Genomic DNA, 54795 nt, shown 5'->3' on the forward strand with positions numbered 1-54795 from the left:
ACAACGAGCCACGGCCGCTGCCGGCGCGGACCGACCTGCCGCGCATCTATGACGGCATCTACAATGCCGCCTATTCCTACGGCCTGACCAAGGCGATGACACAGAAATTGATCCGCCTGCTGGCCGCCGACGTCGATTTCCAGTCCCGGCTTTCGCCCAGCGACCGCGTAGAGGTCTTCTTTTCGCAGCCCAACGAGGACGGCAGCGCCTCGGACAATTCCGAGCTTCTCTACGTCTCCGCCACCTTCGGAGACAAGACACGGACCTTCTATCGCTTTCAGATGCCCGACGGGACCGTGGACTATTTCGACAGGGAGGGACGCAGCTCGCGCCCCCTTCTCCTGCGCAACCCGGTTCCCAACGGCCGCTTCACCTCCGGCTTCGGCATGCGCCGGCACCCGATCCTCGGCTATTCGCGTATGCACACCGGCGTCGATTGGGCCGCCCCCCGCGGCACTCCGATCATCGCCTCCGGGGACGGGACGGTCGAAAGCGCCGGCTGGGCAGCCGGCTACGGGCGCCAGACGATCGTCCGCCATGCCAACGGCTACCGCACCTCCTACAACCATCAAAGCGCCATCGCCAAGGGCGTGGTGGCCGGCGCCCATGTGCGCCAGGGCCAGGTGATCGGCTATGTCGGCTCGACCGGCCAGTCGACCGGCAACCACCTGCACTACGAGGTGATCGTCAACGACCGCAAGGTCGACCCGATGCGGGTCCGCCTGCCCGACAGCCACACGCTCGAGGGCGAGGCACTGACCGCCTTCAAGCGCGAGCGCGACCGGCTCGAAAATCTCCTGCAGGATTCCTTCAACGAGCCCGTGCCCGTCGCCGAGGCGGCACAATAGGCCGTGACGAAGGCTCCGTTGCCGGTCCGGGTCGCACCGGAACATGGTGCGAAACACGGGTTGCGGACAGATCGCCCGTCTCCGGGTGGTGCCACGGCAAAGGCCGAAACCGCCGCGCTCCTCCGCCCGCCGCGTTGCCACGCGGCGCCGCGGCCCGCCTCTAGAGCAGGGTGCGCTCACATTCGTTCGCTTGGCTGCTCTATCTGTTTGTTTTCGCCGCATTTGTGCCACGCCAAGTGATTCCACTTGGCTGCAAAATGCTCTATTCGACGAATTCGACGGTAACGCCGGGCTTCACCCGGCCTGCCAGTTCCTCGGCATCCCAGTTGGTCAGCCTGACGCACCCGTGTGAATAGGTCTTGCCGATCTTCGACGGGTCGGGCGTGCCGTGGATTCCGTAGCTGGGCTTGGATAAGGCGATCCACACGGACCCGACCGGCCCGTTCGGTCCGGGCGGGATGGTCAGCACGCGGTCGTTGTCACCCTGCTTGAAGTTCTTCTTCGGGTCATAGGTGTACTCGGGATTGAAGGCGACACGCGCCACCTCGTGCGTGCCGGTCGGCGACGGTGTGTCAGCCGAACCGATGGTGGCGGGGTAGGCGGCGACCAGCCGGCCCGCTCCGTTGTAGGCGCGAAGCTGCTTGCTGCTCTTGTCGGCGACCAGGCGTGCCACCTCGTATTCAGCCGGCTCACCCGGATCGGCAACGCGTATGATGGTGCCCGCCCGCTCGAAGTTGGCCTCCGGATTGAGGGCGATCAGGAATTTTTCGTCCATGTGGAAGCGTTCGGCCAGCATCTCGCTGACCCGGGTGTAACCCAGGCGTTCAAGCTTCGCCTTCTCACCGTAGTCCGAGGGTACCGAAGCGATATACGGGCCGGCGGCATCCTCCGCCGTGATCGTATATTCCGTGAAGGCGGGGCCGCCCGTCCGCTCCAGTTCAGCCTCGATCCACTCCTTGTCGTATGTCCGCATCCGCTGCCAGGCGATCTCCTTGTAAGCGTCGATCGCCTTGTTGACGTTGTCTCCCGTGCGTCCGTCGATCACACCGGGCGAGGCGCCCGCCCGGTCGAGCAAGACCTGGAACTTCGCGACATCCTCGCTGGCGCCGTCGATATCCGGGACGGTGATGGCAAGATCCGGCTGCCGCGGGGAACGGGACGCCTCGCGGCCGCCGTCGGTCTGCGGGTCGTCGAGGGGATCGCGCCGCACACTGCGGTCCTCCCACGAAGGCGGCAACGCGCCCCTGGCGACGGGCGCCTGGTCGCGCCACCCATCGTCGCCGTTTTCCGGTCCACCGTAGGTCTCGTCGTAGCGGTCGTCCTCGTAGAGCGGCGGATTGGCCGGTTCGATTGATTCGTAATCGTCCCAGCCCCGGGTGATCGCAGCCTCGCGATCGCGGTGAAAGCGCTCCACGTCCCGCGGGTCGGTGAAGTCGTAGCTACGCCAGCCGTTCCCGCGCTGCTCTCGAGGAGGGGGCGGGGGAGGCGGCGGGGGTGATGCCGTGCCGGCCAGCGGCTCGCGAATCTCCACCACGCGGCCGGTGCGCGGATCGACCACGACCTCACGCCCGTACTGATCGATATAGACGTCGAAATCGTAGGCCTGCGCCAACTGCAATGGCTTCTCTGCCTCTTCCTGAGGCACGTGCATGTCCCCCGACAAGGCAGCCGCGGCCGCACCGGGTGCGGCCAAAGCCATGCACAGAAAGGCCGGAAGAAATCTCTTCAAGACAGGTGCTCCTGACGCATTTTCGCGAAAGCGACGTGATTCGGCTGCTTATCGTGTCGCGTAGAAAATGAACCGGGCATTAAAATGGCCAACAGCGCGAGCTTATGCCGACGCGCGTGAATCAGCCCAGCTGTGTTTGAACTTTTTTCGGCAAGCCTGCAAAGACCCGGCGATAGCTCTCGGCTATATAGTCCCGCAGCGCATCGTCATCCATTGTTTCGGCCGAGTGGCGCTGGATCCATTTCATGCCGCGCGAGGCGAGATACGGCGCCGGGCGCAGGCCCGGCTGCTCCTTCAGGATCTCGAAAGCAAGGTCGGAGCATTTGAAGGTGACGGCGAGCATCTCACCATCACGCCCTCCCCCGATGGCAAACACCTTTCCGCCTACCTTCCAGACGTGCCCGCCGCCCCATTGAACCACGTGGGTGGCATGCGGAAGGGAGGCGCAGAAGCCGTTGTAGTCCTCGAGCTTCAATACGCCTCCCTCTTCTTCAGGCGGCCTGGCCGGCCGCTTCCTCGACATTCTGCCGCGCCCGGAAGATCAGGCGATCGGAACCGGCCGTCACCTTGACCGTGGACCCGTCGAGAATCTCACCCATGAGGATCTTCTCGGCAAGCGGGTCCTGCAGCTCCTTCTGGATGACGCGCTTCAAGGGCCGCGCGCCATAGGCGGGATCATAGCCCTTTCCGGCGAGCCACTCCACGGCCTCCTCGTCCAGATCCAGCGTGATCTTGCGGTCCGCAAGCAGACGCTCGAGCCGCTCGAGCTGGATCGTGACGATCTGGTTCATGTCCTGGCGGCGCAGGCGGTGGAACAGGATTACCTCGTCCACCCGGTTGAGGAATTCGGGCCGGAAGGAGGCCTGCACCACGCCCATCACCTCGTTGCGCACCTTGTCGACATCCTCGCCTTCCGCGAGATTGACGAGGTATTCGGCGCCGAGGTTCGACGTCATGATGATCAGCGTGTTGCGGAAGTCCACCTTGCGGCCCTGCCCGTCGGTCAGCCGCCCGTCGTCGAGCACTTGCAGGAGCACGTTGAAGACGTCCGGATGCGCCTTCTCGATCTCGTCGAAGAGAACGACCTGATAGGGCCTGCGGCGGACAGCCTCGGTGAGCGCCCCGCCTTCCTCGTAGCCGACATAGCCGGGAGGCGCGCCGATCAGCCGGGCCACCGAATGCTTCTCCATGAACTCCGACATGTCGATCCTGACCATCGCCTGCTCGTCATCGAACAGGAAGTTGGCGAGAGCCTTTGTCAGCTCCGTCTTGCCCACGCCCGTGGGGCCCAGGAACATGAAGGAGCCGATCGGCCGGTTCGGATCCTGGAGGCCGGCGCGCGCGCGCCTGACCGCCTTGGAGACGGCCTGCACCGCCTCGCCCTGGCCGACGACGCGTTTGGCGAGCGCGTCTTCCATGCGCAGGAGCTTATCCCGCTCGCCTTCCAGCATCTTGTCGACGGGAATGCCCGTCCAGCGCGAGACGATGTGCGCAACGTGGTCCGGCGTCACGGTCTCTTCGACCATGCTGCGGGCGCCATCGCCGGTCGCCTCGGCCTCGGCGAGCCTCTTCTCCAGCTCCGGAATGCGTCCGTAGGCCAGTTCGCCGGCACGCTGGAACTCGCCCTTGCGCTGGGCGATCGCCAGCTCGTTGCGGGCCTCGTCGAGCTGGCGCTTGAGGTCTGCGGCAAGCCCCAGCTTGTCCTTCTCGGACGCCCAGGCGCTCGTCAGCCGGGCGGACTCTTCCTCGAGCCCGGCCAGTTCCTTCTCCAGCTTCTCCAGCCGGTCCTTCGAGGCCGCGTCCTTCTCCACGCGCAGCGCCTCACGCTCGATCTTGAGCTGCATGATGCGCCTGTCGAGCTCGTCGAGCTCTTCCGGCTTGGAGTCGACCTGCATCCTGAGCCGCGAGGCCGCCTCGTCCACGAGGTCGATGGCCTTGTCGGGCAGAAAACGGTCGGTGATGTAACGGTTCGACAGATTGGCGGCCGCCACAAGCGCAGAGTCGGAGACGCGCACCTTGTGGTGCTGCTCGTACTTCTCCTTGAGCCCGCGCAGAATGGAGACAGTGTCCTCCACCGTCGGCTCGTTGACGAAGACAGGTTGGAAGCGCCGGGCAAGCGCCGCATCCTTTTCCACATGCTTGCGGTATTCGTCCAGCGTCGTGGCGCCCACGCAGTGCAGTTCGCCCCGCGCCAACGCCGGCTTCAAAAGGTTGGATGCATCCATGGCGCCGTCGGCCTTGCCAGCCCCGACGAGCGTGTGCATCTCATCGATGAAGAGGATGATGCCGCCGGTGGCGGCCTGAATCTCGGATAGAACCGCCTTCAGCCGCTCCTCGAACTCGCCGCGATACTTCGCGCCGGCGATCAGCGCACCCATGTCGAGCGCCATCAGTTGCTTATCCTTGAGCGATTCGGGCACGTCGCCATTGACGATCCGAAGCGCCAGCCCCTCGGCGATCGCCGTCTTGCCGACGCCGGGTTCGCCGATCAGCACCGGGTTGTTTTTCGTGCGCCGCGACAGCACCTGGACGGTGCGGCGGATCTCCTCGTCGCGGCCGATGACGGGATCGAGCCGCCCTGCTCGCGCATCGTCCGTCAGGTCCCGCGCATACTTCTTGAGCGCGTCATAGCCCTCTTCCGCGCTCGCCGAATCGGCGGTGCGGCCCTTGCGCAAATCGTTGATGACTTGGTTGAGCGCCGTCGGCGTCACCCCGGCCTTGGCCAGGATATCGGCCGTCTTGGCGGATTTCTCCACGGCCAGCGCCGTCAGGAGCCGCTCGACGGTGACGAAGCTATCGCCCGCCTTCTTCGCCACCTCCTCGGCGGTCGCGAACACCTTCGCCAGCGGCTGAGCAAGGTAAAGCTGACCGCTGCCGCCCTCCACCTTCGGCATTGCCTCCAGCGCGGCATCGACGGCAAGCTTCACATCCTTGGCGTTCCCACCGGCGCGCTCGATGAGCGAGGCGGCGAGCCCCTCGCCATCATCGACGAGTACCTTGAGGATGTGCTCGGGCGTGAACTGCTGATGATTTCGGGAAAGAGCGAGCGTTTGGGCGGACTGGATGAAGCCGCGCACCCGCTCGGAATATTTCTCAATGTTCATTCCGTGTCTCCATTTCCGTGCCGACCCGGCTCCGCGGCGTCAGACAGGCTAATGTGACGGACCCCCAACGACTTTGACCGAGGTCATCGCCGCTCTCTCGGCAGGCCCACTCGAGCGAGATATGGGGACATTTTTCCGGATGCACAAGATTGTGGCACGAACGCAAAGCGGCGGGCAAATGCCCGCCGCGCAACGTCGTGAATTCGTGTCTGAAAAGCGCGCGCGCCCGAAGGTCAGCTCTGTGCAGGCGCCTCTTCCGTGCCGGCGGCGGCCTGCTCATCGGTCTTCTTGGCGCGGGGACGCCGGGTGCGCTTTGCCGGCTTCGGCTTGGCTTCCGAAGCTTCCTCGGTGCCGTCCGCGGCCTTGCTCGAGGCTTCAGCCTCTTTGCCAGCCTCCGCCTCGGAGGTCTCCGCATGATCGCGCCCGTTGCCGTTGGCCTTGGCGCCATTGGCCCGGTTGCCGCGCTGGCGTTCGTTGAGGGCGACCTCTGCGGGTGTTCCGTCGATTACCGGCTGCGGACCGGTCCCATCGTCCACCCGCGAGCGCTCGGCACCATTCTGCGTCGGAGCCTGCTGCTCGTCGCGCACGCCGCGTTCGTCGAAATCCTCGTCGCCTTCTTCGCGGCCGTCGCGGGTGTTCTGTTGCGGTTGCACCTGCGCCTGCGCAGCGGCGATGATCCGGTTATAGTGCTCTGCATGCTGAAGATAATTCTCGGCCATCACCCGGTCGCCGGAACTCTGTGCGTCACGCGCCAGCGTGGCATATTTGTCGGCGATCTGCTGAGCCGTGCCACGAATCTTCACATCCGGCCCGTTGCTTTCATAGCTGCGGTTGAGCGGATTGGGTCCCTTGCGATTGCCATTGCCGCGTCCGCGCATACGCCTGTTCTGCTGTTGTGGCCTCATTCCATTCTCTTTGTTCGAGACGTCGATTGCATGTGTATTGCAGAGAAAACGAGCGCCTAGGCCGTCTGTCTCACAATTTTCCCCTGGCGAGATGGCGCCTCTGAACAGGCGCGAATGCCATAATGGTCCGATTGGTGTCTACTTGCCCAATGATCCCCGCACGAAGCGCATGCGTCAAAAACGCAAAAAGGCAGACTGTCCGCGGGAACCGAATCGAAAACGGCGCTGCCTGCTTCGTCTCATCCGGCAGGCGGAACCTAGCGGCATTCCGGCATCTTGCCAAGTGTTTTTTCCATCCCTCGGATCGGGCGCGCCGCACGTACCAGCAGCGCCCTGTCATGCCCGCCCAGATCGCGGGCCATTCGGGCCGTATGAAGACCCCTCGCTGCGAATATGTCCCGCACCGGGCGGGTCTGGACATATCCCGTTTCCACTACGATTGCTCCTTCGGGAGCAAGATGGCGCCCTGCGCCCTCGGCGATCCGTCTGTAGAAATCAAGTCCGTCGGGCCCACCGTCGAGCGCGATGCGCGGATCGTGTTCACGCACCTCGCGTGAAAGCGTCTCCAGGACGGCCGTCGGTATATAGGGTGGGTTGGAAACGATCAGGTCGAAACATCCCTCGACTTCCGCGAACACATCGGACTTCAGCGTACTGAATCGCCACCCTAGGCGATTTATATCGGCATTGGCACGCGCCGTTGCAAGGGCATCCTCGGAAATATCGACGCCCAGCGCCTCGGCTTCGGCCACCCGGCTCATAAGGGCGAGTGCGATTGCCCCGGTGCCGGTGCCCAGATCGAGGATCCGGCAGCGCCCCCGTTTCGCCGCGATGCGCCGGGCCTCCGGCAGCGCCAGTTCCACCAGCGTCTCGGTGTCCGGCCGCGGCTCCAAGGTTTGGGGCGAAAGCGAGAGCTTCAAGCCGTAGAACATGCGATGCCCGAGGATACGATGGACGGGCATGCCCGCCTCCCGCCGTGCCACCGCTTCAAGCGCCGCTTCGGCTGCAGCAACCGCCACCGCCTGCTCCGGCCTGGCGATCATATCCGTCCAGCTTGCCCCTGTATGATGTTCGACGAGCAGACGTGCCGCAAGGGCTGGATCATCCACACCGGCCTCGGCGAGCCGCTGCCTGGCGGACTTCAGAAGCGCCCCCAGCGTAACCGGGCGATCGTCATCCATCGGAGCCGGCTTCGGCGAGCAGCTTGGACTGGTGATCGGCGATCAGCGCATCGATCACCTCGTCCAGTTCGCCCTCCATCACGCGATCGAGCTTGTAGAGCGTCAGGTTGATGCGATGGTCCGTCACGCGTCCCTGGGGAAAGTTGTAGGTGCGGATGCGCTCGGAGCGGTCGCCGGTGCCCACTAGCAGGCGCCGCGCCTCCGTACGCTCGTCGGTCGCCTTCACCCGCTGGGCGTCGAACAGGCGTGCCCGCAGGATCTGCATGGCGCGTGCCCGGTTCTGATGCTGCGACTTCTCCGCCTGCACCACGACGAGGCCGGTCGGGATGTGTGTGAGGCGCACCGCCGAATCGGTGGTGTTCACATGCTGACCGCCCGCGCCCGAGGCCCGCATCGTGTCGACGCGGATGTCCTCCGGCCGGATCTCCACGTCGATTTCTTCCGCCTCCGGCAGCACCGCCACCGTCGCCGCCGATGTGTGAATCCGCCCCTGCGCCTCGGTCGCGGGTACGCGCTGGACCCGGTGCACGCCCGATTCGAACTTGAGCCGCGAGAAGACGCCGCGGCCCGATACCGTGGCGATGATCTCCTTATAGCCGCCGGCCTCGCCTTCGCTCGCCGACACGACCTCGACGCGCCAGCCCTGCTCGCCGGCATAACGTTCATACATGCGGAACAGATCGCCGGCAAAAAGCGCCGCCTCGTCGCCGCCCGTCCCGGCGCGGATTTCCAGGATCGCGTTCTTCTCGTCCGCTTCGTCCTTCGGCAGCAGAAGCACCTGCAGCTTCTGGCGCAGGTCCTCCACGCGCTCGGACACGTCCTCGTGATCGGCCACGGCCAGCTCGCGCATGTCGCGTTCGGTGGACGTGTCGGCGATCATCGCCTCGAGATCGTAAAGCTCCGCTTCCGCCTTCTTGAGCGCGCGGATGGCATCGGCGACCTCCTGCAACTCGGCATACTCGGACGCCAGTTTTACATAGACCTCCGGCGCGGGGCCGGCCGCCATCTGCGCTTCGAGCAGTTCGAATCGCTTCAACACCTGGTCCATCCGGTCGCGCGGCAGTTCGGTCATTCTGTCTCTTGGCTCAAAAGGAAAGGCCGTGTTCCTTGGCGAACGCGGTCAGTTCGGCGCGGATATCGGTCTTCGCGCCGTGATTGGCAAGGGCTTTGTCCATTCGCTCCGTCAGTTCCCCAAGCGGCAGCTCGCAGACCATGGCCTTGACCGGTCCGATGGAGGCCGCTGCCATGGAGATGGAGCGGTAGCCGATTCCCAGAAGCGCCATGGCGGAGATCGGCCGCCCGGCGAGCTCGCCGCACAGGGTCACGGGCTTGTTCGCCGCCTGGCCGGCCTGGACGATCTGGCGCAGGAGCCGCAGGAACGGCACGCTCAGCGGATCGAACCGATCGGAAAGGCGGGTATTGCCCCGATCCGTCGCAGTGACAAACTGGAACAGGTCGTTGGAGCCGACCGAGACGAAGTCCACCGCCTGCATCAGTTCGTCGAGTTGCCAAAGCAACGACGGCACCTCGATCATGGTGCCGAGCTTCAGACGGGTGGGCAGATGATGCGCGAAGCGGGAGAGATGCCGCACCTCGCGGTCGATGATCTCGCGCGCCCGGTGCACCTCGTCGATCTCCGTCACCATGGGCAGCATCAGCCGCAGCTCGCGCCCGCCGGCCGCCTTGAGCAGCGCGCGGATCTGCGTGCGCAGGAGCCCGGGCCGGTCGAGCGTAAGACGGATGGCGCGCCAGCCGAGCGCCGGATTCTCTTCGTGCTGCGCGCCCTTGAAATAGGGCAGCACCTTATCGCCGCCGATATCCACCGTACGGAAGGTGACGGGCTTGCCGGACGCCGCGTCCAGCACCTCCCGATAGAGTCGCTCCTGCGCTTCCGCACGCGGGAAGGTGAGCGCCACCATGAACTGCAGCTCTGTGCGGAATAGGCCGATGCCGGCCGCGCCCGACTGGGCGAGCTGCGGCAGGTCGACGGCGAGCCCGGCATTCATCAAGAGGTCGACGGGAATGCCGTCCTTGGTCACCGAGGGCTTTTCGCGCAGCGCCCGGTAGTGCTGTTGCCGGCGCGCGCGAAAACGCACCTTCTCCGCATAGGCCGCCTCGATATCGGGCTGCGGCCGCAGATGCACCTGACCGTCCTCCCCGTCGACGACGATCGCATCGCCGTTCTCCGACATGGAGACCGCACCCTTCACCTCGCCGACGGTGGGCAGCCCGATCGCCCGCGCCACGATGACGATATGGCTGGTCGGCGCGCCGTCCTCCAATACGAGGCCGCGAAGGCGCTCGCGCGGGTAGTCCAAGAGCTCCGCCGCACCCATGGAGCGTGCGACGATGACGGCATCCTTCGGCACGGCTTCCGACAGCGCATCCGGGCCGCCGCCCATGAGCTGACGCAACAGCCGATTGGCGAGATCGTCGAAATCGCTCATGCGCTCGCGCAAATAGGGATCCGTCATGTGCATCATGCGCGCACGCATGTCGCTCTGGACCTTCTCGACCGCCGCTTCCGCCGTCAGCCCGTTGCGCACCGCCTCTTCCAGGCGCCGCACCCAGCCGCGGTCGTTGGCGAACATGCGATAGGCCTCCAGCACCGCCCGATGCTCACCCTCGAAGGCCACGTCGCGCCTGGACAGCATGTCGTCGATGGAAAGACGCAGCGAGGAGAGCGCCGCCTCCAGCCGCTCCGTCTCCTGATCGCTGTCCTCGTTGAAGAGGTTGGTGACCACGATGCGCGGCTCGTGCAACACCACGTGGCCGAGGCCGATACCCTCGTTGAAAGCAAGCCCCTTGAGGGAGACAGAGCGGCGCAGGTCCAGTTCGATACCCGGCCGGGTGAGGCGGGCGAGATCGCCCATGGCGATCATCTCGGCGATCACCATCGCGACCGTTTCCAGCGCCTCGACCTCGTCCTCGCGATAGTGGCGCTTTGTACGGTTCTGCACGACCAGCACGCCGAGCGTGCGGCCTGCCCTCAACACCGGCACGCCGAGGAAGGAGTGATAGATTTCCTCGCCCGTTTCCGGCAGGTATGTGAAGGCCGGATGCTCCTGTGCCTCCGACAGGCTCAGCGGCCGTGCGCTGGCGGCGATGGTGCCGACGAGGCCCTGGCCGAGCCTGAGCTGCGCCAGGTGCACGGCATTGGGATTGAGTCCCTCGGTTGCATAGAGCTCGAGCACGGAGTCGGACCGCAGGATATAAAGCGAGCAGACCTCGGCCACCATGTTCTGGGCGATTTCGCGCACGATGCGGTCGAGCCGCTCCTGCGGCTCCAGTGCCTCCGCGAGCATCTCGCGGAGGCGCCTCAGCAATACGCGCGGGCCGGCGGAAATCTCTCGCATCTCACCTAGCTCCAAAGCCTCTCCCCGGCCCTGCCGGTTTGGCAGCACCGGGGCACGGATCAAGACAAATGTCTCTATTGCTTATCGAGACCATAGACGGAATGCAAAGTCCGCACCGCCAATTCCGCATAGGCGCTATCGATCAGAATCGAGATCTTGATCTCCGAGGTCGTGATGGCGCGGATATTGATTCCCTTTTCCGCCAGGGCTTTGAACGCCGTCGCCGCCACGCCGGCATGGCTGCGCATGCCGATGCCGATGACGGAAACTTTTACCAGGCCGGCCTCGGACTGGATGGCGTCGAAACCGACGTCGTCGCGCGCCTTCTCGAGCACGGCAACCGCCTTCTCGAGATCGCCCGTCGGCACGGTAAAGGTCATGTCCGTCTTCGAGCCGTCCTCGGAGACATTCTGGACGATCATATCGACATTGATGTTGGCCTCGGCCAGCGGCCCGAAGATGCCGGCGGAGACCCCCGGCCGGTCGGCCACGCGGCGCAGCGAGATCTGCGCCTCGTCCTTGGCGTAGGCGATACCGGTGACGACTTGCTGTTCCACGATTTCTTCCTCGTCGCAAATGAGCGTTCCGGGCGGGTTGTCAAAATCGCCCATGCCCGGCGCGTCCGGATCCTCGAATGACGATCTTACGAAGGTCCTGACCTTGTGCACCATGGCCAATTCCACCGAGCGCACCTGCAGCACCCTGGCCCCCTGGGAGGCCATCTCCAGCATTTCCTCGAAAGAGATCTTGGAAAGCCGCCGCGCCTTCGGCTCGACCCGCGGATCGGTCGTGTAGACACCGTCGACGTCGGTATAGATGTCGCAGCGGTCCGCCTTCACCGCCGCCGCCACCGCCACCGCGCTCGTATCCGAGCCGCCGCGGCCCAGCGTGGCGATGCGGTTGTCCGGCGCCAACCCCTGGAAACCGGTGACCACTGCCACCTGGCCCATTTCCATCCGGCGCACCATCTCGCTGCCGTCGATGTCCAGGATGCGCGCGGCCCCGTGCGCGTTGTCGGTGCGGATGGGGATCTGCCAGCCCTGCCAGGAGCGCGCGTCCACCCCGATCGATTGCAGTGCGATGGCAAGCAGACCGCTCGTCACCTGCTCGCCGGAAGCAACGATCGCATCATATTCGCGCGCATCGAAGAACGGCGAGTTTGCATCGCACGCCCTCGGCATTTCCCGCGCCCAGCCGACCAGCTCGTTGGTCTTGCCGGCCATGGCGGAGACGACGACCGCCACCTCGTGTCCGGCATCCGCCTCACGTTTGACGTGGCGCGCCACGTTATGGATGCGGGCGATATCGGCGACGGACGTCCCGCCGAATTTCATCACAATGCGCGCCATGGTCTTCGGAAATGCCTTCGTCGTAACGGATACCCGGCCGGCTCCGCCGCACCGGGCTCGTGGAACTCGGGCCGTTTGAACGGCGCGTTTTCAATAGCCAATGGCGGGCGCTTCCGCAAGCGAGCGCGTCTGTCGCAAAAAAATGGGATGACGCCGCGCCACGGATCGGACAGGCTTGACAACGGCCCCGGCTGACCCGACTTGATTGCTTCGCAAGAGGAGGCCAGCATGCCTGAAGCCCGACGAACGACCATCGATGCCGGCGAGGTCGAGCGCTTTTCCGCGCTCGCCGCGGAGTGGTGGAACCCGAACGGCAAGTTCCGCCCGCTGCACAAGTTCAATCCCGTGCGGCTCGCCTATATCCGCGACCACGTCGCCGCGCATTTCGGCCGCGACCCCAGGGCCGCGCAGCCCTTCGCCAACCTGCGGTTCCTCGACATCGGCTGCGGCGGCGGGCTTTTGTGCGAACCGATGGCGCGGCTCGGTGCCGAGGTCGTCGGCGCCGACGCCTCCGAAACCAATATTGAGGTCGCCCGGCTGCATGCGGCCGACAGCGGCGTGAAGGTGGACTACCGCGCCGAGCCCGCCGAATCACTGGCCGACAAGGGTGAGAAGTTCGACGTCATCCTCAACATGGAGGTGGTCGAGCATGTGGCCGATCTCGACCTCTTCATCGGCAAGTGCGCCGAGATGCTCAATCCCGGCGGCATCATGTTCGTGGCCACCATCAACCGCACGCTGAAGGCACTGGGGCTTGCCATCATCGGCGCGGAATACCTTCTGCGCTGGCTGCCGCGCGGCACCCACCAATACGGGAAGCTGGTGCGCCCGGAAGAGCTGGAACGCGCCCTGACCGGAGCGGGCCTTGTCATGCGCGACCGCACCGGCGTCATTTACAATCCGCTCTCCGACCGCTGGCAGCGCTCCCGTGACATGGACGTCAACTACATGGTTCTCGCCGAAAAGAACGCATCCGCATCGTCCGATTGATCGTGAAGCCCGCGCGGGCGCGAAGAGCATTAACCTGACATGACCATGTGCTTCAGAACCGGTTCAACCGAGGCGGGCAATACACCTCCTGTCAACAAGGAGGAATAGTCATGACGATCTACACCGCAAAACCGGCATCCCTGTCCCTGGCCTTCGGCGCGGGGCTGCTCGCCCTGGCCTGCATGACCGGCACCGCACAGGCGGAAGACAAATGTGAGGGGCAAAAATGGCCTTACTATTCGGACGAGTGCTTGAAGCAGATCGTTTCCGAAATCTGTAAGGCGGGGGGCGGCGGCTCCACCTGCGATGAGTCGGCAGCCCGCGGCCTGGTCATTTCCGGCAAGGTACGAGCCCCGTCCGAACCAGCCGTTCGACTGGAACAGCCGCGCCGCCTACGTCAGTAGCGCAGAAGAGATCCGGTGCCGCGTGAATGCGTGGCGCCGCGTCTTCGCGTTAGAGCAATTCCAGGAAAAGTGGAAGCCGGTTTTTCCGTCGGAGTTGCGCATAATCAAATAGCTAGATCAGTTCACCGTTTCCGTGAGACGGTGAACTGATCTAGTTGCGATCTTCCGGAAAAACGGGCAGCGGCATGAATTCAACGCCGTCCTCGGCAAGCTCCTTGGCCTCCTCGGGCGTCGCCTCACCATAGATGCCGCGAGGGTCCGTCTCGCCGAAGTGGATCTTGCGTGCCTCCTCGGCGAACTTGTCGCCGACATAGTCGGCCTTCTCGCGGATCTTCTCCGACAGCGCCTTGAGTTGCGCAAGCGCTTTCTTCTGTTCCTCGCTCATACCGAGCGCCACCGGTTTCTTGTCCCTGCCGGTGGCCACGGACGGCGTCATCAGCGCCTTTTCGATCGCGTTCGAACCACAATGGGGGCAGGAGATAAGCTGCCGGCCCTTCTGCGCCTCGAAGTCCTCCCCATTACGGAACCACGCCTCGAAGCCGTGTTCATTGTCGCAAACAAGGCCGAAACGGATCATGACGCGCGCCGCCCATACACTGCCTCAGCGACCGCGAATTCCCGCGCATTTTGAAGATTGGGAACCTTCGCCCGCGCCGCATCCGCCGCGGCCGTATCGATATCCGCCACGATCACCGCCGGATCATCATGCTCGGCTTCGGCCACGACGCGGCCCCATGGGTCGATAACCAGAGAGTGCCCGTAGGTCTCCCGCCCGTCCGCGTGCCGTCCGCCCTGGGCGGCGGCGATCAGCCAGGCACCGTTCTCGATAGCGCGCGCACGGGTCAGCACATGCCAGTGCGCCACGCCTGTCTGCCGCGTGAACGCCGCCGGCACCGTCAAAACCTCGGCGCCCGCCAGTGCCTGAGCGCGGAAGAGTTGCGGGAAGCGCAAGTCGTAGCACACCGACAGGCCGAGGCGCATGTCCGGGAGCGTGGCCACGACCGACTCGCTGCCCGGCGCATAGGTCGCCGATTCGCGCCAGCTCTCGCCATTGTCGAGATCGACGTCGAACATGTGGATCTTGTCGTAGGTGGCGATCCGCGCCCCGTCCGGTCCGAAGAGAAAGCCGCGGTTGGCGACCTTGTCGTCGCCAAGCCGGATAGCCGTGGACCCCACGTGCAGGAAAAGCGAAAGCTCACGCGCCAGCGCCGCGGCCATGCCGACCAGCGGGTCCTCCTCCGCCGACCTGACCCGCTCGAAGAGCGCCTCGCGGCTGCGCACGAGAATCCCGGTCATTTCCGGGCTCTGCACATAAGCAGCCCCCATCCCGGCGGCTTCCCGCACCAGCGCCTCGAAATCGGCGACGTTGCGTTGAATGTCCGTCCCCGAACGCATCTGCAGCGCGGCAACGCGTATCGTGCTCATGCCCCGGTCTCCTTGATCATCGTGTCGAGACGCCCGTCGCGTTCGAGCGCGTGCAGTTCGTCCGCCCCGCCGATATGGCGCTCGCCGATGAATATCTGCGGGAAGGTTGTGCGTCCGCGGGCACGGTCGATCATCTCCTGGCGCAGTTCCGGGGAGAAGCTGGCGTCGTGCTCCTCGTAGGCGACACCCTTGCGATCCAGAAGCCGCTTCGCGGCCGCGCAAAATCCGCAGCCCATGCGGGTATAGATGGTCACATTCGCCATTGTATGATCCGTCGCTCCTTCGCCGCCTATATAGTTCCGGCCTCGGCGGACGCAAAGTCCCCCGGCAGGACCCGGGCGAAGGTCAGGACATCCACCTGGCGCGCGCCCGCCCGCTTGAGCACGCGAGCCGCCGCCGCCACGGTGGCGCCGGTCGTGTAGACGTCGTCGACAAGAACGATCCGCCGCGCCTTGAGCGCAAGCTTGCCCTCGGCCGGCACGGTGAAGGCACCGCGCACATTCGCTTCCCGCTCGCGCACGCCGAGCCCCACCTGCTGACGCGTCACCCGGCGGCGGATGAGCGCATCCGGCCGGTAATCGAGCCCGGCAAGCCGTGCGAAAGCCCGGGCAAGCTCCGCCGACTGGTTGAAGCGACGGGAAAAGAAGCGCCACCGGTGCAGCGGCACCGGCACCACGACCGCCCCGTCCGCCACCAGTTCCCGGCCCGCCCGCAGCATCCAGCGCGCCATCCATGGCGCCAGATCCGTGCGATCCGAGAACTTCAGCCCCTGCACCATCCGCCGCGCCACCCCGTCATAGGCGACAGCCGCACGCGCCCTTGCGAAAGGTGGCGGATTGGCGATCGCCTCGGCCGAGAGGAACCCCTCGCCCATGTCATAGCTGAAAGGCGTTCCCATGACCGGGCACCAGGGCGGCTCGAGGAAGCGCAGGTCCGGCCAGCACTCCGGGCAAAGCGTGCCGGGCGCGGTTACGAGATTGCGGCAGCCGAGGCAGACCGGCGGGAAAAGCACCCGCGCAGGCCACTGCCGCGCCCGTTCGCCCACCTGCCTGATAAACCCCATGCTTGTCTGCCGGAAAATGCCACCCACCTTTGCACTATAGCAGTTTTGTGCCATTGCGCACGGTCGAACGGAAAGCGACGAATGGACCTGATCTTCGCCCCCCAACTCCTGCGCGCGCGGAAGCGACGCGCTCTCGCTGCGCGCGAGGAAGGCGCCGGATTCCTCATGCGCCGCACCGCCGAAGACCTCATGGACCGCCTTGCGACGGTGGAGCGGCGCTTCCCGCGCGCGGCCGCCGTCTTCTGCCTCACCGCCGACGCCGCCGACGCCATCGTCGAGAGCGGCAAGGCGGACGAGGTCGTGCGCGTGGAAGCCGACGAACGCCTTCTGGACGGCGGCTATGAGGGCCGGCTCGCCGCGCCCGAAACCGTGCCGTTGCCGGCAGAGAGCCTCGACCTGGCCGTCTCCCTGCTGACGCTGCACGAGACCAATGACACGCCCGGCCTGCTCCTGCAGATCCGGCGGGCCCTGAAGCCCGACGGCCTGTTCCTCGCCGCCCTGGCCGGCGCCGGCACGCTCCAGGAATTGCGCGAGAGCCTGCTTCAGGCGGAAACCGAGATCAGCGGCGGTGCCGCACCGCGCGTCAGCCCCTTCGCCGACGTACGCGATACCGGTGCGCTCCTGCAGCGGGCGGGCTTCGCCTTGCCCGTCACCGATCTCGAGACGCTGACGGTTCGCTATTCCACCATGTTCGATCTGATGCGCGACCTGCGTGCCATGGGTGCCACCAGCGCGCTCGCCGAGCGCAGCCGCCGGCCGGCGACACGCGCGCTGTTCTTGCGCGCTGCGGAGATCTACCAGGAGAGGTTCGCCGATCCCGACGGGCGCATCCGCGCAACCTTCAACATCGTCTGGATGTCCGGCTGGGCACCGCATACCTCCCAGCAGAAGCCGCTCAAGCCGGGCAGCGCCAAGGTCTCTCTGAAAAGCGCCCTGTCCGGCGGAAAGGACGAGAGTTAAGGAAAAGGCTATCGCACCGCAGTGGCGAGGCTCTGCCCCGGGCCGCCATAGGCTTCCCCCACGAGCCGCCCGAGTTCCGTGGCGCTGGCGATGATCGCAAGCGCCAGGATGCCCGCGATCAGCGCGCACTCGACCGCGCTGGCGCCCTTGTTGCTTCTCACGAACTCTTTCAACATCGCAGCCTCGCGCCGATCGCCATGCAAGCTGACAGCAAGCCGTTAAGAAAGTTTGACGATGGCCGTCAGCAGTCGCCGCGCCTGCTGCCGTCGGCGCTGATGATGCAGACCGAGTCCGGCGACGGCTGCAGCACGCTGCGGCGCACCGTATAGGCGCTGCGCCCCCGACCGACCGAACCGGTCTTGACATTATCGAGCCGCGTATCGAAAGCCGCCGTGTTGTGCGTCTTACGCTCCAAGAGTGGAGTGAGCAGAAGCGCGAGCGCGAGCGCCACGGAGCCGAACAACAGCGTAACCCTCAGCGCACCGGCACCTGCGCTGCTGACGCGCGCCCAACTTCTGCGGCCACTGGATTCGTCGTTTTGCGAATGCATCGCCCCTCTCCAGCCATGCTGGTTGCTGTCCTGCGGCCGGCCGCCGCAGGCTAAAATTTGCATTTTCGGCTAAAGGAACGATTAACGTCGTGCGCTGCTAAAGCAGGTCGATCAGGAAGGGGATGAGCGGCGCATCGGCCGGCGGCATGGGGTATTCACGCAACCGCTGCGGGCGCACCCATTTGATCGCCTGCCCTTCGCGCGGCCCCGGTATTCCCCAGAAGCGCCGGCATACATAGAGCGGCATGAGGAGATGGAAGTCCTCATACGTATGGCTCGCGAAGGTGAGCGGTGCCAGGCACGCCTTCTTGGTCTCGATGCCGAGTTCTTCGTGAAGCTCCCGAACGACCGTTTCTTCCGGCGCCTCGCCGGCTTCCACCTTGCCGCCGGGAAACTCCCACAGCCCGGCCATGGGCTTGTCCTTCGGCCGCTGCGCAATCAGCACGCGCCCGTCGGGATCGATCAGGGCACATGCGGCAACGAGCAGAACCGGTTTCACGGACATGTCCATGGGGGTCAGGCCTCGCTCGGCGGCTGGCGGTAATGGTAGCGGTAGAGTTCGGTAAAGCCGAGCGAGCGATAAAGCCCGAGTGCGGCCTCGTTGTCCGCCTCCACTTGCAGCCACGCCTCCTTCGCACCGTGCGAATGGGCCCATTTGAGCGCCGAGGTGATGGTGCGCCGCCCGAACCCTCTGCCGCGCTGGGCAGCCGACGTGGCGATCTCGAACAGCCCTGCCAGGCGGCCGTCATGGACACAGATGACGGTCGCCACCGGCCTGTCCTGGTCTTCGAGGACAAAGAGGCCGGCATTCGCCTTGATCGCGCTGACCACTTCGGTGAAACCGGGCCGCAGCTCCGCCCCATAGCCATGCACCTGGAAGGCGGCAGAGACGAAGCGATTCAGATCCTTGAGCGGAATCTGATGCATCGCTTGCCCGACTGCCCGCTCGGTGAGCGGCATGCGCATGACCAGAGAAGGCCGCAGTGTCGTCCAGCCCAGTTCGTCCAGATGGGCGGAGATGGCGGGCGCGGCGAGCGGCGAAATGCGAAAGGTGAGCGGCCGCCCGTAAGCCTCGAAGCGGCGCGTCAGTCGTTCGATGCGTTCGTCGAGATTGCGGTCATCCCCGGGATCGAGCGGATTGATCGAATTCAGCCGGCCCGCCGGGTGGCTTGCCGTCAGCCGCACTGCCCAGGCACCGTCATAATGGACGGAGGTGGCCGGCCAGGCGCGGAACCCCGCCGCCTCGAAGCGGCGGATGTCAGCCAGTTTCTCGCTCGCCTTGCGCCCCACCTCGAACATCAACTCCTGTAGTCGCCGTTGATGGCGACATACTCCTTGGTGAGATCGCAAGTCCAGACCGTGGCCTTGCCGCGGCCGATGCCGAGATCGACGCGGATCGTGATTTCGTCCTGCTTCATGTAGGCCGAGGCCTGTTCTTCGGAGTAGTCCGGATCCCGCTCACCCTCGTGGGCCACGCGGATGTCGCCGAACCAGATGGCGAGCAGGTCGCGCTCTGCCGGCTCGCCGGCCTTGCCGACGGCCATCACGACGCGGCCCCAATTGGCATCCTCGCCGGCGATCGCCGTCTTGACCAACGGGGAATTGGCGATGGAGAGCGCGATGCGCTTGGCCGAACGCGCGGACCTCGCGCCCGTGACCGTCACCTCCACCTGTTTGCGTGCGCCCTCCCCGTCCCGCACCACCTGCAGCGCAAGCTGCTTGAGCAGCCGCCCTAGCGCGCGGCGAAAAGGCACGAGCCGGGGATCCCTGATATCCGTGATCCGGGGTGCGCCGTGCGCGGCGGCCTGCCCGGTGGCAAACAGCATGAGCGTGTCGCTCGTCGAGGTATCGCTGTCCACAGTGACCGCGTTGAAGGTCTTCGCCGTCGCCTTGGAAAGGAGCTCTTGCAGGACGGGCGCGGCAATCGGCGCGTCGGTCGCCGCGAAGGAAAGCATGGTCGCCATGTCGGGTGCGATCATGCCGGCGCCCTTGGCGATGCCGTTGATGGTGACCTCGGTCTCGCCCAGCCGCGCGGTCGCCGTGAGCATCTTGGGATAGGTGTCGGTGGTCATGATCGCCCGTGCCGCCTCGTTCCAGCCCTGTGGCCGGGCTTCCGCGACCAGGTTCCCAAGCAGATGAGCGAAGCGGTCCGCCGCGAGCGGCTCGCCGATGACGCCCGTCGACGCAAGGAACACCTCGCCCTCGCCGGCACCCGCTGCCCGTGCGGCGGCCCCGCCCGTCAGTGCCGTCGCCTCACGCCCCTTGCGGCCGGTAAAGGCGTTGGCGTTGCCCGAATTGACGACGAGAATGCGCGCCCGCCCGCCGGAAAGATTGCGCCGGCAATATTCCACCGGCGCGGAAGGGCATTTGGAACGGGTGAAGACGCCCGCCACCTCAGTGCCCTCGTCGAACACCATCACCATCAGGTCCTTGCGGCCCTCGTACTTGATGCCGGCTTCGGCGGTGGCGATGCGCACCCCTTCTATGATGGGCATTTGCGGGTAGCGTTTCGGCGCGAGCGGCGAGACGGCTGCTGGCATGGCATGTCCGGGAACAGAAGCGTTGTCTGACGCCCCTCTGCCCCATCGGAGCAGCCGACGCAAGCCGAAACCGTCCTTCACTGGCGCAGCGGCGGATTGAGAAAATCGCGGAATGTCCGCTGCACGAAGGGAATAAGTCCCCAGATCATGGCGAACACGATGATGGGGACGATCACGAGCGTGCGCTGCCAAAGCAGCCATCCTTCCGTGAGCGGAAAGACGAGATAGAGGATGCCTGTGACCAGCGGGTAGACACCCGCAAGTACGAGCGCGGCAAAGCGGGTCCGCGAAAAGCGCGTGGCCGAGACGGCGGAGCGGGGACTGCGATCAGTCATGATTTGCCTCCAATAGAAACGGAACGTTTCGTTATATAAAACGCACCGTTTCGTTTCGTCAAGGGATCATGCTACGCTTGCCGCAGGAAATTTGGGGGAGCCGATGGACGAGGAAGACGACAAGCCGGCGCGCCGCTCGATCGGCGCCCGCCGCAATCCGGAAACGGAAGAAGCGATCCTGGAGGCCGCAGAGGAGGTCCTGCAGGAAGCGGGCTATACCGGCTTCTCCATCGAAGCGGTGGCCCGCCGTGCCCGGGCGGGCAAGCCCACCATCTATCGCTGGTGGCGCGGCAAGGCCGACCTGCTGCTCGACGTCTATCGGCGACAGAAGGGAGATTTTCCGTTCCCGGACACCGGAGATCTTGAAAAGGATCTGGCGCGCTTTGCCGGCATGATCCTTCATTACTGGCGCGCAAACCCGTCGGGGCAGATCTTTCGTTCGATCCTTGCCGAAGCGCAGCACGACGAGGTCGCTGCCGAGGGTGTGAAGGCGTACGCGCTCGACCGCCGCACCTATATGGCCGGGATGGTGAAGCGGGCGCAGGACCGGGGCGATGTGGCTCCCGACATCGATCCGGAGCTGGTCGCCGAACTCGTCCAGTCCTTCGTCTGGACGCGGCTCTTTACCGATCGCGGAGAGGCAAGCGAGGAGGAGTTGGGCGCCGTCATGCGCATCATTGTACGCGGGGCGGCCCATGTGCGGGTGGATACGGAACGATAGCGCAGTTCAAGATCTGAACCGACTTCCGTTCCCAATCATGAAAACAATTCGGACTCTAGCGCCGTCCAGAAAAGCCGCGGAAGCATGCGCTCCCGCGGCTTGGAAAGCGAAGGGGCAGAACCCGCCTACTGCTGGTTCTCGCTATCCGGGGCCGGGCTTTCGGCCTCGCCGGCGCCCATCTGCTGCTGGAAGAGCTGATCCACGGAGGATTTCAGTTCCTCGTTCGGGATCTCCACCTCGGCTGCCTCGCGCAGCGCGCTCAGCTGCTCGACATATTTGTCGCGCACGAGAAGCGAGCGAATCTGGTTCTGCACCTGCTCGAATGCCGGCGGCTCCTGCATGCGCTTGTCCTCGACCTTGATCACGTGCCAGCCGAACTGCGTCTCGACCGGCTCCTGCGTGTAGCTGCCGGGCTCCAGGGCGAAGGCGGCCTCTTCGAAGGCCGGCACCATGCGTCCCTTGGTGAAATAACCGAGATCGCCACCCTGCGCGGCCGAGCCGTCCTGCGAATGCTCCTCTGCGATTTCGGCGAAATCGCCCCCTTCTTCGAGCTGCTGGATGATATCCTTCGCTTCTTCCTCGGTCTCGACAAGGATGTGGCGGGCGCGGACTTCCTCCTCCTGCGGCAGGTTGGCGACCTCCGCCTCATAGCGGGCGCGCATCTCCTCTTCGGTGATGCTCTGAACCACGTTCTGGTCGACGAAGGCGCTATGGAGCGCACGGTTGCGCAGGAATTCCATCCGATGCTGGAAGTCCTCGCTTTCGTCGATCTGATTCTCCTCGGCCTCCGAGGCGAACAGCCGTACATCGATGATCGCCGAAAGGGCGGCCGCGCGGCGCTGCTCCTCGGGCATCTGTCCGGCCTGGGGGACGAGTTCCTGTTCGGCCAGAGCCAGGTCGGCCTCGGTGATGGGCTGCCCGTTCAACGTAGCGACGACGCCGTCATCCTGCGCCAGCGCCGGTGTCGCGCCGAGAGCGGCAGCCAGCACCACCGCGCCGGCGCGCGCAACGAAAAAGCGACGGAAAGATCTGTTCATGGGAATTTCTCCAGTCCTGGGTCTCGGGGCGTCTGCTTGGACGTATGGCGCACCCTTCAAAGCGACCATGAATATGGCGGATTTTTGCGGTCCAGCGCGGGTTTGGCGCGAAGTTGACATCGTGGGTAGCCCCTCTTATCTCTCCTTCGATCCTGCGTCCAGAACCCCATCGTTTCCGGGCGCGACTTCAGCTGTTAGTTCGCGCCGGGGTATAACTGGCGAAACGAGCCGGTGACCAGCCATCGGCGCATCGCGAATTGAAAGGACCAGATAATGGTCGGTTTCGGCGGTATCGCCCGCAAGATTTTCGGCTCAGCCAATGAGCGCCGCATCAAGGGCTTCCGCCCCCGTGTCGAAGCGATCAACGCCCTCGAAGGCGAGATGCAGGCGCTTTCCGACGAGGCGCTGCGCGGCAAGACCGAGGAATTCCGCAAGAAGCTGGCCGACGGCGCGCGCCTCGACGATCTCCTAGTGCCCGCCTTCGCGGCGGTGCGGGAAGCCTCGCGCCGGGCGCTCGGGCTGCGTCCCTTCGACGTTCAGCTTATCGGCGGCATGGTGCTGCACGAGGGCTCCATCGCGGAGATGAAGACCGGCGAAGGCAAGACCCTGGTGGCGACGCTCCCCGTTTACCTGAATGCGCTGACCGGCAAGGGCGTGCATGTCGTCACGGTCAACGACTACCTCGCCAGCCGCGACGCCGAATGGATGGGCAAGCTCTATGGCTTCCTGGGCCTGACCACCGGCGTTATCGTGCACGGCCTGTCCGACGACGAGCGCCGCGCGGCCTACGCCTGCGACGTCACCTACGGCACCAACAACGAGCTCGGCTTCGACTACCTGCGCGACAACATGAAATATGAGCGCACCCAGATGGTGCAGCGCGGCCACTACTACGCCATCGTGGACGAGGTGGACTCGATCCTGATCGACGAAGCCCGCACGCCGCTGATCATTTCCGGCCCGCTCGACGACCGGTCCGAGCTTTACACCACTATCGACTCCTTCATCCTCAAGCTCGACGAGGGTGACTACGAAATCGACGAGAAGCAGCGCACCGCCACCTTCACCGAGGAAGGCACGGAAAAGGTGGAAGAGCTGCTGCGCGAGGCGGACCTCTTCAAGGGCGAGTCGCTCTACGACGTCGAGAACGTCGCCATCGTCCATCACCTCAACAACGCGCTCAAGGCGCACAAGCTCTTCCAGCGCGACAAGGATTATATCGTCCGCAACGGCGATCTCATCATCATCGACGAGTTCACCGGCCGCATGATGCCCGGCCGGCGCTACTCGGAAGGCCTGCATCAGGCACTCGAGGCGAAGGAGCACGTCAAGATCCAGCCCGAGAACCAGACGCTGGCCTCCATCACCTTCCAGAACTATTTCCGCATGTACGACAAGCTCGCCGGCATGACCGGCACGGCGTCGACGGAAGCGGAGGAGTTCGGCAACATCTATGGTCTCGATGTGGCCGAGGTCCCGACCAACCTGCCCGTCCAGCGCCTCGACGAGGACGACGAGGTCTATCGCACGGTCGAGGAGAAGTATCGGGCGATCGTCAATGAGATCAAGGAGGCGCGGGCGAAGGGCCAGCCGATCCTGGTCGGCACCACGTCGATCGAAAAGTCGGAGTATCTGGCCGAAAGGCTGCGCAAGGAAGGCATCAAGGATTTCGAGGTCCTGAACGCCCGCCACCATGAGCGCGAGGCCTCCATCGTCGCCCAGGCCGGCAAGCCCGGCGCCATCACCATTGCCACCAACATGGCCGGCCGCGGTACCGACATCCAGCTCGGCGGCAATCCCGACATGCGCATCGCCGACGAGCTTGGCGACATGCCTGAAGGGCCCGAACGCGAGGCGAAGGAAAAGGCCATCCGCGAGGATGTGCAGCGGCTGAAGGAAAAGGCGATTGCCGCCGGCGGCCTCTACGTGCTGGCCACCGAGCGCCACGAGAGCCGCCGCATCGACAACCAGCTTCGCGGTCGCTCCGGCCGTCAGGGTGACCCCGGCCGCTCCAAGTTCTACCTGTCGCTCCAGGACGACCTCATGCGCATCTTCGGCTCCGACCGAATGGACGGCATGCTGCAGAAGTTGGGGCTGAAGGAGGACGAGGCCATCGTCCATCCATGGATCAACAAGGCGCTGGAAAAGGCCCAGAAGAAGGTCGAGGCGCGCAACTTCGACATCCGCAAGAACCTCCTCAAGTTCGACGACGTGATGAACGACCAGCGCAAGGTCGTCTTCGAGCAGCGGATCGAACTGATGGATGGCGAGAACCTGTCCGAGACCGTCGCCGAAATGCGTCAGGACGTCATCGACGATCTCGTCGACCGGCACATCCCGGAAAAGGCCTATGCCGAGCAGTGGGATGCCAAGGGGCTCAAGGAAGGCGTGCTGGCAAGCCTCAATCTCGACCTGCCCATCGAGGAGTGGGTGCAGGAGGAAGGCATCGCCGAGGACGACATCCGCGCCCGCATCACCGAGGCCGCCGACAAGGCTGCGGCCGAACGGGCCGAGCGCTTCGGTCCCGACATCATGACCTATGTCGAAAAATCGATCCTGCTCCAGACGCTCGACCACCTGTGGCGCGAGCATCTCGTCAATCTCGACCATCTGCGATCGGTCGTCGGTTTCCGCGGCTATGCCCAGCGCGACCCGCTCAACGAATACAAGACCGAATCCTTCGAGCTCTTCCAGTCGATGCTGGCCAATTTGCGCCAGGTGGTGACGGCGCAGCTCATGCGCGTGGAGCTGGTGCGCGAGGCCGCCGACGCCCCGCCGCCGAAAACGCCTGACATGGAAGCCCATCACCTCGACGAGACCACCGGCGAGGACGAGTTCGACGGTGACACGATGACCCTGGCCCGCGCCGAGACGGGCACCGTGCCGGCCGCGGAGCGCGATCCGAAAAATCCGTCCACCTGGGGCAAGGTCGGCCGCAACGAAGCCTGCCCCTGCGGCTCCGGCAAGAAGTACAAGCACTGCCACGGGGCATTTGCATAGAGCGCTGGATCATCAGCCCGGCCGGTTTCCGCAGCAAGCAATGAAGCTGCTGCCGCTGGGAACCGGGCACGGCCGGCAGGTCCAAGGCCGACAGGTCAAAGACTCCCCCGCGATCGGCCGGGATAACGCGGGCAGTTGACCTCCCCTATCCTTTTCGCAACGTGCTCTTAAAGACTCTGCGCTAGAACACCCCGTCAATGTGAAGCGGAGAGTAGTGCGTGCGCTTCTCAGCAGCAACGACTGCAGAACGTTTCCTGCCGGGGCGGCTGGCCGCGCGTGCGCGGCCCTGGGCGGAGCGTTTCGATACGCTGATGCGCTCGCCCGACGCGCGCGGCGAGGCCGGGCGCATGACGATCATCGTCTTCCTGGCGCGAATCGTGAACGCCGCCATCGCCTTTTTGAGCCAGGTGCTGCTCGCCCGCTACATGGGAGGGTTCGAATACGGCATCTTCGTTCTCGTCTGGGTGACGGTCATCATCCTCGGCAGCATCTCCTGCCTGGGGCTCGACACCTCCGTCATCCGTTTCATCCCGGAGTATCGTACGCGCGGCCAGATGGCGGAGCTGCGCGGCATTCTCATCGCCGGCCGTCTCTTCGTGCTGCTGTTCTCCAGCGCCTGTGCCGCACTCGGCGCGCTCGGCATTTGGTTCCTGCAGGGGTGGATCGAAAGCTATTATGTGGTGCCCTTCTATCTGAGTCTCGTCTGCCTGCCGATGATCGCGCTCGGCGACCAGCTCGAGGGTGTGGCCAGGGCCAATTCCTGGGCGTTGTGGGCCATGGCGCCGGCCTACTTCATGCGCCCGCTGCTCATCCTGGTTTTCCTATGGGCGGGCTACGCTGCCGGCTATACGCCCAACGCAACCACCGCGATGGTCGCCGCGATCCTCGCCACCTACGCGACGACGCTCATCCAGCTCGCCGTCGTCGGCACGCGCGCCGAACGCGGGCTTAAGGAACGGCCGCGCTTCCTGCCCCGGTATTGGGCCGCGGTATCGCTGCCGATCTTCCTCGTCGAAGGCTTCTTCTTCCTGTTGACCAACGCCGACGTGCTGATGGTCGGCCGCTTCCTGCCGCCCACCGACGTCGCCGTCTACTACGCCGCGGTGAAGACCCTGGCGCTGGTCCATTTCGTCTCCTTCGCGGTGAAAGCAGGCGCGGCGCAGCGCTATGCCGCCTTCCTGCACAGCGGCGAGACGACGGCACTGGCGCACTTTGCCCGTGAGACGGTCTCCTGGTCCTTCTGGCCTTCCCTCGCCATGGGGCTGGTCGTTCTCCTCCTGGGCAAACCCATACTCATGCTGTTCGGCCCGGGCTTCGAGACCGGCTATCCCCTTCTCTTCCTGCTCGTCGTGGCGATCGTCTGCCGCTCGGCTGTCGGACCGGCCGAGGCGCTTTTGACGATGAGCGGCCACCAGAACGCCTGCGCCGCCGTCTATGCGGCAACCCTGGCGATCAATATTGGCCTGAACATTCTCCTCATTCCGGCGCTCGGCCTTTGGGGGGCCGCATTGGCTACGACCGTCGCCGTGCTTTTCGAGGCCGCGATGCTTTCCCTGACCGTCTGGTGGAGACTCGGCATCGCCATGGCCGTGTTCCTGCCGGCAACACCACGAAAGGAGGCGCTCTAGATGGCAGCCACCCCAATTGTCGAAGAGATCGGCGGCGCCTCGGGCGCCCTTGTCGGGCATCTTGCCGGCATCCGGGAGACACCGGAGGGGGCCGACCTGGAGCTCTTCTCCTCCACCCGGCCGTTGCGAAAGCTTGCCATCTATTCCGCCTCCGCCGGTTTCGACCTCGTCGACGAGCTCGACCATCTGTGCGCCCGCGCCATAGAGCCGAATGTCTTCTTCAACCCGCGCTTTCTCGCACCCGCCATGCCCCGGCTGGAGGACCGGGAAGTGCGGCTTGCCGTCATTCGCGACGGCACGGAGGAGAGAAGCCGCCTGCGCCTTCTGATGCCTTTCTCGGTCGAACGCCCCGCCACCCCGCTTGGCGCCGCCGTCATGCGCACCTGGTCGAACCCCTTCGCACCGCTCGGCACGCCGCTCGTCGACTTCGACGATCCGCCGGGCGTGATCGAGGATTTCCTCGCCATCCTCGCCCGGCCGCATCTCGGCCTGCCGAAGGTGCTGGTGTTGCCGGAAACGCGTCTCGACGGTCCTTTCGCCGCCGCGCTGCGGGCGACCGCCGAGGCCGCCAATCTACCCTTGACGGTCGCGGCGACGGCCGAGCGCCCGTTCCTGCAAAGCACGCTCGACGGCGAAACCTATCTGCGCAACAGCCTGCGCGCGCATCACTACCGGGAGTTCCGGCGCCTCAAACGCCGACTGGCCGAGCAGGGCCGGCTGGAACACCACATCGCCCGTACCGCCCAGGAAATCAGGAACGGCATCGAGACCTTTCTGAGCCTGGAAGCTTCCGGCTGGAAGGGCCGCGAGCGCACGGCGATGGCCGTGGACCGTTATCGCGCCGCCTTCGCCCGCGAGGCCGTCGACAGGCTGGGCGAGCGCGATCTTTGCCGCATTCACACACTTACGCTCGATGAAAAACCGATCGCCTGCATCGTCGTTTTCGTGGAGTCGGGTGTCGCCTATACATGGAAGACGGCCTATGACGAGAGTTACGCGGCGTTTTCCCCCGGCACGCTCCTGATGATCGAGGTGACCAAGTGCCACCTCGAGGATCCCAATATCGACTGCACCGATTCGTGCGCCGTTCCCGACCATCCGGTGATGAGCCGGCTCTGGGCGGAACGTCGCTCGATCGCCACCCTTGTCATCGGCCTGACGCCGGGCAGCGAAAAGGCCGCCCACCAGGCGGCGGGGCAGATCCATTTCCACCGCGAAACCCGCAATATGATGCGCCTTCTGCGCAACCGGGTCCGCCGGCTGGTGAAACGCCGTTGAGGTGGAGGGACGCGCCAGCTTGCCGGTTCTATCCTATTGCAGGCGTCGGCGTCCCGCTCCGCCTGGGTAGACGTCCGGTGCCTTCCGGCTGTGAGTGGCTTCGTCTCCTCCACACCGCGCACCCGATCGGCGTCAAAGGAGGGCCGTGCACCCGCGGCTCCGTTTCATCCGGTTGCGGCCGCGCTGAGGCGGCGCTCCCGGGATGTCTTTGATGCCTCCGCGCGCTTGCTCGCGCAGATCGCGTAACGGTATTGCACCGCGCGCTCCAGCGCCTTGAGAAAGCCCATATGCCGCGCCTGGGCCCGATGAATGGCGCCGAGGCGCTTATCGATCACCGGCTCCAGGAAGCCTGCCTCTAAAACAAGCCGGCTTATTTGCTCCGCCCTGGCGCCTCGGGAAAAATAAACGCGTGACAGGATGCTTTGGTGTCTCGCCCGCATCTCGGCACCAAGGGCGGACGGTTCCTCCTTTTCGGGTCGGAGCTTCTCGATGACCCTGCGCATGCGGCTCACCCAGGTCTCCGTGACGAAGTCGCCGTCGACGATCAGCAGGCGCCCGCCGGGCTTCAGAAGCGAGAACCACTCGGTGAAGGCGGCCTGCGGGTCGACGAGGGTCCAGACAAGGTGACGGGTGACGATCACGTCGTAGCTCTCAGGCTCTTCGAGCGTACGTTCCGCATCGCCGAGCAGGAAGCGGATATCGCTTTTGCGATCCGCCGTCTTGGCCCGCGCCCTGGCGAGCATGGCCTCCGACCAGTCGAGGCCGGTGACGGTGTAGCCCAGGTCGTGCATGAGGTGGGAGACGACGCCCGTGCCGCATGCGAGGTCGAGCGCCCGCCGCCGCTCCCCCGGCCCCAGATGCTTGAGGATCAGCCGGTGCCACGCCGCGCGTTCCTCTTCCGAGAAAATCTCGTGCCCCACCGAAAAATCGAATGTCTCGGCGCGCGCCGACCAGTAGTCGCGTATCTCGTCGCGCAGCGAATAGTTGGCCCGTCCTGACATCCCCGCCCAGCCGTCCACCAGTTTGGAACCGCTCTAAAAGATATTTCTTGAGAAAAGAAGTTGTATTTTATAAGTCGCGATCCAGAGTCAACTTTTAAGCGGGACCACCATGAATTTCCATAAACTCGCGGCCGGCGCAGCGGCCATCGTCGCAGTCCTGTCGACAACCCTCGTCGCCGGAGCCGAAACGGTCACGGTGACCGATGTCGCGGGCCGCGAGGTCGAGGTCGACGTTCCCGTAGACCGGGTGATCCTGGGCGAAGGCCGGCAGGTCTATCTGGTGGCCGCGCTCGATCCGGACGATCCGTTCAAGCGGGTGGTGGGTTGGCGCGACGATTTCAAAAGCGCCGATCCCGACAACTACGCATTCTATCTGGAAAAATTTCCGCAGATGGAGGAACTGCCCACCTTCGGCGGCTTCAAGGACGGCACCTTCGATGTCGAACAGGCAGTCTCCCTGGAACCCGACGTCGTCATCATGAACATCGAGTCCAGGCAGGCAACCGAGGACGCGCGGTATATCGAGAAGCTCGCCGCAGCCGGCGTTCCGCTCGTCTACGTCGATTTCCGCGAGCACCCCTTCACCAACACCGAGCCCAGCATGCGCCTGTTCGGCAAGCTTTTTGGCGAGGAGGAACGGGCCGAAGAGTTCATCGCCTGGCGCGCGGCCGAGATCAGGCGTGTGACGGACGTCATCGAGAAGGCGAATCCGCAACGTCCGGCCGTTTTCGTCGAACGCGCCGGCGGCTATTCGGACGACTGCTGCATGAGCTTCGGCGACGACAATTTCGGCAAGTTCGTCGAAATGGCCGGCGGCACGAACATCGCCAAGGACATCATCCCCGGCACCTTCGGCACGGTGAATCCGGAGCAGATCATCGCCTCCGACCCCGACCAGATCATCGTCACCGGCGGCTGGTGGGAAGCCTACGTGCCGGGGGGCGCCTGGGTCGGCGTCGGCCCCGGTCGGGACCAGGCGGAGGCCCTGCGCAAGCTCGAGGAGCTCACGGAGCGGCCGGCCTTCACCGGTGTCACTGCAGTGGAGAACGGACAGGTTCACGCCATCTGGCACCAGTTCTACAACAGCCCCTACCAGTTCGTCGCCATCCAGCAGATGGCGAAGTGGCTGCATCCGGAACTCTTCGCCGACCTCGACCCCGAGGCGACGTTCGAGGAACTGCACGAGCGTTTCCTGCCCGTTGCCTACAAGCCGGGCCACTGGGTCTCGCTTTCCGATGGCGAGTGAGAGGGCGATAACAGCCACTGTGGAGACCGCCGGCGGGCGCGGGCGCTACCGCGCCCTCGTCTGGCGGCGGCAGCTTATACTCGCCGGCCTTGGGGCAGCGCTCCTCTTCAGCCTCTGTGTCGACCTGGCGCTCGGCCCCGCCCGCTACGGCCTGGGCGAGGTGGTGCGGGCGCTGCTCACCCCGGATGCCGTCCCGCAACAGGTGCGGGTGGTCTTGTGGGAGATCCGCATGCCGGTAGCGCTGATGGCCGTGGTCGTCGGTGCGGCCCTGAGCGTTGCCGGCGCGCAGATGCAGACCATCCTCAACAATCCGCTTGCAAGTCCGTTCACCCTGGGCATTTCCGCCGCCGCCAGCTTCGGCGCCGCCCTGGCGCTCGCCTTCGGCGTGGCGCTCATCCCGGCGGCGATCGCGTATGTGGTGCCGGTCAACGCCTTCGTGATGGCCATGCTGGCCGCGCTCCTCATCCACCTGCTCAGCGTCAAGCGCGGGGTGACGGTCGAAACGATCGTGCTGCTCGGTATCGCGCTGGTCTTCACCTTCAATGCGCTGCTGGCGCTGGTCCAGTTCTTCGCCTCGGCCGAAGCGCTGGCGGCCGTCGTCTTCTGGACCATGGGCAGCCTGACCAAGGCCACCTGGCCCAAGCTCGCCGTCACCACGTTCGTGCTGGCGGCCGTCCTGCCGGTCTTCGCGCGGCGCGCCTGGGCACTGACGGCACTCAGGCTCGGGGAGGACAAGGCGGCGAGCTTCGGCATAAAGGTGGCGCGCCTCAGGATGGAGACCTTGATGCTGGTCAGCCTTCTCGCCGCCATTCCCGTCGCCTTCGTCGGCACAATCGGCTTCATCGGGCTGGTCGGCCCGCATATTGCGCGCATGATCATCGGCGAGGACCAGCGCTTCTTCCTGCCGGCTTCGGCGCTTTCCGGCGCGCTTATCCTCTCGGCCAGCTCCGTGGCGAGCAAATCCCTGGTACCCGGCACGGTGTTCCCGATCGGCATCGTCACCTCGCTGATCGGCATCCCGTTTTTCATCTCCCTCATCCTCTCCGGCACGAGGCGCTCATGGTGACCATCCGGCTCGAATCCCTCGGCGCACGCTATGGCCGGAAGCTACTGCTCGAAGGCGTGGCGACGCCGAAGTTCCAAGGCGGCGACGTGGTGGCCGTCATCGGCCCGAACGCTGCCGGCAAGTCCACGCTCTTCAAGCGCGTGGCCGGTCTTTTGCCCGGGCCGGGGATCGTGCACGTGGAGGGAAACCGCAAGGGCCGCGACAGTATCTGCTACATGCCGCAGGACACATCCGCCAACGCGGTGCTCACCGTCTATGAATCGGTGCTGCTCGCCCGCAAGCAGGGGGCGGGCTGGTCGGTGGACGAGGAGGACCTCGCCCGCATCGACGAGGCCCTGACAGCGCTCGGCATCTCCGACATCGCTTTTCGCAACATCGGCGAGCTTTCCGGAGGCCAGCGGCAACTCGCGAGCCTCGCCCAGACCCTGGTGCGCGAGCCGGAAATCCTGCTGATGGACGAGCCGACGTCGGCGCTCGACCTGTCGCGCCAGGTGGAAGTGCTCGGTCTGATGCGAAACCTTGCCCGAGCGCGCGGCATGGTCGTCCTGATTGCACTGCACGACCTCAACCACGCGCTGCGCTTCTGCGATCAGGCCATAGTGGTCGCAGGCGGCCGCCTCGTCGCCTGCGGGCCGGCGCCGGACATCATCACGCCGGCGCTGCTGCGCGAGATCTATCACGTCGAGGCCCGGATCGAGACCTGCTCCCACGGGCTCGGGCATATCATCGTCGACGGCGTGGCGGCCCAAAGCCGCACGTTCGCCTGGCACGTCGCCGAATCGGAAATCGGCAAACCGGACCGCCAGCGCAGCGAAGGTGCGGCAATGACCGTCCAGGCATCGTGAAAGCGGCGGCAGCATATAGAGACTAGAGCCGCCCCATCGCCGCGAGCACGCGCTCGACGGGCGACGCGGGTGACTTCTTCCCGGCCGATCTCATAGCTGGGATAGGGCTTGCGCGAAGTTTTGGTGCACTATGACGGCGCGATCTCGATCCTGAGTTGGTCCTGTTCGCAGCAAGCCTTCTCGGGCCGCCAGTGACCCTGTGAAGCCTTGGCGAAGGAAGGGGTGGTGCGGGCGGTCGGACTCGAACCGACACGTCTTGCGACGGCGGATTTTGAATCCGCTGCGTCTACCAATTCCGCCACGCCCGCACTTCTGCCGCTGATCCCGGCCTCCGCGCCCTGCACCCATTCTGCACGTGCGCCTTTGGCCTTCTCCCGACAGAGGAAGCCGCACCTGATACAGGTGAGCCGGCGCGGACTATAAGGCCGGGTGCGGTGACGTCAACTCCCCCGACAGTGGCGCCATTGCGCTTGCCCGGCGGGCCCGCTACATAGATTGCCTCGATCCAAGGGCACTTTCCGATGCTTCGCAGACTCTACGACTTCACCATGTCGCTGGCGGCGACGCGGCATGCGGAAAAGGGGCTCGCGGGCGTCTCCTTCGTCGAGAGCTCGTTCTTTCCCATACCGCCGGACGTCCTCCTGATCCCCATGGTTCTTGCGGAGCGGACGCGCTGGCTGCGCTACGCCTTCATCTGCACCCTCGCCTCGGTCGTGGGCGCCCTTCTGGGCTATGCCATCGGCGCCTTTCTCTATGAGGCCGTGGGCCAGCCGATTCTGAGCTTTTACGGGAAGGAGGACGCCTTTCAGCAGGTCGCCGACTGGTACAACCGCTGGGGCGGATGGGGTGTTCTCTTCGCCGCCGTCACCCCCTTCCCCTATAAGGTGCTGACGATCTTTTCCGGCGCGACCGGGCTCAATCTGCCTGTCTTCATTGCCGTCTCGATCATCGGGCGCAGCCTGCGCTTCTTTCTCGTCTCCTGGCTGCTCTACATGTTCGGCCCGCCGATCCGCATTTTCATCGAGAAGAACCTGGGCCTTCTTTTCACCCTTTTCATGGTTTTGCTCGTCGGCGGTTTCGCCGCCGTCAGATACGTTTTTTGAGGTTGTAATGACGCTCACCGCCCCGACCGGCACACTGCAGACCGCCGCCGCCGGTTTCCTTGCCTTTGCCATGGCGGCCACCGTAGGCACCGCACTCGGCTTTGAGCACATCGGCGGCTTTATTCCCTGCCAATTGTGCCTGGAGCAGCGCGTCCCCTACTATATCGGCGTGCCGGTTATGCTCGTTGCGCTCACCTCGGCCGCCCTGCGCTGGCCGCCCCTCATCACCCGCGGCCTGCTGCTTACCGGCGGCCTCCTCATGCTGTGGGGCCTCGGCCTCGGCACCTACCACGCCGGCGTCGAATGGGGCTGGTGGGCGGGCCCCACCGATTGCGGCGTCGTCGCCCCCGTCGAGAGCGCCGGCAGCCTTCTCGACCAGCTCAACGAAGTCGTTCCGCCTGCCTGCGACGAGGCCGCCGGTCGCTTCCTGGGACTTTCATTCGCCGGCTGGAACGTGGTGGCGAGCGCCATCCTGGCGGCGGTCGCCCTCAGCGGCGCTTTCAAACGCTGAGAAGAACGGCGGGCTCAGGGCTCCAGCTCGACATCCCAGTAGAGATAGTCCATCCAGCTTTCGTGCAGATAGTTGGGCGGGAAGAGCCGGCCGTTGTTGTGAAGGTCGAAGACGGTCGGCCGGAAGGGCTTCTGTTTCGGCCACATCTTCGCCTGCGCCGGCATGAAGCCGCCCTTCCTGAGATTGCAGGGCGAACAGGCGGCGACGACGTTTTCCCACGAGGTGACCCCGCCGTGCCGGCGCGGAACGACGTGGTCGAAGGTCAGATCCTCGCGCGTCCCGCAATACTGGCACTGGAACCGGTCGCGCAGAAAGACGTTGAACCGCGTGAAGGCGGGGTAGCGGGACGGCTTCACATAGGACTTGAGACTGACCACGCTGGGCAGCCGCATCGTAAAGGACGGTGACGAGATCGCGTGCTCGTACTCGGCGACGATGTTGACCCTGTCGAGGAACACGGCCTTGATCGCATCCTGCCACGACCACAGTGACAAGGGATAATAGCTGAGTGGACGATAGTCCGCGTTCAACACCAGAGCGGGCATACCGTCTGGCGATACAGCGATCGTCACGTTCCTTGGGCTCCTTCGCTAGGCCGAACCGATCGACGCCGATACTGTAAGCAGGTGATGACAGGAATGTGAAGCGTCTAATCACGCTGCCAGCGCCGGCAAATAGGACATTTGCCCCCGTTTTTCCGGACTTTCAAGCCGCCGGAGCCGCTTCAAGACCCTTCATCTCACGATAATAGGCCCAAAAGAGCCGCGCGGCAGCCGAGCGCCAGGGGCTCCATGATTCGGCCATGGCAGCCAGACCTTTGATGTCCGGACGCGAATCAAGTTCGAAGGCGTGCGCCACCGCGCTTCTAAGGGCCACGTCCCCCGCCGGAAAGATGTCGGCATGCCCGGCCGCGACAAGCAGGTAGACCTGCGCGGTCCACGGGCCGATGCCCGGAACGGCCGTCATCGCGGCGACCGCATCGTCGGCCGGCAGTTGCCCGAGCCGGTCGAGATCGAGCGAACCCGCCTCGATGGCCCGGCAAAGCGCCGCCAAGGCGCGCTGCTTGGCGCGCGACAGGCCGACTTCGATCAGCGTTGCTATCCCCGCCGCCGCGAGGCTGGTCGGCAGCAGCGGATCGATCCTGGCGCTGAGCCGTTTGAAGATGGCATCGGCGCTTGCCCGCGAGACCTGCTGCGAGACGATGACGGAGACAAGACTGTCGAAGCCGGGCGCACTGCGCCGAAGCGGCACCGGGCCCGCCGCCGCCCGCACCGCCCCCAGCCGGGGATCGATCACCACCAGCGCATCGAGCCCGCGCGCAAGGTCCTCCACAGTGTCGATACGTTGCATGTCTTGGTCCTTGCGGCCCCGTCCGGCACCATCCATAGTCCCTCAAAGCCTCTAGCAACGACACGATGGCGACCACAATCCGTTTCCTGCGTGGCTCATGACGTCTCCTGTCTTCCGCTTCGCCCCCAGCTCCAATGGCGCCCTGCATCTGGGCCATGCCTATTCGGCGCTGCTCAACTTCGCCATGGCGCGCGCCGCCGGCGGCCGCTTCCTGCTGCGCATCGAGGACATCGACGTCACGCGCTGCACGCCGGAACTGGAGCAGGCGATCTATCGCGATCTCGCCTGGCTTGGCCTGGAATGGGAAGAGCCGGTGCGCCGCCAGTCGGAGCACTTCGACGACTATGCGCAGGCTCTGGAGCGCCTGGTCGATGCGGAGATCGTCTATCCCTCCTTCATGAGCCGCGGCGAAGCGCGCGTCTATGTCGCCGAGGCCGAAGCCGACGGCTCCGCCTGGCCGCGCGACCCAGACGGCGCCCCCCTCTTTCCCCCCGTCGACCGGCAGCGCTCCGAGGCGGAGCGCCGCCGGCGCATGGAAGCGGGCGATCCATTCGCCTGGCGGCTCGACATGAAGGCCGCGGCAACCCATGTCGGCCAACCGCTCTTCTGGGAGGAGAGCGGCGCCGGTCCCGACGGCGAGACCGGCCGCGTCTCAGCGCATCCGGAGCTCTGGGGCGACGTCGTGATCGCCCGCAAGGAAATGCCGGCGAGCTATCATCTGGCGGTGGTCGTCGATGATGCGCTGCAGGACATCACCCATGTGGTGCGCGGGCGCGACCTGTTCCACGCTACCGCCGTTCACCGCCTGCTGCAGGAACTGCTCGGCCTGCCGGTCCCGGCCTACCACCATCATGCCCTCGCCCTGGATGACGACGGGCGCAAGCTATCCAAGAGCCGGGGAGATACGGGGATAGCCGCCCTGCGTGCCGCCGGCGCCTCGCCCGGCGACATCCTGCGTATGGTGGGGCTAGACCAGGCGGTCCAGTACCAGTTTTAGAAGCACCAGAACGAGATAGAGGACGAAGGCGCCTGCCAGTCCGGCGATCGCCGCCTCCAGCATGGTCTGGAAGCGCACGCCCTGAAGATTGACCGCCTGGATCGCGCCGAAGAAGCCGCAGGTGATGATGGCGGCGCCGAGGACCGGGCCGAAGCCTGCTTCCTCCAGAAGCGAGCGCAGCGCGATGGCAAACATGTAGGCGAGCATCGCCACGGTCGCGACGGCGAAGACCAGCCAGGTGGTATCGAGCTTCATCAGCATTGTGCCGCCACCCCTGGGCCAGTTCTCCCGATCTTCAGCACCATTGACATTGCCATTGAAAACTTTCGCTTTCCTTGCCGCCCGCAAACAACGCAAAGCACCCTCGTTTAAGTCTCCGGATCTGCCATGGCCACCGCCGAGAAAGCCATTCCCGCCCTGTTCGTCCTGTTATGGGCCACCGGCTTCATCGGCGCGCGCTACGCCATGCCCTGGGCGGAACCCTTCACCTTTCTGTGGGTGCGCTTCGCCTTGAGCTTCGCGCTGCTTCTGCTGCTCATCCCCGTGGTGGGTGCACGCAGGCTGGCGCCGCGCACGGCCCTCCACGCGGGCATCGCCGGGATGCTGATGCACGGCGTCTATCTGGGCGGCGTCTTCTGGGCGATCCGCCACGGCCTGCCGGCCGGCATCGCCGGTCTCATTATCGGGCTGCAGCCGCTGCTGACCGCCGTCATGGCCGGGGCGATCGCCGGCGAAACCGTGGACCGGCGGCTTTGGCTGGGGCTCGCGGTGGGGCTTGTCGGCGTGGCCGTCGTCCTGTCGCCGAAGCTCGGCGACGTGACGGGCGGCGTGACAGCCGCGACCATCGGCGCAGGCCTTGTCGCCGTCCTCGCCATGAGCGTCGGCACGGTCTGGCAAAAGCGCTTCGTCACCAATGCCGACCTGATCACCGGCACGCTCTATCAGTATCTGGGCGGCTGGCTGGTCGCCTTCCCGGCCTCCCTTCTCTTCGAGAACCAGCACTTCGTGCTCACGGGCGAACTGATCTTCGCCATGGCGTGGCTGGTGCTCGTGCTCTCGCTGGGCGCGATTTTCCTGCTCATGGTGCTGATCCGCAAGGGTGCGGTCGCGCGCGTCGCCTCCCTCTTCTACCTCGTCCCCGCGGTCACGGCGGTGATGGCCTGGGCGCTGTTCGGCGAGACGCTGACGCCATTGCAGATCATCGGCATGGTGATCACCACGCTGGGCGTGGCGCTGGCGACGGTTCAGCCCTCGCTCGTCAGGCGCGTTCCGCGATAACGCATGATGGCGGCGTTGAGCTCGCCGCCGAGGATGAACACCACCGAGATGATGTAGAGGAAGACCACCGCGACCATGATCGAGGCCAGCCCCGCATAGGTGTTGGCATAGCTGCTGAAACGCGACAGATAGGCGGCGAAGACGCTGGAGCCGGCGAGCCATCCGAAAAGCGTGAAGATGATGCCGGGCAGGATGTCCAACATCGTGCGCCGCCCGGCCGGCAGCCACATGTGAATGGCCGTCAGCGCCGAGATCAGCACCGTCACCGCAACCACATAGCGCCAGAAGGTGATGGTACCCATATAGGGCTCGATCCATTCCAGCCGCGCCGCCGCCACCTCAGCCACGACCGGCGCGACCACCAGGAGCAGGCTGATCGTCAGGAAGCCGGCCGTCGCTATGAGGACGAACAAGAGGCTTTGCAGCCGCACGCGGATGAAAGACCGGTGCTCGACCACCCGGTACGCCCGGTTCAACGACAGGCGCAAGGCTTCCACCCCGTTGGACGCGAAGAGCCCGGCGACGATCACGCCGAAGGTCAAAACGTCCCCGCGCCGCACGCTCAAGACGCTAACGACCTCGGCTGCGATCGGCGCGGCCACCTCCTCGGGCCAGGTATCGAAGACGAGGTGCACTGCCGTTTCCGAGAAAGCCTGCGCGCCCAGGAAACTGGCAAGCGCCGTCGCGAAGATGAGAAACGGAAACAGCGCCATTATGGCGCTGACGGCAAGATGGCTGGCCATCGCCCAGCCGTCGTCCTGGTTGAAATGGCCGAAGGCATCTCCTCCGATCTGCCTCAGCGCCTTGAACCAGTGCACCTTGTCGCCTCGAATGACATCGCGTTCCGAATAGCCGTTTGTCTTGCCGAGCCTAATATGTGAAACCCGTACCCTGTAAGGCAACCTGCCATCGCGGAAAAGCAGCCCCGATGAACAAGAACGGGACCATCCTCGTGACCGGCGCGTCCTCCGGTATCGGCGCCCATTGCGCCCGCGCCCTGAAAAAGGACGGCTGGCGCGTTTTTGCAACGGCGCGCAAGCCCGAAGACATCCGCCTGCTCGAAGACGACGGGATCGAGGCCTTTTACCTCGATTACCGGGAGCCCCCTTCGATCGCCGCCCTCGTCGAAAACGTGCTGTCGCGCACCGGCGGCCGCCTGGACGCGCTGTTCAACAACGGCGCCTACGCCCAGGCCGGCGCCGTGGAGGACCTGTCCGTCGACGCCCTGCGCGAGCAGTTCGAGGCCAATTTCTTCGGCTGGCACGATCTCACATGCCGCATCGTGCCCATCATGCGTTCCCAGGGTCACGGCCGTCTCGTCCACTGCTCATCGATCCTCGGCCTCGTGCCCGTCACCTATCGCGGCGCCTATGCGGCCTCCAAGCACGCGCTCGAGGGGCTGATGCTGTGCATGCGTGCCGAGCTTGCCGGATCGGGCATCCATGTCTCGCTCATCGAACCCGGGCCCGTGCGATCGAAGATCGCCACCAACGGGCTCTACTGGTTCCGGCGCCATATCGACGTGGAGAATTCGGTCCACCGCGCGGCCTATCAGGCGCAGCTTGCGCGGCTGGAGGGCGGCGGACGCCCCTCACGCCTCAAGCTCGGGCCGGAGGCGGTTTACAAGGTTTTGCACCACGCGCTTGTTAACCCGCGCCCGCGGCCGCACTATGTCGTAACCTTGCCGGCGAAGATCGGCGTGGCGATGAAGCGCTTCATGCCCGCCGCCGCCCTTTACCGGCTGCTCGCCACCCAGGCATGACCCAGGTGCCCGTCCCTCCCAGGAAGCAAAGCAGGAAACCATGTCCACCATCTTCAACATCCTGGCCGTCGCCGTCATGGTGGCGGTCGTCTTCGTACTGATCCGCGGTCTCATCAACATGTTGCGCGGCGGCTCCGGCAACACGTCCAACAAGCTGATGCAGGCCCGCGTTGCGCTGCAGGCGGTCGCAATCGTCCTCGTCGTACTGGCGCTGTGGTACAGTCAGGCCAGCAACTGAGGGGAAAGCGCGGCGATGGTGAAGCTCAACAAGATCTATACCCGCACCGGCGACAGCGGCACGACGGGCCTGACCACGGGCGAGCGCCGCCTCAAATCGGATTTGCGGGTCGCCGCCTTCGGCACCGTCGACGAGACCAATGCCTGCATCGGCATGGCGCGCATCCACACCGCCGCCGCGCATCCCGGGATCGACGCGATGCTGGCGCGGGTGCAGAATGATCTGTTCGATCTTGGCGCCGACCTCTCGACGCCCGAGACGGGGACCAGGCCCGGCCACGATCCCTTGCGCATCGTCGCAGCGCAGGTGGCGCGCCTGGAGCACGACATCGACACGCTGAATGCCGACCTCGCACCGCTGCGGTCCTTCGTCCTTCCGGGCGGCTCGCCGGCCGCCGCCGCCCTGCACCTCGCCCGCACGGTCGCCCGCCGCGCCGAACGGCTCATGGTGGAGCTGAGCCGTACCCCCGGGGAAACGGTCGGCAGCGAGGCGATCAGCTACATGAACCGCGTTTCCGACTTCCTCTTCGTCGCCGCCCGGGCGGCCAACGGCAACGGTGCCGGTGACGTGCTGTGGGTGCCGGGCGAAAACCGCTGACGGCGGGTGGGGGGAGGCAGGCATGTTCATACCGCTCCACGACGCCAACCGGCTGAAACACATCCGGTATCAATATGTGACGCTCGGCATCATCGGCCTCAACTTTCTGGTCTGGTGCGCCATATCGCTCGGCGGCACCGGCCTTGCGCAGGCGACCGCCTTGAGCCTCGGCTACATTCCCTCCGTTGCCTACGACCTGGCCGTCCTGCCGCCGGAGCTCGATCTGGTGCCGACCCCGTTCACATACATCACCTATTCGTTCCTGCACGCCGATCTCTTGCATCTCGGCGGCAACATGCTGTTTCTCTGGGTATTCGGCGACAATGTCGAGGATGCTCTCGGCCACCTGCGCTACCTGATCTTCTACCTGGCCTGCACCGTGGCCGGCGCGGCCTTCCACGGCATGGTCATGCCCGAATCCCAGGCGCCGCTCATCGGCGCTTCGGGCGCGGTTGCCGGCGTCATCGCCGCTTATCTCGTCCTTCATCCGCGCGTGAAGCTGTGGGTACTCGCCTTCGCGCGCATCCCCCTGCGCGTGCCGGCCTGGCTGGCGCTTGTCGTGTGGATCGGCACGCAGTTCTTCATGTTCGTGGTCGACGAGGAAAACCAGGTCTCCTGGGCCGCGCATATCGGCGGCATCGTCGCCGGCACGATCCTCGTCGTGCCGATGCGCCGGCGCGGCGTACCGCTTTTCGACCGTCGGATCGTTGCGCCGGAGGCGGCGCAGATCGAACGCTCATGACGGCCGCAGCACCTCTCCGCCCACTACGCCGGCACCTTCGCGCCGTGGATATTGACGTGCGCGTAAAGGCTCACTACGGTCCGGCGGCTTGCGGCGAATGGTCCGTTGATCCGAGGTTTGCACGCTGTTTCAATTTCCCCGGAGCGTGGCGGAAATCGGCCATCGAAGCGGGGCGCACGCTGCTATTCAGCGCCAAGACCGCACAGTTGAGAAAGGAATGCGCATGAAGATCCTCGTACCGGTGAAGCGGGTCATCGACGCGAATGTGAAGCCGCGGGTGAAAGCGGATGGTTCCGGTGTCGAACTGGCCAATGTGAAGATGGCGATGAACCCGTTCGACGAGATCGCCGTCGAGGAAGCGCTCCGCCTCAGGGAAGCCGGCAAGGCCGAGGAAATCGTCGCCGTCTCCATCGGACCGGACAAGGCGCAGGAGACGCTCCGCACCGCGCTCGCCATGGGCGCCGACCGCGCCGTGCTCGTCAAGACGGACGAGGCGGTGGAGCCGCTGGATGTGGCCAAGATCCTGAAAAGCATCGCCGAGGCGGAGAAGCCGGGGTTGATCATTCTCGGCAAGCAGGCGATCGACGACGATTCCAACCAGACCGGCCAGATGCTGGCAGCCCTTCTCGGCTGGGCCCAGGGCACGTTCGCCTCGAAGGTGGAGATCGACGGCGAGAAGGCGACGGTCACGCGCGAGGTCGACGGCGGCCTGCAGGTCGTGTCGCTCAAGCTGCCGGCCATCGTCACCACCGATCTCCGGCTCAACGAGCCGCGCTATGCCTCGCTGCCCAACATCATGAAGGCCAAGAAGAAGCCGCTCGACCAGAAGAGCCCGGCCGACTACGGCGTCGAGGTGAAGACCCGGCTCAAGGTCCTCAAGACGGAGGAGCCGGCGGGCCGCAAGGCCGGGGTCAAGGTGGGCTCCGTCGCCGAGCTCGTCGAGAAGCTCAAGAACGAAGCCGGCGTGCTCTAAATCGGGAGTAAAGACGACAGATGGCTATTCTTCTCATCGCCGAACACGACAATCAGTCACTCTCCGAGCAGACCGCCAAGGCGCTGAGCGCGGCCGCGGCGATCGGCCCCGATATCGATATTCTGGTGGCCGGTCGGAACGCCGGGCCGGCCGCTGAAGCTGCGGCGGGGCTTGCCGGCGTGCGCAAGGTGCTTCTCGCCGAAAGCGATTCGCTCGCCGAGCGCCTGGCCGAGCCGCTGGCAGCCACCATCCTCTCGCTGGCGGAAGGCTACGATACGCTGATCGCGCCGGCCACCACGACGGGCAAGAACGTCATGCCGCGCGTGGCGGCCCTGCTCGACGTCATGCAGGTCTCCGACATCATCGAGGTGGTGAATGCAGCGACCTTCAAGCGTCCGACCTATGCCGGCAACGCGGTCCAGACGGTGGAATCGACCGACGCCAAACGGGTGATCACCGTGCGCACGGCATCTTTCCAGCCGGCGGAGGCAGGCGGTTCCGCTCCGGTCGAGACGGTCGGCGCCGCGGACGATCCCGGCCTTTCCAGCTTCGTTGAAAACAGGATCGAGGAAAGCGACCGCCCGGAGCTGACCTCCGCCAGGATCATCATCTCCGGCGGCCGGGCGCTCGGCTCGGCGGAGAAGTTCGAGGAGGTCATCCTGCCGGTGGCCGACAAGCTCGGTGCGGCCGTCGGTGCGTCCCGCGCGGCGGTCGACGCCGGCTATGCGCCGAACGACTGGCAGGTGGGCCAGACCGGCAAGGTTGTGGCACCCGATCTCTACATTGCCTGCGGCATCTCCGGCGCCATCCAGCATCTGGCCGGCATGAAGGACTCCAAGGTCATCGTCGCCATCAACAAGGACGAGGAGGCGCCGATCTTCCAGGTTGCCGATTACGGCCTCGTCGCCGACCTCTTCGAGGCCCTGCCGGAACTCGAAAAGGCGCTTTGACAAACAAGTAACTGCATGCACAATTCACGAAGGGCGGGGTGGACGCGGTCGCCCCGCCCTTTTAGGTTGCGCTGCAACCTCGTGAACGGGCGCAAAGCCCTGCGACAGGATCAGTGACATGACGGGCAAGATCGAGACGGTAGGCATCGTCGGCGCCGGGCAGATGGGAAGCGGCATTGCGCATGTGACCGCGCTGGCCGGCTATCACGTGAAGCTCTACGACATTTCTTCCGAACGGATCGAAGCCGGTATCGCCACCATCAGCGGCAACATGGCGCGCCAGGTTTCCTCCGGAAAGCTGGAGGACGGCACCCGGCAACAGGCGCTGGGCAAGATCACCCCGGCAAAGGTGCTGGAGGATCTCGCCGATGCCGACCTCGTCATCGAGGCGGCCACCGAGGACGAGACGATCAAGCGCAAGATCTTCGCCCAGCTCTGTCCGATCCTGAACCCGGAAGCGCTGCTCGCCACCAACACCTCCTCCATTTCGATCACGCGGCTTGCCTCCCAGACCGACCGCGCCGAGCGCTTCATCGGCATCCACTTCATGAACCCGGTGCCGGTGATGAAGCTGGTGGAGCTGGTGCGCGGTATCGCCACCGAGGACCTGACCTTCGAGACCGCCCGCGGTTTCGTCGAAAGCCTCGACAAGACCATCACCGTGGCGGAGGACTTTCCCGCCTTCATCGTCAACCGCATCCTGTTGCCGATGATCAACGAGGCGATCTACACGCTTTACGAGGGCGTCGGCTCGGTCGAGGCGATCGACACCGCCATGAAGCTCGGCGCCAACCATCCGATGGGCCCGCTGCAGCTTGCCGACTTCATCGGCCTCGACACCTGCCTCTCCATCATGCAGGTGCTTTACGAGGGGCTGGCCGATTCCAAATACCGTCCCTGCCCGCTGCTGGTGAAATATGTCGAGGCCGGCTGGCTCGGCCGCAAATCGGGCCGCGGCTTCTACGACTACCGCGAGGATCCGCCGGTGCCGACCCGCTGACGCGCGTTTAGAATCGCGTGGCCCCAGAAGCCTAGCGCAGGAAAAGCTCGAATTCGCGCCGCCCCATGGGCGTAAATCGAATAACGCGGCTGTTCTGCTCCCGCCGTGCCCAGCCTTTCGTCAGAATGCGCTCGAGCAGCACCGCACCCAGACCACCGGCCAGATGCGCGCGCCGCACGCTCCAATCGAGGCAGGTCCTGCACAAAGGTCGTCTCTTACGGCGAAGGTCTCCCACGTCGATGTCCACGCTCGCGAAGAACGCGGTGCCGCTTCCGGTCAGTAAAGGCTGCCCGTCCTCCAGTTCGATGAAGCCGCGCTGGATGAAACTGTCGAACATGGCAACGCCCGCCTCGCCCGCCAGATGATCGTAGCAGATGCGCGCCTCGCGCATGGCGCGATCGCGCGGGCCGGGCGAAATGCGTTTCGGCCCGAGCTCCGCCGCAATGCCCATTATGCCTTCCAGCATCGCCGCGACACGCCGGTCGGCGAGCGCGTAGTAGCGGTGCCGGCCTTGCCGCGCCACGGTGATGAGCCCGCCGTCGGTCAGCTTCGCCAAATGCGCGCTCGCCGTGGACAGGGACACGCCCGCCTCTTGCGCAAGCTCGCTTGCCGTCAGGGCCACTCCGCCCATGAGCGCGGCCAGCATATTGGCGCGCGCCGGGTCGCCTACGAGGCTGCCGATCTGCGCGATGTCGGTTCCTGCCTTCATAGTTCGACCGTAAACGAACTATCTTCGCCCTACAACTGCTATCCCGCCTTGCGAAAGGAGCAAGGCGATGCCGGATATCATTTCGCGACGACACAGCACGCCCAGCGACGTGCGCGCACGCTCGCTCCGACTGCAGACCATTCTCCCCCTGCTCCTCCGCGCCGAAGAACGATGGCGGCAGCGACGGCAGCTGGCGAAGCTCGATGACCATCTTCTGGCCGATATCGGCCTGACGCCGAAGGATGTGCGCCGCGAATGCAGGAAGCCCTTCTGGCGCTAGCGACGAACCTTGAGTGCAAACGGAGAGACCAATGTCCATCACCTGCTTCATCCGTTACGAGATCGACCCGTTCAAGCGCGAGGCCTTCGAACGGTACGCGCGCAACTGGGGCGAGGCGATCCCGCGCGCGGGTGCCGATCTCATCGGTTATTTCGCGCCCCATGAAGGCTCGGCCACGACCGCCTACGGCGTCTACAACATCGCCAGTCTTGCCGATTACGAAGCCTATCGCGCACGGCTTGCCGCCGACCCGCTCGGGCGCGAGAACTACGAGTTCGCAAAGCGCGAGCGGTTCATCCTCAGGGAGGACCGGATTTTCCTGAAGCTCGCGTCAGCCCCCCATGGCGAGAGCGCAAGGCCATGATCGCGGTGATCTTCGAAGTGGAGCCGGCGGCAGGGCAACGCGAGACTTATCTGGAAGTCGCCGCCGAGCTTCGCCCGTTGCTCGACGGCATAGACGGCTTCATCTCGATCGAGCGATTCCAGAGCTTGAGCGAACCCGGCCGTATCCTGTCGCTCTCCTTCTGGCGCGACGAGGTGGCCGTCAGGGCGTGGCGCAACACGCAGGAACATCGCGCCGCGCAAGCCGCCGGGCGTGGCCGCATTTTCGAGAACTACCGGCTTCGGATCGCGCATGTCGTACGCGCCTACGGCATGCATGAGCGAGCCGAGGCGCCCGCGGATTCCCGCATGGCCCATGATGGCGAGAGCTAGGAACCCTGAGCCTACCAGCGGAGGAGCAGGCGCTTACTGCGCCGGCTGCCTTTGCCGGCGGGCACGGGTGCCCGTCCTCTTTGTCCTCCTGTGCTGGCCCGCCGTCGGCGAGATTTCCTCCATAGGGAAAGCGTCGACGGCAACAACCTTTTCCACCGCCGCCCTCACCTCGGCAAGCCGCGCCAACTCGTCGTCGGAAATGATACCTTTCTCGCGCGCTTCGTCCGGATCCTCGATGCGGGCCTCACGCAACTTCTTCTCGATGGGGGCGGCCTCCACCACCAGGGCGAAGGCGGTCTCCAGATCCTTGATCGGATGCTCCGCGTGGCCCTCCCCCAGATAAAGGTCCGGGGCGAGCCGCTCGCGCTGTGCGGAAGGCTTCATCAGGATCTCCGCCAGCTTGCCGATCTGCCGGTCTGATGGCACGGGTTCCGGCACGCCGAAAGGGAAGGCGATGGCGCGCGCCAGCCACGCGGCCCAGCGCGCCGGCAGGTTGTCGAGAACGCCCTTGAAGGCGGCGCCGATGCGGCTTTCGCCCTGCTGCATGAGATAGTCGACAATGGGCCGGTCTTCCACCTGCCGGCCCTCGTCCTCGAAGCGCTTCAGCACGGCACCGAGCAGGTAGAGCTCGGCCAGGACGTCCCCCAGTCTTGCCGAAATCAGCTCCTTGCGCTTCAGCGCCCCACCCAGGGTCATCAGCGCCAGATCCGCCGTCAGCGCAAAAGCCGCCGCGTGGCGCGACAGGCGCCGAAAATAGTGAGGCAGCGCCGCATCACGCGGGGCGGGACCGATGCGGCCGCCAGACCAGCCACGCAGGAAGGCGCGGCCCGCCGTCTTCAGCGCATGGCCGATATGACCCCAGAAGGCCCGGTCGAAGGCGTCGAGCCCACGTGTCTTGTCCTCGTCGGAAAGCGCCAGCATCTCTTTCAGCATATAGGGGTGGGAGCGCACCGCCCCCTGTCCGAAGATCATCAAATTGCGCGTCAGGATGTTGGCGCCTTCCACCGTGATGCCGATGGGCACGGAGCGATAGCCGGCGGCCAGATAGTTGCGCGGGCCCTCGATGATGCCCTTGCCGCCGTGGATGTCCATCGCATGGGTGTAGGAGCGGCGCATACGCTCCGTCGCATGGTATTTCATAATGGCCGAAAGGACCGACGGCCGGTGCCCCTCGTCGAGGGCGGCGACCGTCAGCCGCCGCGCGGCGTCGATGAGATAGGCGTTGCCGGCAAGCTCGGCGAGCGGTTCCTGGACACCCTCGAACAGGCCGATCGGCACGCCGAACTGCGTGCGCACCCGCGCATAAGCCCCGCTTGCCCGCGCGCTCACGGCCGCCGAGGCCGCCGACTGCGACGGCAGCGAGATGCTGCGTCCTGCGGCGAGCGCCGTCATCAGCATGGTCCAGCCCTGGCCGATCTGCGCTTCGCCGCCCAGGATGTGGTCGAGCGGCACGAACACGTCCTTGCCGTAGAGCGGCCCGTTCTGGAAGAAGGTGAAGAGCGGAATGTGCCGCTCGCCATGGGAAACGCCCGGCGTATCCATCGGCAGGAGTGCAACGGTGATGCCCAGTTCCTCGCCGCGGCCCAGGTGGTTTTCCGGATCCCGCATCTTGAAGGCGAGTCCCATGACCGTGGCGACGGGTCCAAGCGTGATGTAGCGCTTGTGGAAGTTGAGCCGCACGCCGAGCACCTTCTTGCCCTTCCAGGTGCCGTATTCGACCACGCCGGTATCCTGCATGGCCGCCGCGTCGGAGCCAGCGTCCGGCGAGGTGAGCCCGAAACACGGAATCTCGCGCCCGTCGGCGAGCCGCGGCAGCCAGTAGTCGCGTTGCTCCTCCGTGCCGAAATGCATCAGGAGTTCGCCGGGGCCCAGCGAGTTCGGCACCATCACCGTGACACCGGCCACCACGCTGGCCGAGGAGACCGTTCGCACCACCTCCGAATGGGCAGTATTGGAAAAGCCGAGGCCGCCATACTTCCTCGGGATGATCATGCCAAAGAACTTCTTGGCGCGCATATGGTCCCAGACGGACTTGGCCAGGTCCCGGTCGCGCCAGTTCAGCGTCCAGTCGTCGACGAGACCGCACAACTCGGCGACCTCATTGTCCATGAAGGCCTGTTCCTCGGCCGAAAGCCTGGCCGGCGGCATCATCAGAAGCGCGTTCCAGTCCGGGTTGCCGGTGAACAGCTCACCATCCCACCACACCGTCCCGGCATCGATCGCCTCGCGCTCCGTTTCGGAGATCGGCGGCATGATGCGCGAGGCCCATTTGAAGATCGGCGCGGTGAGTCGGTCGCGGCGGAATGTGCGCAAATCCATGAATGTGCCCTTTGCTTGTCTGCCCCGCATCACGCGAGACTAATGCAGAAAGGCACACGCCGCGACCATGTTCCGCGAATGTGCATCCGGAAGCCCGTGGCGCCTACTGCGCCTCCTCGCATTCGGCCACGGGAGCCGCATCTTCCCCCTGCATGAGATTGTAGAGAGACCCGTTCTTGCCCTTCGACCACCAGACATACACGCCGCCGGCATAGCGCGCGCCCGAGGCGGCAAGCACATTGGCGGCGACCACCGGCTCGCCGTCATGGGCAAAGACCGCGAGGGAAACGCTGCCTGAATTGATGTACTCGACATCCAGCGTTCCGGCATCGCCGCATTCATATGTGACGGTCCGGCGGTCCACCGGATCGTCCCCCGGCAGCGACAGCGTGACCTCCGCTGCGTGTGCCGCGCCAACGATGAGGCTGAAAAGCCCGAAAGCGGCAGAAATGACAAGGCGCGACATCGATCCCCTCCGCTCAATTCCTGCCGCAGCATAGCAGCGGAACTGTCAAACGCGAAACGTCGCCTCCGGTTTCGGTCGCGCTCAATCAGAGGCATCGCCGCGATACCCGTTCACACATTGTGTTACATTTAGAAATTCGCTGTTATCCGAAGCTGCAAATCACTATATTGGCAGCCGTTGAACATGAGCCGGGGCGGATACGGAATGGAAGCACCGTCCGCTTTCGGCCGGGGACACAGCGGTCGAATGAATGTTTCCATCAGGATTTGCCAAACAGATAATGATGGCCGGGCTGGTCGCCGCCGTTTTGGCAGCCGGCGTGCGGAACGGCACGGCCGACGAGGTTGTCACGACCGCCGCCCTGTCGGAGAGCCGAGCGGTGCTTTCCGGGCTGAGGACCAGGAGCATTAAGAACGCCGAGCGGCATCTGGGCCTGATCGGCGGCAGGCTCGAACGCACGCGTGGCCCACGCCTCGACGGGCGCAATCTGAATGCAAGCACGCTCGCCGTACGGTTTTCCGGAGACTCGCCGGAAAAGAGCGCCACATTCGAGACAAGGAGGCTCCTTGCTCCGGAGAAGGAGCGCCGCACCCGGCGCACGGCCGTCTGGTTCGGCGGCAACGTCACGCTGGACAGCGCCCGCGCCGAGAAGCCTCGCTTTGCCACGGTCTACACCGACGGCCTTGCCTTCGGCGTGGATACCCGCTTCGGCCGGCGCCTCCTGGTGGGCAATGCCGTCGGCATGGCATTCGACCGGACGGGCATCGGCGATGGGGGAACGCTGGCGACGCGCTATCTTTCCAACACGCTTTACGGCAGCCTGACGACCGCGACAGACACCTATCTCGATGTGGCCGTCGGTGCCTCCCGCGGCACTTTCCGCCGGCACGACGGCACGGGTTTCTTCGACGCCGGGGGTAGCCCGGCAACCCAGGTTTTCGGCCTGGCTCGCCATAGCCGCACGTTCCGGCGCGACAAGCTACGGTTCCGGTCCTACGGACAGGCCAAGTACCTGCAGACCTATTTCGGATCCTGCAGGACCCCGAGCGGCGCCTATTTCGCGTCCTCAACGGCCCAATCGCTCGAGTTGACACTCGGCTTGCGCGGCGAGACGTCCAGGCGCACCAATCTCGGGAAGGTCTCGCCCCATGCGGTGCTGGAGATCTCGCGCACCATGAAGAGCCGGTCCGGCACCACCCTTACCTTTGCGGAGTCGATCGAGGACCTCGCCGCGGCCTCGACCAGCCGGTCCGGCAAGCTTTCCGCGCGAACGGGGCTGAATTGGGCCCTCTCCGACAGCACCACCATCAACGGCGAATATGCGGTTTCCTCCGCGCTCGGCGAATTTAACGCGCGGCAGAAGGTCACCGCCAGTTTCAAGCTGAAGTTCTGACGAATACGGGAAAGGCTTCAGCCCCCGCCCTCGCCCATTGCCGCCTGCACGAGCGTCACTGCGTCCGCGCTCGCCCAATCGGCCGGCCCGTTCATGTGTGCGAGAAGGCAGCCGTCCTCGTCGACCAGCAAGGTCACCGGCAGGCCGAGGGCGAGGCCGCGCGTCTTCAACGTATTGAAGACATCCATCGAGTTGTCGCGGTAGTAGGCGAGTGAGTCGACCCCGGTTTCCTCAAGGAAGGCTTTCGGCTTTTCATCGCTTCCCCGATCGATATTCACCGCCACCACCTCGAACTTGTCCGAGCCGTTCTCCCGCTGCAGGGCGTCGAGCGCCGGCATTTCTTCGCGGCAGGGGGTGCACCAGGTGGCCCAGAGATTGACCAGCAGTGTCTTGCCGGAAAGATCGGCCACGGTCATGGCCTCGCCATCCGGTCCGTTGAAGGCGAGGTCGCTCATGCTCTGGGGCGGATCGGCGGGGAGCATGGCCGCCACCTCGCCGCTGATGGCCGGTTCCAGGGCGGCGACTTTCTCGGCCTTCGCCGCACAGGCGCCGGCCTGTGCCGTCTCGCCCGTGTTGCCATCGGGACCGCCCATCACGTATAGGCTTGTGACCCCGGCGACGATGCCAGCGGCCGCGGCGACCGCGACCAGGCGAAGCGCTGGAAGGTTCCGCATAATGTCCGCCATTTCCTAAATCACCACTCCAGGCCCGATATCACGATGAGCGAAAACAAAGCCAGCAACCGCATGTGGGGCGGACGTTTTGCCTCAGGCCCCGACGCCGTCATGGAAGCCATCAACGCCTCGATCAGCTTTGACCGCAAACTTTACGCCCAGGACATCCGCGGCAGCCTGGCCCACGCCGCGATGCTGGCCCAAACTGGCATAATATCGGCGGAAGAGGAAAAGAAGATCGCTCACGGGCTCAACACGATCCTGTCAGAGATCGAGCGCGGCGACTTTACATTCTCCACCAGGCTTGAGGACATCCACATGAATGTGGAGGCGCGGCTCGCCGAACTGGTCGGGCCGGTGGCCGGCAAGCTCCACACCGCGCGCTCGCGTAACGATCAGGTGGGCGTCGATTTCCGCCTGTGGGTGAAGGAAGAGCTTCAGCGTGTCGACGCGGCCCTGACAGGCCTCATCGAGGCGTTTCTGACGCGAGCCGAAGAGCACGCCGCGAGCGTCATGCCGGGCTTCACCCATCTCCAGGCCGCCCAGCCCGTCACCTTCGGCCACCACCTCATGGCCTATGTGGAAATGTTCGGCCGCGACCGCTCGAGGGTATGCGACGCGATCGAGCGGCTGGACGAATGCCCGCTGGGCGCGGCCGCGCTCGCCGGCACCGGCTTTCCGATCGACCGGCACATGACGGCTGCCGCACTCGGCTTCCGCGAGCCGACGCGCAATTCCATCGACACGGTCTCCGACCGTGACTTTGCGCTCGAATTTCTGTCGACCGCCGCCATCTGCGCCACGCATCTTTCGCGGCTCGCCGAGGAGATCGTCATCTGGTCGACCCCGCAGTTCGGCTTCGTGCGCCTGTCGGACGCCTTCTCGACCGGCTCTTCCATCATGCCGCAGAAGAAGAACCCCGATGCCGCAGAGCTGATCCGCGCCAAGACCGGCCGCGTGAACGGCCATCTGATGGCGCTGCTGACGGTGATGAAAGGTCTGCCGCTCGCCTACTCCAAGGACATGCAGGAAGACAAGGAAGCCGTCTTCGACGCCGCCGAGACGCTGGACCTGATGCTTGCCGCGATGACCGGCATGGTGGGTGACATGGACGTAAACAAGCAAGCCATGAAGAAGGCGGCGGGAGCGGGCTTTTCCACCGCCACGGATCTTGCCGACTGGCTGGTCCGGGAGGCGGGTCTGCCCTTCCGCGAGGCCCATCACGTGACCGGTCGCGCCGTAGCGCTCGCCGAAGAGCGGAAGTGCGGCCTGGAAAAGCTGCCGCTCGAGACGCTCAAGCAGATTCATCCGGCCATCCACGACGGCGTCTATTCCGTCCTGTCGGTGGCGAATTCGGTGAAAAGCCGCACCTCCTACGGCGGCACCGCGCCCGCCGAAGTACGCCGCCAGATCCGCGCCTGGAGAAAGCGCCTGAAACGGGATGCAACGCGGGCGAAAAACCGCTAAAACCCCCGCACGCTCACCAACCAGGAAACGGATGGCAGATGACGGCCCGCGGAACGCTTATCCTTCTGATGCTCGGCCTGGCGCTCGGGCTCACCGCCTGTGGCCGCAAGGCGCCCCTCGACACGCCCTACGAGGCGGCCGTCGAAGCGCGCGAGCAGGCCGAACGTGACGGCGAGCCCCTGCCGCCGGAGCCGAAAAAACCGGTCGAGGACCGGCCGTTCATTCTCGACGGATTGATCTGAGACGGCAGACCACGGGATGTTCCGCGCCCCTTCGCGCACGACAAGAGTCGCTTAGTGAACCACTTTCAATACCACAACGGCATTCTCCACGCCGAAGACGTGTCCATCCCCGAGATCGCGGCCGCCGTCGGCACGCCCTTCTATTGCTACTCCACGGCTACGCTGTCGCGCCACTACAACGTCTTCGCCGAGGCGCTTTCCGGGCTGGACTCCCTCATCTGCTATGCGATGAAGGCGAACTCGAACCAGGCCGTGATCCGGACCCTTGGCCAGTTGGGCGCCGGCGCGGACGTGGTTTCGGAAGGCGAGTTGCGGCGGGCGCTCGCCGCCGGCATCCCGGCCGACAGGGTTCTCTTCTCCGGCGTCGCCAAGACCGAGCACGAGATGGATTATGCCCTTTCGGCCGGCATCCTGTGCTTCAATGTCGAATCCCTGCCGGAACTGGAACTGCTTTCCGCCCGCGCCGAGGCCATGGGCGTTGAAGCCCCGGTCTCCCTGCGCATCAATCCGGATGTGGACGCGAAGACGCACAAGAAGATCTCCACGGGCAAGGCGGAGAACAAGTTCGGCATTCCCTGGAAGGATGCGCGCGAGGCCTACCGGCGCGCCGCCCGCCTGCCCGGCCTGCGGGTGACCGGCATCGACATGCACATCGGCAGCCAGATCACCGAACTTCAGCCTTTCGACCAGGCCTTTTCGCTTTTGACGGAGCTGACGGAGACGCTGCGCGGCGATGGCCATGCCATCGAGCATGTCGATCTCGGCGGCGGGCTGGGCGTGCCCTACCGCGAAGACAACGAGCCTCCTCCGCTGCCCGACGCCTATGGCGAGGTCGTGCGCAAGCACGTCACCCGGCTGGGCCTCAAGGTTTTCCTCGAGCCGGGCCGACTGATCGCCGGCAACGCGGGCGTTCTCGTCTCGCGGGTCATCTATGTGAAGGAAGGTGAGGCGAAGAACTTTCTGATCGTCGACGCGGCGATGAACGACCTCATCCGCCCCACGCTTTATGAGGCCTATCATGCCATCCGCCCGGTCCGCGCGCCGGCCGACGACACACCGCGGATGCGGGCCGATGTGGTCGGTCCGGTCTGCGAGACCGGAGACTATCTGGCGCTGGACCGCGATCTGCCCGTGCTCGCTGCCGGCGATCTGATCGCCGTCGCCACCGCCGGTGCTTATGGCGCGGTCTTGTCCAGCACGTATAACTCCCGCCTGCTGGTGCCGGAGGTTCTGGTGAGCGGCGAGCGCTTCCACGTCGTGCGGCCGCGTCCCAGCTACGGGGATCTCATCGGCCGCGATTCGATGCCTGACTGGCTGTAGAGCGCCACTCCCGGCTGTCCGGCCAGGGGTGGTTCGGCCGGCTGTCCGGCCGGCACGGGTTGGTATTCCTCGTCGGTGCGCTTTTTCTCCGACGTCGCGGTGAGGAACCAGGCAATCCCGTACTGAACAAGGATCCCCCCGGCGAGCAGGGCGGTATCCTCGAAAAAGCTGGTCTGGAAACGCGCGCGCAGGACCTGCAGCGCGATCGCCAGGACCGAGCCCGTGGCGAAGACGGCGAGACCGTTCCGCCCCATCAGCGCAACCGGCCGGAAGAACGGTGTCGCGATCAGCCACGCGACGGCGGGAAGGTTCACCACCACATAGGTAAGCGCCAATACATGCAGAAGGCGCGGTGCCGCGACGAACGTCTTGTCGAAGCTGGCAATGAAGAAGGGCAGCGTCTCCCTTCCCGGAAGCGCGCCGAGCCGCAGTTGCACCCAGAAAAAGGCGAGGACGAGAAAGGCGACCGCCAGCCCGAAAAGCCGGCTGTCATAGGGCACCAGCTTTCGCCCCTCGGTCATCGAAAGGCCCATCGCGATGCCGATGGCATAGACGAGCTGCCAGCTGATCGGATTGAAGAACCACCCGCCGGGATTGGGAAAGTTGGGCAGGTTCAGCCGGAACATGCCCGCCAGAAACCAGATGGCAAAGGCAAGTCCCAGCATCGCCCAGCGATTCCTGAGGCCGAGCACGATATAAAACGGCGAGACGATCAGGAGGGTAAAGTAGAGCGGCAGGATGTTGAAATAGCCGAGCTGGTGTCCGAGCGTGGGGATGCCCACCATTGCCGAAAGCGGCCGGTCGAGAAGCCGCGTGAAATTCACCCGGCGCACGATATCCACCGTGTCGAGGTAGAGAATGCCCGAGGCGACGATGGCGATCGCGATGACCGAGGTGACGATGTGGGCGACATAGATCGTTCCCGCCCGGCGCCAGACGCGCAGCAGCGCGCTGCCGAAATCGCCCGCCCTGAAACCGCGTGAATAGGCAAGGCCCACGGCAATGCCCGACATCAGGACGAACGCCTCCGCCGCGTCGGAAAAGCCGAAGTTGCGGGAGGTGAAGCGTTCGTAGAAATTGCCCGGAACGTGATTGACGAAGATGGTCAGGAGGGCCAGGCCACGGAAGACGTCGAGACGAAGGTCGCGG

Annotated in this window: 57 protein-coding genes, 1 tRNA gene and 1 pseudogene (2 of these 59 cut by a window edge); 29 read left to right on the forward strand and 30 right to left on the reverse strand. The window is 65.2% G+C overall.

What is annotated here, in order from left to right; genetic code table 11:
* On the forward strand, positions 1 to 848 hold the end of the coding sequence (locus SIN08_RS21810; RefSeq protein WP_322453726.1) for a M23 family metallopeptidase. 1066 nt of this gene lie to the left of the window's left edge; the window shows 848 of its 1914 coding nt (coding positions 1067–1914); the start codon falls outside the window, past its left edge; it ends in the stop codon at positions 846 to 848.
* Between the two features lie 262 nt (positions 849 to 1110).
* Here SIN08_RS21810 and SIN08_RS21815 read toward each other — a convergent pair whose 3' ends face one another.
* From SIN08_RS21815 to SIN08_RS21850, 8 genes are all read right to left on the reverse strand, one after another.
* Positions 1111 to 2577: a L,D-transpeptidase gene (locus SIN08_RS21815; protein WP_322453727.1), complete on the reverse strand. Its 1467-nt coding sequence runs from the start codon at positions 2575 to 2577 to the stop codon at positions 1111 to 1113.
* Between the two features lie 121 nt (positions 2578 to 2698).
* On the reverse strand, positions 2699 to 3052 hold the full coding sequence (locus SIN08_RS21820; protein ID WP_322453728.1) for an MmcQ/YjbR family DNA-binding protein: 354 nt from the start codon (positions 3050 to 3052) through the stop codon (positions 2699 to 2701).
* A 16-nt stretch (positions 3053 to 3068) separates the two neighbouring features.
* A complete protein-coding gene (clpB, locus tag SIN08_RS21825) occupies positions 3069 to 5681 on the reverse strand; it encodes an ATP-dependent chaperone ClpB (protein WP_322453729.1) in 2613 nt (870 codons plus the stop codon).
* Positions 5682 to 5914: 233 nt separating this feature from the next.
* Positions 5915 to 6586, reverse strand: coding sequence for a DUF4167 domain-containing protein (locus tag SIN08_RS21830; RefSeq protein ID WP_322453730.1), 672 nt, complete (start codon positions 6584 to 6586; stop codon positions 5915 to 5917).
* A gap of 257 nt (positions 6587 to 6843) precedes the next feature.
* The gene (gene prmC, locus SIN08_RS21835; RefSeq protein WP_322453731.1) at positions 6844 to 7767 is read right to left on the reverse strand and encodes a peptide chain release factor N(5)-glutamine methyltransferase; all 924 of its coding nucleotides are present in this window, start codon (positions 7765 to 7767) and stop codon (positions 6844 to 6846) included.
* Entirely contained in the window at positions 7760 to 8839 is a 1080-nt protein-coding gene (prfA, locus tag SIN08_RS21840) for a peptide chain release factor 1 (RefSeq protein WP_322453732.1), read from the reverse strand. Before prfA ends, prmC begins: the two co-directional genes overlap by 8 nt.
* Positions 8840 to 8852: 13 nt before the next feature.
* Positions 8853 to 11123 (reverse strand): phosphoenolpyruvate--protein phosphotransferase, encoded by a 2271-nt coding sequence (ptsP, locus tag SIN08_RS21845; protein ID WP_322453733.1) that lies wholly within the window; start codon positions 11121 to 11123, stop codon positions 8853 to 8855.
* Between the two features lie 74 nt (positions 11124 to 11197).
* Positions 11198 to 12472, reverse strand: coding sequence for an aspartate kinase (locus SIN08_RS21850; protein WP_322453734.1), 1275 nt, complete (start codon positions 12470 to 12472; stop codon positions 11198 to 11200).
* 228 nt (positions 12473 to 12700) lie between these two features.
* Here SIN08_RS21850 and ubiG point away from each other — a divergent pair, with 228 nt between their 5' ends.
* On the forward strand, positions 12701 to 13462 hold the full coding sequence (ubiG, locus tag SIN08_RS21855) for a bifunctional 2-polyprenyl-6-hydroxyphenol methylase/3-demethylubiquinol 3-O-methyltransferase UbiG (RefSeq protein WP_322453735.1): 762 nt from the start codon (positions 12701 to 12703) through the stop codon (positions 13460 to 13462).
* Positions 13463 to 13572: 110 nt separating this feature from the next.
* Entirely contained in the window at positions 13573 to 13866 is a 294-nt protein-coding gene (locus SIN08_RS21860; RefSeq protein WP_322453736.1) for a hypothetical protein, read from the forward strand.
* Between the two features lie 151 nt (positions 13867 to 14017).
* On the opposite strand, the gene SIN08_RS21865 is transcribed toward SIN08_RS21860, so the two are convergent.
* From SIN08_RS21865 to SIN08_RS21880, 4 genes are read right to left on the reverse strand one after another with little or no spacing between them, the layout of a single operon-like run.
* Complete coding sequence (locus tag SIN08_RS21865) at positions 14018 to 14443, reverse strand: DUF1178 family protein (protein WP_322453737.1); 426 nt, start codon at positions 14441 to 14443, stop codon at positions 14018 to 14020.
* On the reverse strand, positions 14440 to 15291 hold the full coding sequence (locus SIN08_RS21870; protein WP_322453738.1) for a carbon-nitrogen hydrolase family protein: 852 nt from the start codon (positions 15289 to 15291) through the stop codon (positions 14440 to 14442). The genes SIN08_RS21865 and SIN08_RS21870 overlap by 4 nt, the downstream gene beginning before the upstream one ends.
* Positions 15288 to 15554 (reverse strand): glutaredoxin 3, encoded by a 267-nt coding sequence (gene grxC, locus SIN08_RS21875; RefSeq protein ID WP_322453739.1) that lies wholly within the window; start codon positions 15552 to 15554, stop codon positions 15288 to 15290. Before grxC ends, SIN08_RS21870 begins: the two co-directional genes overlap by 4 nt.
* A 26-nt stretch (positions 15555 to 15580) precedes the next feature.
* Positions 15581 to 16354: a ComF family protein gene (locus tag SIN08_RS21880; RefSeq protein WP_322453740.1), complete on the reverse strand. Its 774-nt coding sequence runs from the start codon at positions 16352 to 16354 to the stop codon at positions 15581 to 15583.
* A gap of 81 nt (positions 16355 to 16435) precedes the next feature.
* Here SIN08_RS21880 and SIN08_RS21885 point away from each other — a divergent pair, with 81 nt between their 5' ends.
* Complete coding sequence (locus SIN08_RS21885) at positions 16436 to 17314, forward strand: methyltransferase domain-containing protein (RefSeq protein ID WP_322453741.1); 879 nt, start codon at positions 16436 to 16438, stop codon at positions 17312 to 17314.
* Between the two features lie 8 nt (positions 17315 to 17322).
* Here SIN08_RS21885 and SIN08_RS21890 read toward each other — a convergent pair whose 3' ends face one another.
* The 6 genes from SIN08_RS21890 to SIN08_RS21915 all read right to left on the reverse strand — a co-directional run bounded on the left by SIN08_RS21890 (position 17323) and on the right by SIN08_RS21915 (position 20739).
* Positions 17323 to 17490: a Flp family type IVb pilin gene (locus SIN08_RS21890; RefSeq protein ID WP_322453742.1), complete on the reverse strand. Its 168-nt coding sequence runs from the start codon at positions 17488 to 17490 to the stop codon at positions 17323 to 17325.
* 65 nt (positions 17491 to 17555) lie between these two features.
* Positions 17556 to 17864, reverse strand: a complete 309-nt coding sequence (locus tag SIN08_RS21895) for a hypothetical protein (protein ID WP_322453743.1) — start codon at positions 17862 to 17864, stop codon at positions 17556 to 17558.
* A 97-nt stretch (positions 17865 to 17961) separates the two neighbouring features.
* The gene (locus tag SIN08_RS21900; protein ID WP_322453744.1) at positions 17962 to 18375 is read right to left on the reverse strand and encodes a (deoxy)nucleoside triphosphate pyrophosphohydrolase; all 414 of its coding nucleotides are present in this window, start codon (positions 18373 to 18375) and stop codon (positions 17962 to 17964) included.
* 5 nt (positions 18376 to 18380) lie between these two features.
* Positions 18381 to 19163 carry a GNAT family N-acetyltransferase gene (locus SIN08_RS21905; RefSeq protein ID WP_322453745.1) on the reverse strand — a complete coding sequence of 261 codons (783 nt, stop codon included), beginning with the start codon at positions 19161 to 19163 and terminating at the stop codon, positions 18381 to 18383.
* Positions 19163 to 20404 (reverse strand): bifunctional glutamate N-acetyltransferase/amino-acid acetyltransferase ArgJ, encoded by a 1242-nt coding sequence (gene argJ / locus SIN08_RS21910; RefSeq protein WP_322453746.1) that lies wholly within the window; start codon positions 20402 to 20404, stop codon positions 19163 to 19165. The genes SIN08_RS21905 and argJ overlap by 1 nt, the downstream gene beginning before the upstream one ends.
* A 77-nt stretch (positions 20405 to 20481) precedes the next feature.
* On the reverse strand, positions 20482 to 20739 hold the full coding sequence (locus SIN08_RS21915; RefSeq protein WP_322453747.1) for a hypothetical protein: 258 nt from the start codon (positions 20737 to 20739) through the stop codon (positions 20482 to 20484).
* A 103-nt stretch (positions 20740 to 20842) separates the two neighbouring features.
* Here SIN08_RS21915 and SIN08_RS21920 point away from each other — a divergent pair, with 103 nt between their 5' ends.
* Positions 20843 to 21460, forward strand: a complete 618-nt coding sequence (locus tag SIN08_RS21920) for a TetR/AcrR family transcriptional regulator (protein WP_322453748.1) — start codon at positions 20843 to 20845, stop codon at positions 21458 to 21460.
* Positions 21461 to 21585: 125 nt separating this feature from the next.
* Here SIN08_RS21920 and SIN08_RS21925 read toward each other — a convergent pair whose 3' ends face one another.
* A complete protein-coding gene (locus SIN08_RS21925) occupies positions 21586 to 22497 on the reverse strand; it encodes a peptidylprolyl isomerase (protein WP_322453749.1) in 912 nt (303 codons plus the stop codon).
* 273 nt (positions 22498 to 22770) lie between these two features.
* Between SIN08_RS21925 and secA the strand changes: the two genes are divergently transcribed.
* The 3 genes from secA (at position 22771) to SIN08_RS21940 (ending at position 28403) form a co-directional block, all read left to right on the forward strand.
* Positions 22771 to 25497 (forward strand): preprotein translocase subunit SecA, encoded by a 2727-nt coding sequence (secA, locus tag SIN08_RS21930; protein WP_322453750.1) that lies wholly within the window; start codon positions 22771 to 22773, stop codon positions 25495 to 25497.
* Positions 25498 to 25715: 218 nt separating this feature from the next.
* Positions 25716 to 27125 carry a lipopolysaccharide biosynthesis protein gene (locus SIN08_RS21935; protein ID WP_322453751.1) on the forward strand — a complete coding sequence of 470 codons (1410 nt, stop codon included), beginning with the start codon at positions 25716 to 25718 and terminating at the stop codon, positions 27123 to 27125.
* The gene (locus tag SIN08_RS21940) at positions 27126 to 28403 is read left to right on the forward strand and encodes a GNAT family N-acetyltransferase (RefSeq protein WP_322453752.1); all 1278 of its coding nucleotides are present in this window, start codon (positions 27126 to 27128) and stop codon (positions 28401 to 28403) included.
* A 164-nt stretch (positions 28404 to 28567) separates the two neighbouring features.
* On the opposite strand, the gene SIN08_RS21945 is transcribed toward SIN08_RS21940, so the two are convergent.
* Positions 28568 to 29404 (reverse strand): class I SAM-dependent methyltransferase, encoded by an 837-nt coding sequence (locus SIN08_RS21945; RefSeq protein ID WP_322453753.1) that lies wholly within the window; start codon positions 29402 to 29404, stop codon positions 28568 to 28570.
* 109 nt (positions 29405 to 29513) lie between these two features.
* On the opposite strand from SIN08_RS21945, the gene SIN08_RS21950 reads away from it, so the two are divergent.
* From SIN08_RS21950 to SIN08_RS21960, 3 genes and pseudogenes are all read left to right on the forward strand, one after another.
* On the forward strand, positions 29514 to 30650 hold the full coding sequence (locus SIN08_RS21950; protein ID WP_322453754.1) for an ABC transporter substrate-binding protein: 1137 nt from the start codon (positions 29514 to 29516) through the stop codon (positions 30648 to 30650).
* Positions 30640 to 31716 carry an iron ABC transporter permease gene (locus SIN08_RS21955; protein WP_322453755.1) on the forward strand — a complete coding sequence of 359 codons (1077 nt, stop codon included), beginning with the start codon at positions 30640 to 30642 and terminating at the stop codon, positions 31714 to 31716. The genes SIN08_RS21950 and SIN08_RS21955 overlap by 11 nt, the downstream gene beginning before the upstream one ends.
* A pseudogene (locus SIN08_RS21960) lies at positions 31710 to 32459 on the forward strand (ABC transporter ATP-binding protein); the annotation flags it as partial. The gene SIN08_RS21955 and the pseudogene SIN08_RS21960, both read left to right, overlap by 7 nt.
* A 325-nt stretch (positions 32460 to 32784) precedes the next feature.
* Here the strand turns inward: SIN08_RS21960 and SIN08_RS21965 are convergent.
* A tRNA-Leu gene (locus SIN08_RS21965) sits at positions 32785 to 32869 on the reverse strand.
* Between the two features lie 213 nt (positions 32870 to 33082).
* Between SIN08_RS21965 and SIN08_RS21970 the strand changes: the two genes are divergently transcribed.
* Both SIN08_RS21970 and SIN08_RS21975 read left to right on the forward strand, forming a co-directional pair.
* Entirely contained in the window at positions 33083 to 33664 is a 582-nt protein-coding gene (locus tag SIN08_RS21970) for a YqaA family protein (protein ID WP_322453756.1), read from the forward strand.
* Between the two features lie 7 nt (positions 33665 to 33671).
* Positions 33672 to 34175, forward strand: a complete 504-nt coding sequence (locus SIN08_RS21975; protein WP_322453757.1) for a disulfide bond formation protein B — start codon at positions 33672 to 33674, stop codon at positions 34173 to 34175.
* 14 nt (positions 34176 to 34189) lie between these two features.
* Here the strand turns inward: SIN08_RS21975 and SIN08_RS21980 are convergent, their stop codons facing one another.
* Complete coding sequence (locus SIN08_RS21980) at positions 34190 to 34747, reverse strand: HNH endonuclease (RefSeq protein ID WP_322453758.1); 558 nt, start codon at positions 34745 to 34747, stop codon at positions 34190 to 34192.
* Positions 34748 to 34880: 133 nt separating this feature from the next.
* Entirely contained in the window at positions 34881 to 35525 is a 645-nt protein-coding gene (locus SIN08_RS21985; protein ID WP_322453759.1) for a DNA-3-methyladenine glycosylase 2 family protein, read from the reverse strand.
* A 97-nt stretch (positions 35526 to 35622) separates the two neighbouring features.
* On the opposite strand from SIN08_RS21985, the gene gluQRS reads away from it, so the two are divergent.
* The gene (gene gluQRS, locus SIN08_RS21990) at positions 35623 to 36522 is read left to right on the forward strand and encodes a tRNA glutamyl-Q(34) synthetase GluQRS (protein WP_322453760.1); all 900 of its coding nucleotides are present in this window, start codon (positions 35623 to 35625) and stop codon (positions 36520 to 36522) included.
* Here the strand turns inward: gluQRS and SIN08_RS21995 are convergent.
* Positions 36493 to 36783 carry a hypothetical protein gene (locus SIN08_RS21995; protein ID WP_322453761.1) on the reverse strand — a complete coding sequence of 97 codons (291 nt, stop codon included), beginning with the start codon at positions 36781 to 36783 and terminating at the stop codon, positions 36493 to 36495. The genes gluQRS and SIN08_RS21995 overlap by 30 nt on opposite strands.
* Positions 36784 to 36909: 126 nt before the next feature.
* On the opposite strand from SIN08_RS21995, the gene SIN08_RS22000 reads away from it, so the two are divergent.
* Positions 36910 to 37800 (forward strand): DMT family transporter, encoded by an 891-nt coding sequence (locus SIN08_RS22000; RefSeq protein WP_322453762.1) that lies wholly within the window; start codon positions 36910 to 36912, stop codon positions 37798 to 37800.
* Here SIN08_RS22000 and SIN08_RS22005 read toward each other — a convergent pair.
* The gene (locus tag SIN08_RS22005; RefSeq protein WP_322453763.1) at positions 37767 to 38618 is read right to left on the reverse strand and encodes a YihY/virulence factor BrkB family protein; all 852 of its coding nucleotides are present in this window, start codon (positions 38616 to 38618) and stop codon (positions 37767 to 37769) included. The genes SIN08_RS22000 and SIN08_RS22005 overlap by 34 nt on opposite strands.
* Positions 38619 to 38728: 110 nt before the next feature.
* Between SIN08_RS22005 and SIN08_RS22010 the strand changes: the two genes are divergently transcribed.
* From SIN08_RS22010 to SIN08_RS22040, 7 genes are all read left to right on the forward strand, one after another.
* Positions 38729 to 39562 (forward strand): SDR family oxidoreductase, encoded by an 834-nt coding sequence (locus tag SIN08_RS22010; protein ID WP_322453764.1) that lies wholly within the window; start codon positions 38729 to 38731, stop codon positions 39560 to 39562.
* A gap of 40 nt (positions 39563 to 39602) precedes the next feature.
* Complete coding sequence (locus SIN08_RS22015) at positions 39603 to 39800, forward strand: twin transmembrane helix small protein (protein WP_322453765.1); 198 nt, start codon at positions 39603 to 39605, stop codon at positions 39798 to 39800.
* A gap of 15 nt (positions 39801 to 39815) precedes the next feature.
* Positions 39816 to 40397 carry a cob(I)yrinic acid a,c-diamide adenosyltransferase gene (locus SIN08_RS22020; protein ID WP_322453766.1) on the forward strand — a complete coding sequence of 194 codons (582 nt, stop codon included), beginning with the start codon at positions 39816 to 39818 and terminating at the stop codon, positions 40395 to 40397.
* A 22-nt stretch (positions 40398 to 40419) separates the two neighbouring features.
* Positions 40420 to 41139: a rhomboid family intramembrane serine protease gene (locus tag SIN08_RS22025; RefSeq protein WP_322453767.1), complete on the forward strand. Its 720-nt coding sequence runs from the start codon at positions 40420 to 40422 to the stop codon at positions 41137 to 41139.
* Positions 41140 to 41362: 223 nt separating this feature from the next.
* A complete protein-coding gene (locus SIN08_RS22030; protein WP_322453768.1) occupies positions 41363 to 42112 on the forward strand; it encodes an electron transfer flavoprotein subunit beta/FixA family protein in 750 nt (249 codons plus the stop codon).
* A gap of 20 nt (positions 42113 to 42132) precedes the next feature.
* Positions 42133 to 43062: an electron transfer flavoprotein subunit alpha/FixB family protein gene (locus tag SIN08_RS22035; protein ID WP_322453769.1), complete on the forward strand. Its 930-nt coding sequence runs from the start codon at positions 42133 to 42135 to the stop codon at positions 43060 to 43062.
* A 118-nt stretch (positions 43063 to 43180) separates the two neighbouring features.
* Positions 43181 to 44062: a 3-hydroxybutyryl-CoA dehydrogenase gene (locus tag SIN08_RS22040; RefSeq protein ID WP_322453770.1), complete on the forward strand. Its 882-nt coding sequence runs from the start codon at positions 43181 to 43183 to the stop codon at positions 44060 to 44062.
* A gap of 31 nt (positions 44063 to 44093) precedes the next feature.
* Here the strand turns inward: SIN08_RS22040 and SIN08_RS22045 are convergent, their stop codons facing one another.
* Positions 44094 to 44771: a helix-turn-helix transcriptional regulator gene (locus SIN08_RS22045; RefSeq protein ID WP_322453771.1), complete on the reverse strand. Its 678-nt coding sequence runs from the start codon at positions 44769 to 44771 to the stop codon at positions 44094 to 44096.
* Between the two features lie 67 nt (positions 44772 to 44838).
* On the opposite strand from SIN08_RS22045, the gene SIN08_RS22050 reads away from it, so the two are divergent.
* From SIN08_RS22050 to SIN08_RS22060, 3 genes are read left to right on the forward strand one after another with little or no spacing between them, the layout of a single operon-like run.
* Complete coding sequence (locus SIN08_RS22050; protein WP_322453772.1) at positions 44839 to 45051, forward strand: DUF1127 domain-containing protein; 213 nt, start codon at positions 44839 to 44841, stop codon at positions 45049 to 45051.
* A 31-nt stretch (positions 45052 to 45082) separates the two neighbouring features.
* Entirely contained in the window at positions 45083 to 45415 is a 333-nt protein-coding gene (locus SIN08_RS22055; RefSeq protein ID WP_322453773.1) for an NIPSNAP family protein, read from the forward strand.
* Entirely contained in the window at positions 45412 to 45765 is a 354-nt protein-coding gene (locus tag SIN08_RS22060; protein ID WP_322453774.1) for an antibiotic biosynthesis monooxygenase, read from the forward strand. The genes SIN08_RS22055 and SIN08_RS22060 overlap by 4 nt, the downstream gene beginning before the upstream one ends.
* A 33-nt stretch (positions 45766 to 45798) precedes the next feature.
* Here SIN08_RS22060 and SIN08_RS22065 read toward each other — a convergent pair whose 3' ends face one another.
* Together SIN08_RS22065 and SIN08_RS22070 are read right to left on the reverse strand one after the other, a co-directional pair.
* Positions 45799 to 48084 carry an acyl-CoA dehydrogenase gene (locus SIN08_RS22065; RefSeq protein ID WP_322453775.1) on the reverse strand — a complete coding sequence of 762 codons (2286 nt, stop codon included), beginning with the start codon at positions 48082 to 48084 and terminating at the stop codon, positions 45799 to 45801.
* A 103-nt stretch (positions 48085 to 48187) separates the two neighbouring features.
* Positions 48188 to 48550, reverse strand: coding sequence for an MliC family protein (locus tag SIN08_RS22070; RefSeq protein ID WP_322453776.1), 363 nt, complete (start codon positions 48548 to 48550; stop codon positions 48188 to 48190).
* A gap of 280 nt (positions 48551 to 48830) precedes the next feature.
* Between SIN08_RS22070 and SIN08_RS22075 the strand changes: the two genes are divergently transcribed.
* Entirely contained in the window at positions 48831 to 49943 is a 1113-nt protein-coding gene (locus SIN08_RS22075; RefSeq protein ID WP_322453777.1) for an autotransporter outer membrane beta-barrel domain-containing protein, read from the forward strand.
* A 17-nt stretch (positions 49944 to 49960) separates the two neighbouring features.
* Here the strand turns inward: SIN08_RS22075 and tlpA are convergent, their stop codons facing one another.
* Positions 49961 to 50629 (reverse strand): thiol:disulfide interchange protein TlpA, encoded by a 669-nt coding sequence (gene tlpA, locus SIN08_RS22080; RefSeq protein WP_322453778.1) that lies wholly within the window; start codon positions 50627 to 50629, stop codon positions 49961 to 49963.
* Between the two features lie 33 nt (positions 50630 to 50662).
* Here tlpA and argH point away from each other — a divergent pair, with 33 nt between their 5' ends.
* From argH to lysA, 3 genes are read left to right on the forward strand one after another with little or no spacing between them, the layout of a single operon-like run.
* Positions 50663 to 52084 (forward strand): argininosuccinate lyase, encoded by a 1422-nt coding sequence (argH, locus tag SIN08_RS22085; protein ID WP_322453779.1) that lies wholly within the window; start codon positions 50663 to 50665, stop codon positions 52082 to 52084.
* Between the two features lie 38 nt (positions 52085 to 52122).
* Entirely contained in the window at positions 52123 to 52326 is a 204-nt protein-coding gene (gene lptM / locus SIN08_RS22090) for an LPS translocon maturation chaperone LptM (protein WP_322453780.1), read from the forward strand.
* Between the two features lie 54 nt (positions 52327 to 52380).
* A complete protein-coding gene (gene lysA / locus SIN08_RS22095; protein WP_322453781.1) occupies positions 52381 to 53646 on the forward strand; it encodes a diaminopimelate decarboxylase in 1266 nt (421 codons plus the stop codon).
* Here the strand turns inward: lysA and SIN08_RS22100 are convergent.
* Positions 53601 to 54795, reverse strand: the 3' portion of a protein-coding gene (locus SIN08_RS22100) for an OpgC domain-containing protein (RefSeq protein ID WP_322453782.1). The gene runs 32 nt beyond the window's last position; only the last 1195 of its 1227 coding nucleotides appear in the window; its start codon lies beyond the right edge, outside the window; the stop codon is at positions 53601 to 53603. The two genes, lysA and SIN08_RS22100, sit on opposite strands and share 46 nt — an antisense overlap.

Origin of the sequence: Chelativorans sp. M5D2P16, assembly GCF_034427935.1 — a bacterium.
In the GTDB taxonomy this organism is placed as follows: domain Bacteria; phylum Pseudomonadota; class Alphaproteobacteria; order Rhizobiales; family Rhizobiaceae; genus Chelativorans.

Excerpts from the sequence above, each read along its gene's own strand:
- clpB (WP_322453729.1), bottom strand. The coding sequence starts at position 5,681 with ATGAACATTGAGAAATATTCCGAGCGGGTGCGCGGCTTCATCCAGTCC.
- SIN08_RS21830 (WP_322453730.1), bottom strand. The coding sequence starts at position 6,586 with ATGAGGCCACAACAGCAGAACAGGCGTATGCGCGGACGCGGCAATGGC.
- prmC (WP_322453731.1), bottom strand. The coding sequence starts at position 7,767 with ATGGATGACGATCGCCCGGTTACGCTGGGGGCGCTTCTGAAGTCCGCC.
- prfA (WP_322453732.1), bottom strand. The coding sequence starts at position 8,839 with ATGACCGAACTGCCGCGCGACCGGATGGACCAGGTGTTGAAGCGATTC.
- ptsP (WP_322453733.1), bottom strand. The coding sequence starts at position 11,123 with ATGCGAGAGATTTCCGCCGGCCCGCGCGTATTGCTGAGGCGCCTCCGC.
- SIN08_RS21850 (WP_322453734.1), bottom strand. The coding sequence starts at position 12,472 with ATGGCGCGCATTGTGATGAAATTCGGCGGGACGTCCGTCGCCGATATC.
- ubiG (WP_322453735.1), top strand. The coding sequence starts at position 12,701 with ATGCCTGAAGCCCGACGAACGACCATCGATGCCGGCGAGGTCGAGCGC.
- SIN08_RS21860 (WP_322453736.1), top strand. The coding sequence starts at position 13,573 with ATGACGATCTACACCGCAAAACCGGCATCCCTGTCCCTGGCCTTCGGC.
- SIN08_RS21865 (WP_322453737.1), bottom strand. The coding sequence starts at position 14,443 with ATGATCCGTTTCGGCCTTGTTTGCGACAATGAACACGGCTTCGAGGCG.
- SIN08_RS21870 (WP_322453738.1), bottom strand. The coding sequence starts at position 15,291 with ATGAGCACGATACGCGTTGCCGCGCTGCAGATGCGTTCGGGGACGGAC.
- grxC (WP_322453739.1), bottom strand. The coding sequence starts at position 15,554 with ATGGCGAATGTGACCATCTATACCCGCATGGGCTGCGGATTTTGCGCG.
- SIN08_RS21880 (WP_322453740.1), bottom strand. The coding sequence starts at position 16,354 with ATGGGGTTTATCAGGCAGGTGGGCGAACGGGCGCGGCAGTGGCCTGCG.
- SIN08_RS21885 (WP_322453741.1), top strand. The coding sequence starts at position 16,436 with ATGGACCTGATCTTCGCCCCCCAACTCCTGCGCGCGCGGAAGCGACGC.
- SIN08_RS21890 (WP_322453742.1), bottom strand. The coding sequence starts at position 17,490 with ATGTTGAAAGAGTTCGTGAGAAGCAACAAGGGCGCCAGCGCGGTCGAG.
- SIN08_RS21895 (WP_322453743.1), bottom strand. The coding sequence starts at position 17,864 with ATGCATTCGCAAAACGACGAATCCAGTGGCCGCAGAAGTTGGGCGCGC.
- SIN08_RS21900 (WP_322453744.1), bottom strand. The coding sequence starts at position 18,375 with ATGGACATGTCCGTGAAACCGGTTCTGCTCGTTGCCGCATGTGCCCTG.
- SIN08_RS21905 (WP_322453745.1), bottom strand. The coding sequence starts at position 19,163 with ATGTTCGAGGTGGGGCGCAAGGCGAGCGAGAAACTGGCTGACATCCGC.
- argJ (WP_322453746.1), bottom strand. The coding sequence starts at position 20,404 with ATGCCAGCAGCCGTCTCGCCGCTCGCGCCGAAACGCTACCCGCAAATG.
- SIN08_RS21915 (WP_322453747.1), bottom strand. The coding sequence starts at position 20,739 with ATGACTGATCGCAGTCCCCGCTCCGCCGTCTCGGCCACGCGCTTTTCG.
- SIN08_RS21920 (WP_322453748.1), top strand. The coding sequence starts at position 20,843 with ATGGACGAGGAAGACGACAAGCCGGCGCGCCGCTCGATCGGCGCCCGC.
- SIN08_RS21925 (WP_322453749.1), bottom strand. The coding sequence starts at position 22,497 with ATGAACAGATCTTTCCGTCGCTTTTTCGTTGCGCGCGCCGGCGCGGTG.
- secA (WP_322453750.1), top strand. The coding sequence starts at position 22,771 with ATGGTCGGTTTCGGCGGTATCGCCCGCAAGATTTTCGGCTCAGCCAAT.
- SIN08_RS21940 (WP_322453752.1), top strand. The coding sequence starts at position 27,126 with ATGGCAGCCACCCCAATTGTCGAAGAGATCGGCGGCGCCTCGGGCGCC.
- SIN08_RS21945 (WP_322453753.1), bottom strand. The coding sequence starts at position 29,404 with ATGTCAGGACGGGCCAACTATTCGCTGCGCGACGAGATACGCGACTAC.
- SIN08_RS21950 (WP_322453754.1), top strand. The coding sequence starts at position 29,514 with ATGAATTTCCATAAACTCGCGGCCGGCGCAGCGGCCATCGTCGCAGTC.
- SIN08_RS21955 (WP_322453755.1), top strand. The coding sequence starts at position 30,640 with ATGGCGAGTGAGAGGGCGATAACAGCCACTGTGGAGACCGCCGGCGGG.
- SIN08_RS21970 (WP_322453756.1), top strand. The coding sequence starts at position 33,083 with ATGCTTCGCAGACTCTACGACTTCACCATGTCGCTGGCGGCGACGCGG.
- SIN08_RS21975 (WP_322453757.1), top strand. The coding sequence starts at position 33,672 with ATGACGCTCACCGCCCCGACCGGCACACTGCAGACCGCCGCCGCCGGT.
- SIN08_RS21985 (WP_322453759.1), bottom strand. The coding sequence starts at position 35,525 with ATGCAACGTATCGACACTGTGGAGGACCTTGCGCGCGGGCTCGATGCG.
- gluQRS (WP_322453760.1), top strand. The coding sequence starts at position 35,623 with ATGACGTCTCCTGTCTTCCGCTTCGCCCCCAGCTCCAATGGCGCCCTG.
- SIN08_RS21995 (WP_322453761.1), bottom strand. The coding sequence starts at position 36,783 with ATGCTGATGAAGCTCGATACCACCTGGCTGGTCTTCGCCGTCGCGACC.
- SIN08_RS22000 (WP_322453762.1), top strand. The coding sequence starts at position 36,910 with ATGGCCACCGCCGAGAAAGCCATTCCCGCCCTGTTCGTCCTGTTATGG.
- SIN08_RS22010 (WP_322453764.1), top strand. The coding sequence starts at position 38,729 with ATGAACAAGAACGGGACCATCCTCGTGACCGGCGCGTCCTCCGGTATC.
- SIN08_RS22015 (WP_322453765.1), top strand. The coding sequence starts at position 39,603 with ATGTCCACCATCTTCAACATCCTGGCCGTCGCCGTCATGGTGGCGGTC.
- SIN08_RS22020 (WP_322453766.1), top strand. The coding sequence starts at position 39,816 with ATGGTGAAGCTCAACAAGATCTATACCCGCACCGGCGACAGCGGCACG.
- SIN08_RS22025 (WP_322453767.1), top strand. The coding sequence starts at position 40,420 with ATGTTCATACCGCTCCACGACGCCAACCGGCTGAAACACATCCGGTAT.
- SIN08_RS22030 (WP_322453768.1), top strand. The coding sequence starts at position 41,363 with ATGAAGATCCTCGTACCGGTGAAGCGGGTCATCGACGCGAATGTGAAG.
- SIN08_RS22035 (WP_322453769.1), top strand. The coding sequence starts at position 42,133 with ATGGCTATTCTTCTCATCGCCGAACACGACAATCAGTCACTCTCCGAG.
- SIN08_RS22040 (WP_322453770.1), top strand. The coding sequence starts at position 43,181 with ATGACGGGCAAGATCGAGACGGTAGGCATCGTCGGCGCCGGGCAGATG.
- SIN08_RS22045 (WP_322453771.1), bottom strand. The coding sequence starts at position 44,771 with ATGAAGGCAGGAACCGACATCGCGCAGATCGGCAGCCTCGTAGGCGAC.
- SIN08_RS22050 (WP_322453772.1), top strand. The coding sequence starts at position 44,839 with ATGCCGGATATCATTTCGCGACGACACAGCACGCCCAGCGACGTGCGC.
- SIN08_RS22055 (WP_322453773.1), top strand. The coding sequence starts at position 45,083 with ATGTCCATCACCTGCTTCATCCGTTACGAGATCGACCCGTTCAAGCGC.
- SIN08_RS22060 (WP_322453774.1), top strand. The coding sequence starts at position 45,412 with ATGATCGCGGTGATCTTCGAAGTGGAGCCGGCGGCAGGGCAACGCGAG.
- SIN08_RS22065 (WP_322453775.1), bottom strand. The coding sequence starts at position 48,084 with ATGGATTTGCGCACATTCCGCCGCGACCGACTCACCGCGCCGATCTTC.
- SIN08_RS22070 (WP_322453776.1), bottom strand. The coding sequence starts at position 48,550 with ATGTCGCGCCTTGTCATTTCTGCCGCTTTCGGGCTTTTCAGCCTCATC.
- SIN08_RS22075 (WP_322453777.1), top strand. The coding sequence starts at position 48,831 with ATGATGGCCGGGCTGGTCGCCGCCGTTTTGGCAGCCGGCGTGCGGAAC.
- tlpA (WP_322453778.1), bottom strand. The coding sequence starts at position 50,629 with ATGGCGGACATTATGCGGAACCTTCCAGCGCTTCGCCTGGTCGCGGTC.
- argH (WP_322453779.1), top strand. The coding sequence starts at position 50,663 with ATGAGCGAAAACAAAGCCAGCAACCGCATGTGGGGCGGACGTTTTGCC.
- lptM (WP_322453780.1), top strand. The coding sequence starts at position 52,123 with ATGACGGCCCGCGGAACGCTTATCCTTCTGATGCTCGGCCTGGCGCTC.